The sequence below is a fragment of the Gibbsiella greigii genome, assembly GCF_039540155.1.
GTDB lineage: Bacteria > Pseudomonadota > Gammaproteobacteria > Enterobacterales > Enterobacteriaceae > Gibbsiella > Gibbsiella quercinecans.
On the sequence record NZ_BAABEM010000004.1, the window covers coordinates 1 to 55,645 of the forward strand.

The following is a 55,645-nucleotide window of genomic DNA, read 5'->3' on the forward strand; positions in this document are numbered from 1 at the left end:
TCCACTAAAGGAACGTTTAAGACGAAGACGTTGATAGGCTGGGTGTGTAAGTGCAGCGATGCATTGAGCTAACCAGTACTAATGAACCGTGAGGCTTAACCTTACAACACCGAAGGTGTTTTAGAGATGAATGGTTTTTGGCTTGTTTGCAGATTGGTTTTGGTGGTTGTGTGAAGCACACAACGGCTGAAATGAACCAGAATTTGCCTGGCGGCAATAGCGCGGTGGTCCCACCTGACCCCATGCCGAACTCAGAAGTGAAACGCCGTAGCGCCGATGGTAGTGTNTTATTAAGAAGCCCCGAGTCAATGACTCGGGGCTTTTTTTCGTCTAATGTTCCCCATATTCACCTTTATCGGTTTTTTTTATTTGGTACCCCCGAGCCGAATACTGGATCGTTTTCGCATTAATAATCACCAACCTTTACAGAGATATACCCTATTACCGATTGAAATTGCTATCGGGCGTCCTTATAACTGAATAATACAGGGGCGGTAAATGCCATGCTGGGCGTTTAGCGCAGGCGTATAATCAGTAATCTATTGGCTGTACGGGCCACGACGTTGGGCCCTGCCCTGGGCCGGGTATTTCACGCTAGAAAGTGATTTTTCATCTGATGGGGAAAGGCGAATAACGTGCCGAAACGAACTTATGCTATGAGGTATGTTGCTGGCCAGCCGGTTGAGCGAATTTTCCCTGGCGCCATGAAGCTGCCGCTGCCGCTCGGTGCGGCCTTGCCAACGGCAGGGGCGTTACGCGTCATGGTATGGAATATTTTCAAGCAGCAGCGGGCTGACTGGCTTTCTGTGCTGAAAAGCTATGGCAGGGATGCGCAGCTGGTTTTATTGCAAGAAGCGCAGACCACGCCTGAACTGGTCAGTTTTGCCACTTCGCACTACCAGGCGGCCGATCAGGTGCCTGCGTTTGTTTTGCCACAGCATCCTTCCGGTGTAATGACGCTGGCGGCGGCGCAACCGGTGTATTGCTGCCCGCTACGTGAGCGCGAGCCTTTCTTGCGCCTGGCGAAATCAGCGCTGATTACGGTGTATCCGTTGTTCAACGGCCAACTGCTGATGGTGGTTAACATCCATGCGGTGAATTTCAGCCTGGGCGTTGATGTTTACAGTAAACAGTTGGGCCCGATTGGTGAACAGATTGCCAGCCATAACGGCCCGGTGATTATGGCCGGCGATTTCAATGCCTGGAGCCGTAAGCGTATCAATGCGTTGTATCAGTTCGCTTCGGACATGGCGCTACGTGAAGTTAACTTTACCAATGATAACCGCCGTACGGCGTTTGGTCGCCCGCTGGACTTTGTTTTCTACCGTAATCTTGGGGTAACTGGCGCATCGGTATTGGTTACGCGCGCCTCGGATCATAACCCACTGTTGGTCGAGTTTTATCCTGAAAACGATAAACCACGATGGTAAGCAAACACTTTGGCTAAAAATATCGGCAAGCCCGCTTGTTCAAGCCGGTTTCCATTAGATGAAAAAAATGCCAGCCGGCTAAGCCTGACTGGCATTTTTATTAGGCAGAACCCCGAGAGCTAGGTATCCGGCGACATCTTGTTGTTGACGAACAGCGTCAGCTTCAAGCCAGGCTGCAGGCTATTGCCCTTGCCAAGCATAGTGTTCCAACGCATCACATCATCAATGTTTACGCCATGGCGCTGTGCAATGCTGGCAAGTGAATCACCGCGGCGTACCTGATAGGTAATGCTGCTGTTGCTGCCGCTATTGCTGGCGACTTGCAGGTTCTGGCCAATTTTCAGCGTGCTCTTCGCATGCAGGTTGTTCCAGTTCTGCAGATCCCGGGTACTGATGTTCAGCCGCTTAGCAATCGCGGATAAGGTATCGCCGGAGCGTACTTTATACGTGGTATTGCTCGTTACGCTGCTGCTCTTGGCCAACTGGGTCGTTGGTTGTGAAGCAGCGATGCGCACATCGACCAAAGAGTCTTTCAACTGATCGGCATTCACCTTGGGCACCATGATGTAATGGGGGCCGTTTGGTGCGGTTACGCCTTTCTTGTAGCCCGGGTTATACGCCTTCATTTTACTGACCGGCAACCCAGCCAGCTCAGCCGCCTGAGTTAACTGTATCTGCTGCCCAACATCAACGCGGGCCAGCGCCCGGGTTTCATCTGTTTTTGGCAGACGAACGCCATAGCGCTTGCTGTTTTTGATGATGTCACTCAGCGCCAGCATTTTCGGAACATAGATTGACGTTTCACGCGGAAGCGACAATGCCCAGAAATTGGTTGGCTTACCCTGGCGTTTATTGGCTTTCAGCGCCTGCATCACGCGGCCTTCACCACTGTTATAGGCAGCAACGGTCAGTAACCAGTCACCGTCAAACATGCGGTTCAAGCGCTGCATCATGTCCAGCGCTGCAGTCGTCGAGGCAACCACATCACGGCGCCCGTCATACCACTGATTGTTCTTCAAACCATAATTACGACCCGTTTGCGGCACAATCTGCCATAGCCCTGCGGCGTTGGCACTTGATGTGGCGTGTGGGTCAAAAGCGCTCTCCACTATGGGTAGCAGTACCAGTTCCATCGGCATGTTGCGTTTCTTGATTTGCCCGACTATCCAGTACATGTACGGCTCTGCCCGTAATGTTACATCGTGGAGATAGCTCTTACTTTTTAGATACTTTCTTTTTTGTTCACGGATCCGGGAATTTTCCGGAACCTCCATCTTCAGTTCGTCACTAATGAAGTTCCACAGATCTTGTTGCGCGGCACCACTGTTGTTATCCAGCCACCGCGCCGAGCTCGCTCGGCCATTTTCTGTGTACTTTCCTGCTTCACTTTCTTGACCTGCCGAAGACAGACTCTGTGCATGCTGCACTGGTGCCGGCGCGTCCTGCCTGGACGACTGGCACCCGACTAGCAAGACTGAGGCGAGTATTATCGCTTTAGCCTTCATGTGTGTGTCAATATAGGTTGCTTAAAAGACGAGCAATCATACTTTGCTTCACCAAACAAAACAACCAAAAGCTTAGAAGTTGTCTTTCCGCAGGCGTAATTCGGAAAAAACCGAATGAAGCTGCTCGGGGGGAGAGTTAAAACCCAATTTCTTTTGTAAATCAGCGTCATGGCAGCGTAAAAACAGGTTAATTTTGCGCTCTAATTGCAATGTTGTTGGTACGCTGGGTTGCTGTTTTGCCCTTATTGCTTCAACTTGTTGTTGATACGTTTCAATTTGTCGATCTTCCGGTAAAATTGCCCGCGAAAACTTAAGATTTGAAAGAGTATATTCATGTGCGCAACAAACCAGAGTTTCATCAGGAAGTTGCGCGATCCGTTGAAATGATTGATACATCTGCTCCGGAGTGCCTTCAAATAGTCTGCCGCAGCCTGCCGAGAACATCGTATCACCGCAAAACAAATAAGGTGCGCTGTAGTATGCCACGTGGCCGAGTGTGTGCCCGGGCACGGCGAAGACGCAGTATTTTCGGCCGTTGATTGCCAGCAGATCGCCCTCTTTCACAATCTGCGTCGCCCCTTTATCGGCGGTTTCCTGCGGCCCATAAACCACCAGGCCAGGGTATTGCGCAACAAGCTGTTTAACGCCGCCAACATGGTCATGGTGATGGTGGGTAAGCAAAATGGCGTCAGGGATCAGTTGCCGGCGTTGAAGCGCGGCAAGCACAGGCGCGGCTTCGCCGGGATCGACAATGATGCCGTGCCCTTCCTGGTTATCCAATAGCCAAATGTAATTATCCTGCAGGGCAGGAATGCTGATAAGATTCATGGCGGATCCCTCATTGGCAATGTCTTGAAAGAAGATAATAAATCATGCGACCAGCCCATACGCTACAAAAGCTGAACAGCCCGCGCTCGTGGGGCGGTTTGCTGTGGGGCGAGTATTATCGTGATGCGCTTGAACGGCAGTTGCAACCCTGGTGGCCGAAGCTGTTTGGTTTTCACCTGCTGAAATTGGGTAACCTCAGTGCCGAACTGGCGACGGAAAAATGCGCCATCTCCCACCAGGTTAACGTTGGCCTGGAAGGTGATAACTTGCAAGTGATTGCGGCGCCTTATCAACTGCCGTTTGCGGCAAAATCGGTAGATGCCTGCTTGTTGGCGCATACGCTCTCCTATGCTGACGATCCCCATCGTATGCTGCGAGAGGTCGATCGGGTACTGATCGACGACGGCTGGCTGGTGATCAGCAGTTTTAATCCGTTCAGCCTGTTGGGGCTGGGGAAATTGGTGCCCGGCCTGCGCCGCCGGCAGCCCTACGCAAGCCGGATGTTTACTCAGATGCGCCTGTTGGACTGGCTAAGCCTGCTTAACTACGAGGTGCTGTATCAGGCGCGTTTTCAGGTATTGCCGTGGCACCGCCTGGGGGGGAAGTTCCTGAGTACACATTTGCCGGCGCTGGGATGCATGAGCGTGATTGTGGCGCGTAAGCGCACCGTGCCGTTGACGCCGGTGCCGATGAAGGTGGGAGCGCGGAAACCGTCTCTTAGCCGCGCGGTGGGCGCGACCAAGAGCTATCGCAAACTGCCTTAGGCTTCCGGCTGGTAACCGATGTCGTCCTGGGTCGGGTTACCGGCGGCTGCGCGCGCCAATTCGTCGCAGCGTTCGTTTTCCGGGTGGCCGGCATGGCCTTTGACCCACTCCCAGCGGATGGTATGGCGCTGTATGGCCTGGTCCAGCCGCTGCCACAGATCAACGTTTTTCACCGGTTTTTTATCAGCGGTTTTCCAGCCGCGCTTTTTCCAATTGTGGATCCACTGGGTGATGCCCTGGCGCACATACTGGCTGTCGGTGCTGAGGATCACTTCGCACGGCGTGGTGAGCGCTTCCAGCGCCACGATCGCCGCCATCAGTTCCATCCGGTTATTGGTGGTCAAGCGGTAACCGGTATGAAAGGTTTTCTCGTGTTGTTTGTAGCGTAAAATAGCGCCGTAGCCGCCGGGGCCTGGGTTGCCGAGGCAGGAGCCGTCGGTGAAAATTTCTACCTGTTTGAGCATATCTGGTAGACTCTTCCTCTTAGTTTTATAAAAGCCAAGTCTGACATAAACGAGCGCTGCGAGCACTGCATATGATCTCTACACCAACCAGACAAATCGTTCTTGATACCGAAACCACCGGTATGAACAAACTTGGGGTTCACTATGAAGGCCACCGGATTATTGAAATCGGCGCCGTCGAAGTGATTAACCGCCGTCTGACCGGGCGCCACTACCACGTTTATATTCGCCCGGACAGGCAGGTGGATCCCGAAGCCTATAACGTACACGGCATCAGCGACGAATTTCTGGCAGACAAGCCGACGTTTGCGCAGGTCGCCGATGAGTTTTTAGCGTTTATCCGCGGCGGCGAGCTGGTGATCCATAACGCAGCGTTCGATATCGGCTTTATGGATTATGAGTTCCGCATGTTGCAGCGGGATATCCCAAAAACCGAAACCTTTTGTACTATCACCGATAGCCTGTTGATGGCGCGCCGCCTGTTCCCAGGCAAGCGTAATAACCTGGATGCACTGTGTAGCCGTTACGAGATAGATAACAGCAAACGAACGCTGCACGGCGCATTGCTCGATGCCGAGATCCTGGCGGAAGTTTATCTGGCGATGACCGGCGGGCAGACGTCAATGGCATTCCAGATGGAAGGGGACACCCAGCAAGCCAATGCCAGCCAGGATATCCAGCGCGTTGTGCGCCCAGCCTCGGCGATGAAAGTGGTGTATGCCAGCGATGACGATCTTGCCGCCCACGAAGCGCGCCTGGATCTGGTGGCGAAAAAAGGCGGTAGCTGTTTGTGGCGGGCGTAATCGGCCTGTTTTCCGGCGCGTATGTGCAATAAGCTCGGCCGATAGTTTGGTTGCGCTTTCGTTGAAAAACTGTGCAAACGGTTATTTTTGTAAGAAAAAGGCATTGACGGCAACCAAGGGCAACCGTAATATTCGCGTCGTCCCCGCAAGGGGCTAGCGCGGAGCGGTAGTTCAGTTGGTTAGAATACCTGCCTGTCACGCAGGGGGTCGCGGGTTCGAGCCCCGTCCGTTCCGCCACTATTTCAGGGCCATGTTATTTCTTAACATGGCCCTTTTTCTTTTCAGCGATTCTTGGCGCGCCATCTGGAATGCCATTGTCGTTTAGCTTGCTTAGTCGCGAGCCAACCAGCCATCAATCAGTTTCTCGACCTGTGCGACCACCTCGTCCACCGGATGGCGGCGCGAACGCGCGCAGCCGTGTGCCGGCTCATTACACACCAGGCAGCGGCGGGTATTCAAATCCAGCGAATGCCGCCCGATTTGCCCATTTTTCGGGCAAAACACGTCAATGTCCCACAGCCGGCCAAGCGGGTGCGTCTGTTCCATTTCAACGCACTGCGCCTTGATCTCTACCGCCGGGTGCTCAACGCACCATAGCGCTTCCGCGCCGGTCGGCAGCCATAGCACCTGGCGATCCAACACCGGCCAGCGGTTTTGCCACAGCAGTTGATCGCAGGCTTGCAGCGCCACGCCCATGGTGTTGCGGTAGCGAATGCTGTCTTTGACTGCGCCTGGGGTCACCAGCGTCAGGGAGATAATCGGTTGTTGATAGCGTGCGAGCCAGTCAGCCTGACGCGCTGCACGGTTATCTTTCGCCGCCAGCAGCGCTTCAAGGCTGACGCCCGTTTTTACGGACGTCAGAGTGGTCATTGATTTTCCTCTTTCACCTGGCGGACAACGTCAATCACGCTGCCGTCACGATAACGGATTACCCCGACAATACGGTCGGTGAAGGCGATAGGTTTCGGCTCACCGGTCAGGGCGATGGCGCGTTGGTACAGGGCTTCGATATCGACGACGTTCAGGCCGGCCGCCAGCAGGCGATCGCGGATATCAGGGCGCGCCGGGTTAACGGCAATCCCGTGGTCAGTCACCAGCACATCGATGCTTTCCCCCGGCGTCAGCCGCGTGGTGACGCGTTTGACCACCGTCGGGATACGGCTACGCAGCAGCGGCGCGACTACAATCGTCAGGTTGGCCGCCGCCGCCACATCGCAGTGACCGCCGGATGCGCCACGCATCACACCATCAGAGCCAGTGATCACGTTTACGTTAAAGTCGACATCAATTTCCAGCGCGCTGAGGATCACCACATCCAGTTGATCGCAACTGGCCGCCTTGCCGCCAGGGTTGGCGTAGACATTCGTGGAGATCTCAACGTGGTTCGGGTTACGGCGCAAAGAAGCGGCCGCTTCACCGTCGAAGCATTGAGTATCCAGCAGCTTTTCGATCAGCCCTTTTTCATGCAGATCCACCAGGCTGCCGGTAATGCCGCCGAGTGCGAAGCGCGCTTTCACACCGTGGCGTTCCATTTTCTCTTCCATGAAGCGGGTTGCCGCAGTGGCCGCCGCGCCGGAGCCGGTTTGCATGGAGAAACCGTCTTTGAAATAGCCGGAGTGTTCGATCACATCAGCCGCATAGCGCGCGATCATCAGTTCACGCGGATTGCTGGTGACGCGCGCCGCGCCGACGCTGATTTTCGCCGGATCGCCAACGCTCTCCACCTGTGCGATCAGATCCACCTGATCCTGGCCGAGACTGGCAGGCATATTGGGGAACGGCACCAGTTCTTCGGTCAGCAGCACCACTTTTTTGGCGAACTGTGCGTCCACCATCGCATAGCCCAGTGAACCGCAGCAGGATTTCCCCTCTGTGCCGTTGGCGTTGCCAAACTCATCGCTGCACGGCACGCCGAGGAAGGCGACATCGATCTTCAGTTCGCCGTCCTGCAGCAGCTTTACGCGCCCGCCGTGGGAGTGGATCTGTACCGGCTCGGCCATCAGGCCGTGAGAGATCGCATCGGCCAGCTTGCCGCGTATCCCGGAGGTGTAGATCCGGCTGATCACGCCGCTCTGGATATGTGCGATCAGCGCATCGTTGCAGGACATGAGTGAACTGGAGGCCAGCGTCAGGTTTTTAAAGCCCAGGCGCGCCAGCGTTGCCACCACGTTGTTGATTACCCGGTCACCTTCACGGAACGCATGGTGGAAGGAAATGGTCATGCCATCTTTCAGGCCGCTGCGGGCAATTGCGTCTTCCAGAGAGGCACAAAGTTTGCGCGTGTGTTTGCTGTTAATGTCAGCCAGCCACGGTGTGGTGGCATGGGCGCTCTCAAAGGGCGTTAACTCACGCAGATGTGGGAAATTAACGTGAAGAAGCTCAGTATGATTCATTGTTCTGTCCTTAATGACGCACGCCGGACGCAGCCGCACGTTCCAGCACCATCTGCGCGTGATTAATAATGGGGGCGTCGATCATTTTGCCATTCAGCGAAACAACACCCAGGCCGTTGCGTTCACCTTCTTCCGCCGCTGCGATAACCCGTTTGGCGTGGTCAACTTCCTGCTGGGTTGGCGCATAAGCGTTATGCAGCAGATCGATCTGGCGCGGGTTAATCAGCGATTTACCGTTGAAGCCCATCTTGCGCACCAGCGCGACTTCCCGCAGGAAACCGGCCTCGTCGTTTACGTCTGACCACACCACGTCGAAGGCATCGATACCGGCGGCGCGGGCGGCGTGCAGCACGGCGCAACGGGCGTAAAACAGCTCGGTGCCGTCGCCGCGTTCGGTTTGCATATCCATCACGTAGTCGAACGCGGCCAGTGCGATACCAATCAAACGCTGAGAACTGCGGGCAATCGCCACCGCGTTAATCACGCCGATAGCGGATTCGATCGCCGCCATCACACGGGTAGAGCCCACTTCACGGCCGCAGGCCAGTTCGATGCGCTCCAGGTGGCTTTCCAGTGCGTAGATATCTTCCGGGGTATCGGTTTTCGGCAAACGCACCACATCCACACCGGCGCGCACCACCGCTTCCAGATCCTGCAAGCCAAACGGCGTGTTCAAGGGGTTGATGCGCACCACGGTTTCAATATCCTGGTACATGGGGTGTTGCAGCGCATGGAACACCAGCAGGCGCGCCGTATCTTTTTCACGCAGAGCGACCGCATCTTCCAGATCGAACATGATCGAGTCCGGGCGATAGATAAAAGCGGTGGAGAGCATGGCGGCGTTAGCGCCCGGCAGGAACAGCATGCTACGACGAAGTTTTTTCACAGCAGTTTCCCCCAGTCGATTTCCTGCCCTTCGGCAGCGCGCAGGATGGCGCTTTGCAGGCGGGCGCGGATCACGCAGTCGAGCGCGCCTTTATCTTCAATGATGATCAACCCCTGGCGGACATCCATCGCATCCAGCGTGGCGTCCACCACCTGGCGGATCTGATCGCCGAACTGCTTGATCACTTCGCTGTGCACAACCACCTCCAGCTCGCCGTCGGCGGGTGCGATTTTTACCATCAGGTCGCTGGATTCCAGGGTTCCGGCCAGCGCCTCCCTCACAATTTTCATATTTATATTCCTGATTTTTAAGCAACTTCCGCGCTGTAATGGGATTCGAGATGCGCGAAAGTGGTATCCGGTACGATTTCCCGAATACGGGAAAACTGGTGTGTTTTAAGTAAACGGCGCACTTCCGATGCGGAAATGGCATGGCCGGCGGCTTGGAGCCGTGGGATTTCCACCACCGCTACTGCGCCTGCCAGCAACTGATGCATGGTCTGGTTGTACTGGCGGGTGATAGCGCAAAACGGCTCGTTGCCGATAAAGCGGTGGGTAATGCCCAGCGCTGGCGCAATGTGGTTACGGAAGAGCAGCAGATCGATCTCACTCCACGCCTGCTGCACTTTGCCGGTCTCTTTCAGGAAGTAGGCCGGGAAAGTGGCGTGGGAAATGATGTACTGCGAGCCTTCATGCACAGTGACATTCGCCAAATGCGCCACACCGGCTTTCACCATCTTCAGCCGTGCGGCGAAGGGAAAGAACGAGGCGTCTTCCCGCACCACAAACAGGTGCAGCCAGTCGCAAGCCTGCGCGGCTTGCTCCACCAGGTGGCGGTGCCCAAGCGTAAAGGGGTTGGCGTTCATCACTATCGCGCCAATGCGCTTGCCCGGCACGCGCGCTGCCTGCAAAGAACGGCAGTAGCGCCGGATACCCGACGGGGTGTTTTCCATCAGAATCGCGTTATTACCACTCTGGGAGAGCGGCCAGAAGCCGCTGCGCTGAAAGCGCTCCCGGTTGCAGGGGCGGGTGCAGAGAAACAGATGAAAATGCCCACGCGCCAGCGCCAGGTGCTCAACTTCCGCCAGCAGCCGTGCGCTGAGGTTCTCACCGCGCAGCTGTTCATCGACGGCCACACACTTGATGACGTTGGCGGCCAGGCCGGCACAACCCACCAGCCGGTTTCCCGCCCAGGCCTCAACGAAGGTACTGATGTCACTGTCCATGCCCAATCCGCTGTCTGCGAGCAAGGTGCGGATAGCGGCCAGCCGTTGGCGATTGCCGTTGACTTCCGCGATTCGGAAGTCGATTGGAGGGCGTGCTTGCATGCTATTGCCTTCGTCCTTAATGTGCCGCCGTCAGCGCGTGGGCTGGCGCATCGATAATCACATTGCTGAGGTGGCCGATATGCTCGATTTCCACTTCAATGCGATCGCCCGCTTTCATAAACAGCGGCGGGTTGCGCTTTTTGCCCACGCCGCCCGGCGAGCCGGTGATGATCACGTCACCGGGCGTCAGACTGGTGAACGTACTGATGTACTCGATAAGCTCGGCCACGCTATGGATCATGCTGGCGGTGTTGTCGTCCTGCACCATGCGGCCGTTCAGCCAGGTACGGATCGCCAGTTGATGCGGATCCGGGATCTCGTCGGCGGTGGTCATCCACGGCCCGAACGCCCCGGTCTGCCGCCAGTTTTTGCCGGCGGTGAACCAGGTGTGCTGCCAGTCGCGCGCTGAGCCGTCCATATAGCAGCTGTAACCCGCCACATGGCTTAATGCCGCCTGGCGGGGGATATCTTCCCCGCCTTTACCGATGATCACCGCCAGCTCGCCTTCGTAGTCGAATTCGCTGGAGTGGCGCGGTTTCAGCACCGGTGCGTTATGCCCGGTTTGCGAATCGGCAAAGCGCACGAACAGCGTTGGCGCCGGGTTGTGCTGATCAAACTCTTTGCGTTTTTCGGCGTAGTTCATGCCGACGCAGAGAATTTTCCCCGGGTTATCGATCACCGGCAGAAATTCGAGATCGTTAAAGCGGATATCCGGCGTTTCGCCATCCAGCTGCTGCGCCTCATGCAGCGCGCCGGCGGCGAGCAGCGCTTTCAAATCACCGTAGCGGTTACCCAGGCGCTGGCCGAGATTGATAACCCCGTCGGCCTTGACGATGCCGTAGCTACGGATCCCCTGGTGGATAAAGCTTGCGAGTTTCATATCAGTTCCTGTAATGCTTAATCAGACGAGGAAATTGCCAAGGATCAGCAGCGATACCGATACGTTGATCGCGCCGCCGATACGGGTCGCAATCTGCGCGAACGGCATCAGGCTCATGCGGTTGCCCGCCGTCAGGATGGCAACATCCCCGGTACCGCCCTGGCCGCTCTGGCAGCAGGAAACGATGGCCACATCGATAGGGTGCATGCCGATCTTTTTGCCCACGAAGAAGCCGGTTGCCACCAGTGCGGAAACGGTACTCACGATCACCAGCAGGTTGTTGATGGTGAAGGCGTTAACCAGTTCTTCCCACGGTGTAATCGCCACGCCAACGGCGAAGAGAATGGGATAGGTGACCGAGGTCTGGAAGAATTTGTACACCACCTGCGAACCTTCCAGCAGGCGCGGAGAAACGCCGTGGGCCAGCTTGATCAGCACCGCGACAAACAGCATGCCGACCGGCGCAGGCAGGCCAATCAGTTTGTGGCCGAGCATCCCGATCATGTACAGCAGCACCGCCAGCAGCGCGCCAGCCGCAATGGTAGTCACGTCGGTTTTGCCGGAGAACGCCGGCGCGGCCGGGGCTTGTTCGTCTCCGTTGCTGCGGTTGGGCATCAGTTGCCCTTCACCGGTCAAGTGCGGGAAGCGTTTACCCAGTTGGTTCAGGCAGCCGGAGATAATGATGGCGGTCAGGCCGCCGAGCATCACCATCGGCAGAACACGGCCGAGCGCAACGCCCTGGTCCATATGCAGCAGCGCGGCGTAACCGATGGACAACGGGATGGCGCCTTCACCGACACCGCCGGCCATGATCGGCAGAATGATAAAGAAGAAGATTTGGAACGGTTCCATGCCCAGCGCCAGGCCGACGCCCATCCCCACCAGCATGCCGACCACTTCACCGCACAGCATCGGGAAGAAGATGCGCAGGAAGCCCTGAATCAGCGTGGTGCGATTCATGCTCATGATGCTGCCGACGATGATGCAGCAGATATAGAGATAGAGAATGTTGGTGGATTTGTAGAACTTGGTGGTGGATTCCACGACCACGTCCGGCAGCAAACCGTAGTAAACCATGGCAGAGGGAATAAAGGTGGCGCAAATCGCCGCCGCCCCCAGCTTGCCGACGATCGGCAGGCGTTTACCGAATTCGCCGCAGGCAAAGCCGAAGAACGCCAGCGTCGCCACCATCACCACGATGTCGCTCGGTAACTTGCCGCCAAGACAATCGACCGCAATTAATGCGCCCGCCAACAGGAATAATGGCAATGGAATAATGCCGACCTTCCAGGTATCCATAATATGCCACCACTTATCTTTCAGTGATGTTTTCTGAATCGATAACGGTTCAGAATTAACAGGAAATGAATCGTCAGTTGTGCTCATGATTAAGCCCCTCGGTTATTTTGTTCCGACAGGTTAAATGGCAAAAGGCACACGTAATGTGAGGTGTGGCATAATAAAATTAGAGTTTTAATGGCGCCTATGGTTTTTATGGTTTCTTTTGTTTTGTGTGATTTATACCTTAATTATAAGCGTGGTTTTTATGGTTTTTTTAAATAAAAAAACAAGTTAATAACATTTTCAAAAAAGAATATTTAACAGGGGTTTTTCGCGCCAGTGCCGGCTGTGCAAGGGATCACAAGTTTCCAGCAAACTGCGCGCGCGGGTGAAAAAAGATGGTACATTGGCGTATTGTTGGCTGCCGTGCGTAACGTCATGAAAATATCTTTTCAAATAAAATTATTTATTTCTCTGGTGCTTTTTTTATCCGGCCTTTTCGTCTTATTGGGCGTTTATTATTACAAGGATGTTGGCCGGCAGCTATACCAGGAAATGAGCGCAAGAGCAAAAATACAGGCGGAGGAAATAGCGATTATTCCCAATTTACGCCAGGCGGTGGCGGCAAAAGATATTCCGGCGATCACGCAATTTATGCAGAAAGTGGCTTCTCACAGCGATGCCAGCTTTATTGTTATCGGTGATAATCAAGGCATGCATTTATTTCATTCCGTCCATGCGGATGTCGTCGGGAAAACGCTGATTGGCGGCGACAACGAAGAGGTGTTGCAGGGGAAAAGCATCACCACCATCCGTAAAGGCGGGTTAGGCATTTCACTGCGCAGCAAAGCGCCCATTTTTGACGATAACGGGCGCGTGGCGGGCATCGTTTCGGTAGGGTATCTGACCAGCTATCTCGACAACATTACGCTTGGCAAAGTGATCGACATTTTTATCGCGGCGGTGTTGTTGCTGGCGGCGCTGTTCATTTTTTCCTGGTTTTTTACCCGCAGTATCAAAAAGCAGATCTTCTCGCTGGAGCCGCGCGAAATCGGCCTGCTGGTGCGCCAGCAAAAAGCGATGATGGAGTCGATCTACGAAGGGGTGATTGCCATCGACGGTGAATCGCGTATTGAGGTGATTAACCAGGCCGCGCGCAAACTGCTGGGGTTAAGCCAGCCGACGCGCGCGCTGCGTGGGCTGACAATCGGCGAAGTGATTGCACCGGTGCCGTTCTTCGCCCATGACGTGATGTTGGAAAAGGACACCCACGATGAGATTTGCCGCTTCAATCAATTGACGGTGATTGCCAGCCGGGTACGCATTATGCTGGAAGATAAGTTGCAGGGGTGGGTGATCACCTTCCGCGATCGCAATGAAATCGACACCCTCAGCGCGCAGTTGAGCCAGGTAAAACGCTACGTCAATAACCTGCGCATCATGCGCCACGAGCAGCTCAATCGGATGACCACGCTTTCTGGGCTGCTGCATATGGAGCGCTACGACGAAGCGGTGCGGTATATTCAGGCGCAGTCGGAACATGCGCAGGAGCTGCTCGACTTTATCTCGTCGCGCTTTCGCTCGCCGACGCTGTGCGGGCTGCTGTTGGGGAAAGCCGCACGCGCTGGCGAAAAGGGCGTTGAACTGGCCTTTGATCCTGCATGCCGTATGGATCGCGCCTGTCGCTTGCTGGGCGAGGCCGAGCTGATTTCGATCATCGGTAATCTGCTGGACAACGCCATCGAAGCGACGCAGCGCGCTGTGTTGCCGCACGCGCCGGTGGAAGTGCTGATTCTGCTGAATGAACGGGAATTGATTATTGAAGTGGCGGATCGCGGGGTGGGAATCGATCCGTCTATCCGTGAACATATTTTTGAGCGCGGAATGACCACCAAACGCAGCGGCGATCACGGTATCGGCCTGTATTTGATCGCCAGCTATGTCACGCAGTCGGGCGGTTCGATTGAGGTTTCTGCCAACGCGCCGCGCGGCACGGTTTTTTCTTTGTTTATTCCTGAAACGGGCAACGTCCTGCGTCCCGTATCGACCCTGGAAGATCAGAATTATGCAACATGAACTGATAGACGTGCTGATAATCGAAGATGAACACGCGCTTGCGCAGCTTCATGCAGAGCTGATCGGCAAACATCCGCGCTTGCGGTTGGTGGGGATTGCTTCGTCACTGGCGGAAGCGAAGGCGTTGCTGGACAGGACGCAGCCGAAACTGGTTTTGCTTGATAATTATCTGCCGGATGGCAAGGGCATTACGTTGATTAACGATAGGCAGATTATCTGCGCCAACTGTTCGGTGATTTTTATCACCGCCGCCAGCGATATGGATACCTGCAGCCAGGCGATACGCAACGGTGCCTTCGACTATATTCTTAAACCGGTTTCGTGGAAGCGGTTGGGCCAATCGCTGGAGCGTTTTGTGCAGTTCGTCGAACAGCAGCGCGTGTGGAAAATCGTCGATCAGCAAAACGTCGATTCGCTCTATCAGTTACAGGCGAAGAACTACCGCCAGGATAACGGCAGCAAAGGGATTGAAGAGAATACACTGGCGCTGATACAAAAATTGTTTGCCGATGAGGCCGGGCACTGTTTTTCCGTCGATGACGTCGTCAGCGAAACGGGCTTAAGTAAAACCACCACCCGTCGTTATCTGGAACACTGCGTAGAAGCCGGTTTTCTGGTGGTCGAAATGCAGTACGGGAAAATCGGCCATCCCCGGCGGATGTACCGCCGGGTAAACGGCCAAGGATAACGGTGGCGAGGTGGGATACCGCTTAGCGCGCACTGCCGGCAAGGCGAAAGCGGCCGGCCACCACGCCGCTGTGGTCACTCTTTGCTCATTTCCGCGGTCATCAATAATCTGCCGTGGTTTGCGGCGGACTCCTGGCGCGCTATGTAGCGGTAGCAGCCGCCCCCCAACAACACGCCGATAAACCAACTGAAGTTCGCCACGTCGTGCAGCCCTGGCGTAAAGCTGATCGCCAGGCCAATCGCCACCGCCGGCAGCAGCGCCATAATCGCCTTGGGGTTAAAGCCGTTGCGGTACCAGTAACGGCCGCTCGGCGTGGCGTTGAACAGATCGTCAACGTGAATATTGCTGCGTTTGATCAGGTAGAAGTCGACGACCAGGATGCCGAACAGCGGCCCGATGAAGGCGCCGAGCACATCCAGCGTATAGTGGATCAGCTCCGGCGAGTGGAACAGGTTCCACGGCGTCAGCAGCACGGAACCGACCGCTGCGATCATACCACCGGTGCGGAAACTGATTTTTTGCGGCGAACAGTTGGAGAAGTCAAAGGCGGGTGAAACAAAGTTCGCCACAATGTTGATGCCGATCGTCGCGGTGATCATGGTCAGCAGGCCAATCGCCACCGCGACGCCATTGCCGACGCGCGTGGCGGTTTCGATGGGATCGGTAATCATCTGGCCGAACAGCGACTGCGTGCCGGAGACGATCACCACGGTCACGATGGAAAACAGCAGGAAGTTGAACGGCAGCCCCCAGCGGTTGCCGCGCCGGATTTCCCGCATGCTTTTGCCATAGCGGGCAAAATCGCCAAAGTTCAGCAGCGGGCCGGAGAAGTAAGACACCACCAGCGCCGTTGCGGTTACCATCTGCCAGCCTTGCTCCGCGGGCGAAAGGGATTTGCTTGCCAGGGTGAACGAAATATTGTCCAGCCCCGTCTTGTATACAATCCAGCCGGCCAGAGCGAGCATCACCACATATACCGCGGGGCCGGCAATATCGATAAAGCGCTTAATCGCATTCATCCCGTGCCAGAACACCATGGCTTGCAGCAACCACATGATGCCAAAACAGATCCATCCCAGCGCCGAAAGCCCCAGCCAATGAGGCTGCGTCAGGGGATTGAGCGCCGGGTAAAACTTCAGCAGCACCAGCATCAGCGCATGGGCGGCCAGATAGGTCTGGATACCGTACCAGGCAAAGGCGATCAGCCCGCGGATCACCGCCGGGATATTGGCGCCGAACACGCCAAAGGATTGCCGGCAAATCACGGCGTACGGCACGCCGGCGATCTGGCTGGGCTTGGCGACCAGGTTGGCGCACAGCTGCACGATGCAAATACCTACCAGCAGGCAAATCAGCACCTGCCAGCTGGCCAGGCCAAGGGCAAAGAAGCTGGCGGCCACCACGTATCCCCCCATGCTGTGTACATCCGACATCCAGAAAGAAAAGATGTTGTACCAGCTCCAGTTCTGATCGCGCGTTGGCGCCAAGTCTTCGTTGCACAGCTTCGGGCTGTAATTGGTGTTCGGGATTGGCATAAATCGTGCTCCTCTCAAGCATGTACCCAGATGTTGATTGGCGTTTCTGACCCACAGGGTTGAGAGGTCTTTTGCATGAATCAGGCCATATTTTCGATTTTTGTATACAATTAAATTATTTCTTGTATACGATTTGGTTATTCAACCGTACACGGAGCAGCATGATGATCGGCGCCAAAGCCACCTACTTTACTGAAGATAAAGACGATCACATTTACAATGCGCTGGTGAAAGCGATAGTGGAGCACCGGTTGTTGCCGGGCAATAAACTGCCGGAAGAGGCGCTGGCGGAAGCCTTTGGCGTGAGCCGCACCGGCATCCGCCGGGTATTGCAGCGCCTTGCCGCAGTGCAATTGGTGACGCAATTGCCCAAGCGTGGTGCACAGGTCGCCACGCCGGGCGAAGCAGAAGCGCGCGACGTGTTCACCACGCGCAAGATGCTGGAATGCGCCAACCTGCCGCAGATCGTGGCGAACTGCCGGGCCGAGCATCTGCTGATGATCGAGACGATCGTGGCGCAGGAAAAGCAGGCGCATCAGGATCAGGATGGTGCGGCGGCGATTCGCCTGTCGGCCGCGTTCCACGTGCAGTTACAGGCCATCGCCGGCAACGGCGTGCTCACCGAGACGGTATCCCAACTGACGCTGCGTTCCTCGCTGGCGATTGCCGCCTACGGCACCCCGTGGCAGCAGGGCTGCCGCTGCCACGATCACAGCGATCTGCTGGCGTTGCTGCGTGCCGGCGATACCTCCGGCCTGGCGGCGCAGATGGCGCATCACTTCGATGATATCGTCGCCAGCCTGCGCTTCACGCACGACTTGGACGGCACGCCGGACTTCGCCAGCATCTTTGCCGCCGACCAGCCGCAGGATGCGCTATGAACGCCCCCTGCGTGATCCAGGTGATCAACCCCAACACCAGTCCGGAAATGACCGACACCATCGGCGCAGCCGCCCGTGCCGTTGCCGCACCCGGCACCGAGATCCTCGCGGTGTGTTCAGCGCACGGGGCGCCTTCCATTGAAGGGCATTTTGACGAAGCGATCGCCACGATCGGCGTACTGCAACAGGTGAAAGCGGGGCGTGAGGCCTGCGTTCAGGGCCATATCATCGCCTGTTTCGGCGATCCGGGCCTGCTGGCGGCGCGGGAATTGGCGAGCGCGCCAGTGGTGGGCATTGCCGAAGCCGCGATGCATACGGCGACGCTGCTGGCCACACGGTTTTCCATCGTGACTACGCTGCCGCGTACCTTGATTATCGCGCGCCATTTGCTGCACCAGTATGGCTTTGAGCGCCACTGCGCCGCGCTGCATGCCATCGATCTGCCAGTACTGGCGCTGGAAGACGGCAGCGGCCTGGCGCAGCAGCGGGTACGTGAACAGTGCCGGCAGGTAAAACAGCGCGACGGCAGCGGGGCGATCGTGCTGGGCTGCGGCGGCATGGCTTCCCTGGCGCGGGAACTGACGCAGGAGCTGGGGATGCCAGTGATCGACGGCGTCAGCGCCGCGGTGAAAATGATCGAATCGTTGCACGGCCTGGGCTTGCAAACCAGTAAACATGGCGATCTGGACTACCCGTTAACCAAGCCGTTATCCGGGATGTTTGGCCGTTTTAATTCGTAATCTGAATGGGAATTATCGATGAGTGACTATGCGTTTAATCAAGACTATCCCCGCGATCTTATCGGTTATGGCGGGCAACCGCCGCACGCGGGCTGGCCGGGGCAGGCGCGCGTCGCAGTGCAGTTTGTGCTCAATTATGAAGAAGGTTCGGAAAACAACGTGTTGCACGGCGACGCCGGTTCCGAACAGTTTCTTTCCGATATCATCGGCGCGGCCAGCTACCCGGCGCGTCATATGTCGATGGATTCACTGTACGAGTATGGCTCGCGCGCGGGCTTTTGGCGGATCCACCAGGAGTTCCAGCGGCGCGGCTTGCCGCTGACCATCTTTGGCGTGGCGATGGCGCTGGCGCGCAACCCGCTGGTGGTGCAGGCGATCAAAGACGCCGATTATGATGTGGTTAGCCACGGCTGGCGGTGGATCCACTACCAGAATATTGATGAAGCCACCGAACGCCAGCATCTGCAGCAGGCTATCGCCGTGCATAGCGAGCTGTTCGGCAAGCCGCCGTTGGGCTGGTATACCGGGCGCGATAGCCCCAATACCCGGCGGCTGGTGGTTGAACAAGGGGGCTTCCTGTATGACAGCGATTACTATGGCGACGATCTGCCGTTCTGGACCGAAGTGGCGTGCGCCAACGGCGAAAAGAAACCGCACCTGATTGTGCCCTACACCCTGGAAGCGAACGACATGCGTTTTGCTTCCCCGCAGGGCTTTAATACCGCCGAGCAGTTCTTTACCTACCTGAAAGACAGCTTCGATGTGTTGTATCAGGAAGGTGAAGACGCGCCGAAGATGCTGTCGATTGGCATGCACTGCCGCCTGCTGGGGCGCCCCGGCAAGTTCCGCGCCTTGCAGCGCTTCCTGGACTACATTCAGCAGCACGATCGCATTTGGATCTGCCGCCGCCAGGATATTGCTGAACACTGGCTGCAGCACCATCCCTATTCTGGTTGTTAAGCCTGGCTGGGGGACTTTCCCGGGCGGCGGAAGTCGCCTACTATGGCAACGTAATGATCCCGGGAGAGTTGCTAAGATGGCCGCCAGCTACCGTATTTTTGATATTACTCTGAAGCAGAAAGTGCGTATTTCACCTTCGCTGGTACGTTGCGTATTCAGCGGGCCGCAGGTGCACCAGATGAAGCTCGAGGCACCGGATCAGCGCATCAAGCTGCTGTTCCCCGCAGAAGACGGCCAAAGTTCACGGCTGGAAAACAGCGACGACTGGTATCGCCGTTATATGGCGTTGCCGAAAGCGCAGCGGCCGATCATGCGCACCTATACCCTGCGCGGGTTGCGCCAGGCGCAGCAGGAGCTGGACGTTGAGTTCGTGCTGCACGGCGTTAATGGCCCGGCTTCGGCATGGGCCACCCACGCCGAAGCCGGCGCCGCGCTGCAGGTGGTGGCGCCAGATGCGGAATTTGCCGGCGACAGCGGCGGCTATGAGTGGGTGCCGCCAGCACACCTGCAACAGGCGCTACTGATTGCCGATGAAACGGCGTTGCCGGCGGCGATGGGCATCCTTGAACAGTTGGCGCAGCAGGCTAACCCGCCGCGGGTGCAGGCGTTTTTCGAAGTGCCGGCCAGCGGCGATTGCATCAGCGTGGCGCAGTTCCCGTTTGCCGAGGTTTACTGGCTGCCGCGCGATGGTGGTTCGCCGCAGCGGCACGGAGCGCAATTGCTTGATGCGGTGCGTAGGCATGTGGAAATACCGGCGACTGCGCGCGCCGCCGCTCAGTCGCTAGCGGAAAACAGCCTGGGAGGCGATCTCTTGTGGGAGCGCGCCGCCGGCGGGAACGGTTTTTACGCCTGGGTGGCGGCGGAATCCTCCACCGTAAAGGCGCTGCGCCGTTACCTGATCGCAGAATGCGATCTTGATCGCGACGCAGTGAACTTTATGGCCTATTGGTGTTGACGGCAGCCTAGCCCATCAGGCTGACGTGCGCCGCCACAATGCGCCAGCCGCACGGCAGCTTCACCCAGGTTTGCATCTGCCGGCCAATGCGATCGCTGCCTTCACGGCGGAATTCCGTGCTGGCCACCGCCATGTCATCGCCGTAGGTGGTGATGACGGTGTTTTCCAACTGGCGATCCAGCCCTTTAGAAGGGCGCTTAAGGCGGAAATCACGGATCTGTTCGATGCCGTACAGGTTCTCCGTCGCGCCGTAGCGCACGGTGCGGCTATCGTGCCAGAACAGCTCATCCAGCACTTCCACATCGTTGCCGATCAGTGCCTGCTCGTAGCGGTAAAAGGCGGCGTTGACCTCTGCCAGCACCGCCGGGCGATCGATATATTCACTTTTCATTATTCAGTCCTGTTTCCCCGGTAAAACACATTGGGCTACGCCGCGCTGTTCCAGCGCATGGGCCGCTCGTAACGCCAAATCTTCGCGCCACGGCGGGGCGATCAACTGCAGGCCGATCGGCAGGCCGCCGGCCGTTTTCAGCGGCACCGTCACCACCGGCAGGCCGAGGAATGAAATCGGCTGGGTCAGCATGCCCATGCTGGCGCGGGTGGGTAAATCGGTATGATTGATGCGCATGCTCTCCTGGCCGATTTTCGTGGCGCAGCACGGCGTCGCGGGTGCTATCAGGATATCCCATTGCGTGAACAGCGGCAGCGTCTGCTGCTGGAAATGATTGCGAAAACGCTGTGCCTGCACATACCAAGCCCCCGGCAGCATCGCCCCGGCCAACAGGCGCTCGCGCGAGTTGGGCTCGAAACGCGCGGGTTCGCTGCGCAGCAACGGCAGATAATGATTACCGCCCTCCGATGCGCTGAGGATAAACGCCGCCGAACGCGCCAGCTCGGCCAGCGGCAGTTCAACTTCTTCTGATGCTTCCAGCGCCTGCGCCACTTGGCGCACGGCTGCCTTGGCGTCATCATCGCACCACTGCTGGAAATAGCCGCCCAACACCGCACAGCGCAGCCCCTGCTGGCCGCGCGGCAACAGCGATTCGGTTTGGGTAATGGGCTTGTCCGCCTGGAAGCGGTCTTCGATATCGGTGCCTTGCATCACGTCATAGACGGCCGCCAGATCGCGCACCCGGCGGGCCATCGGGCCGACATGATCCAGGCTGGCGACAAACGGCTGGCTGCCGCTGCGCGACAAGCGGCCAAAGGTGGGTTTAAGCCCGAAGATGCCGCACAGCGAAGAGGGCACGCGAATGGAGCCGTTGGTGTCGCTGCCGAGCGCGAAGTTAACTAACCCGGCCGCCACCGCCGCGGCTGAACCGCCGGAGGAACCGCCGGCGACGCGCGTGGTATCGTGCGGGTTGTGGGTGGCGCCGTAATGGCTGTTTTCCGTGGTGAAGCCATAGGCATAGGCATCCATATTCAGCATGCCGGAGAGCATGGCGCCTTGCGCGGCCAGGCGGGCAACCACCCAGGCGTCGCGCTTGGCCGCCGGGCGATCGCTAAACAGGCTGGCGCCGGCCAGGGTAGTTTCGCCGGTGACGTCGAACAGGTTTTTCACCGCATAGGGGATCGCGGCCAATGCCGGCAAGGGTTGGCCGTTGGCGCGGCTGTGATCCAGATGATCGGCTTCGCTCAGCATTCGTTCGCGGGTAATGTGCGTATAGGCATTAAGCGCCGGGTTTTGCGCATCGATCTGGTCTAGTGTCTGCTGGGCGATCTCACGGGCAGAAATGGCGCCTTGCTTGAGCGCACTGCGGATCTCGGCGATCGACAGCTCACTGAGTGGGTTCATGCGCGATACACTCCTGCGATTTCTAAACGTTGATCCAGCGGGAAGGCCATCAGCGGTTCGGCCATGGCCGCAATGCGGTTGAATTGCACCAGTAACTCTGCGCGGCGCGCATCGTCCAGCTCCAGCGCCAGGATGGTTTCCATCTGGCGGATGTAGGCGGCCCAGTCGGCTGCCGGTATGTTGTTCATGGTGTTTTCCCCGATAAATGTGTGAAACAAGCCCGCGCCCCTCCGGCTTGAGGGGGACGGCGGCTAGAAGCCGGCGGCGCTGCCGTTGCTGCGCGGATCGAACGCGCCTTCCAGCATGCCATTCGTGTGGCGCACAATGGCGCCGGCATGGCCGACGGCCTCGCTGAAGTCCGGCAGCAGTTCGACTTCATGGCCGCGTTGGCGCAGGTAGTCGAGGGTTTCGGCGCTAAAGCGGCGCTCCAGCTTCAGCGAGTCGGAGCTTTCGCCCCAGGTTCGGCCAAGCAGCCAGCGTGGGTTGCTGATAGCCTGTTGTAAGGGTAGCCCCTGAACCACATGGCGGATAAACACCGCCGCCTGGGTTTGCGGTTGGCCGTCGCCGCCCATGGAGCCGTAAACCAGGGTGCGGCCGTCATACAGGCGTGCGGCCGCCGGGTTGAGCGTATGGAAAGGCTGCTTGCCGGGCGCCAGCGCCAGCAGGTGGTTGGCATCCAGGCTGAACGATGCGCCGCGGTTTTGCCACAGCACCCCGCTGTTGGGCAGCACTACGCCGCTGCCGAATTCGTGATAGATGCTCTGGATGAACGACACCGCCAGCCCGCTGCTGTCCATCACACCCATCCAGACGGTATCGCCGGGCCCTTTGCCCTGGCCCCAGGCGGCGGCGTGTTCGCCGTCGATCTGTTTTGCCAGTTCATGCAGATAGCCCGGTTCGAGCAGCGCCTGCGGATCCTGGGTCATCTCGCGCGGATCGGTGATGTAACGATCGCGCAGGCCAAAAGCCAGTTTGGTGGCTTCCACGATCCCGTGGATCGTGGCGCCGTCGTCTTTGCCTTCCAGCGCCAGGCGGTCGGCCAGGCCGAGGATCGCCAACGACACCAGCCCCTGGGTAGGCGGCGTGAGATTAAACACCTCGCCTTTCTGGTGCTGCAAGCGCAGCGGCGTGCGCCGGCGCGGGCGATAGTCCGCCAGATCCTGCGCGGTGAGCGGCATTCCGAGCTTCGCCATATCCGCCGCCATGCATTCGGCCACCCGGCCGCGGTAGAAGCTATCCAATCCTTCTTCGGAAAGCGCAATCAGGGTTTCCGCCAGCAGCGGCTGGCAGAAACGCTGCCCGCAGTGCGGGATTTCGCCCTTGGGCAGGTAGGTGCGGGCAAATTCGTCCAGGTTCGCCAACTCGTGGTATTTGCTGCGAGTGGCCGCCTCCTGCGAAGCGGTGACCGGAATACCGTCCGCCGCATAGCGGATGGCATCGGCCAGCAGGCGCGGCAGGGGCAGTTGTTCTCCACCCAGCTCCGCCGAGAACGCCAGGGCTTCCTGCCAGCCGCCGACGGTGCCGGCAACGGTCAGCGCCGCCTTTGGCCCACGGTGTGGGATGCGGCTTTCGCCGGCGTAGAAATCCAGCGTAGCCAGGGAGCCGGCCGCGCCGCTGGCATCGATAGCCACCGGATCGCCCTGCGGCGGAACGATCAGCCAAAAGCCGTCACCGCCCAGGCTGTTCATGTGCGGGTAGACCACCGCAATGGTCGCGGCTGCCGCCACCATGGCTTCAATCGCGTTGCCGCCTTCGCGCAGCACGGCCAGTGCGCTTTCGCTGGCCAGGTGGTGAGGGGTGACCGCCATGCCTAATGGTGCGGTATTACTGTTAATCATGAGTAAGCCCTTGTTATGGTCTGCATCAATCAATAAGTTAAGCAAGAGACGTTCCAGATTTGCAGGCTGGCGGAATCTTATTTGGCTGTGCTATGTTCCGCTGAAACAAATGTTACAGCAGGAGTAGCAATGAAGCAGATTGATGAACGCCTGCGTAGTGAGTATCCGCAACTGACGCCGCAGGAACAACGGGTGGCGGATTTTATCTTCGATCACTTTGACGATCTGATCAGCTACAACAGTGCGGAGCTGGCGCGGTTGAGCGGGGTTTCCAAGGCCACCGTCAGCCGACTGTTTAAACGGCTGGGCTACCCCAGCTACCGCGCTATGCGCGACGAACTACGCACGCTGCGCCAAAGCGGCATGCCGCTGACCGACAACCGCGATGCGGTGCAGGGCAATACGCTATTGGCGCGCCATTACAAGCAGGAAATGGCGAACCTGACCCATTGGGTGAACCAGATCGATGCCCAGCAGTTTACGGCGGTGATCGGCAAACTGGCGCAGGCCGGGCGGGTTGTGCTGATGGGCTTTCGCAATAGCTATCCGGTGGCGATGCACCTGCGCCAGCAACTGCTGCAGGTGCGTGAAAACGTGCTGCTGGTGCCACAGCCGGGCCAGACGCTGGCGGAAGAGCTGGTGGATCTTTCCGGGCGCGACATGGTGGTTCTGGTGGCGTTCCGCCGCCGGCCACGGCTGCTGCGGGCATTGCTCACGCAGTTGCAGATTCAGCAGGTGCCGACGCTGTTGATCTGCGAGCCGCAGGCGCAGGCGTTGATACCGCTGGCGACATGGCACTTGCCGGCGCCGTTGGACAGCGTCTCCGCTTTCGACAGCTACTCGTGCGCCATGAGCCTGGCAAACCTGCTCAGCAATGCTTTACTGCATGAGTCGCTGGCGCTCGGCAGGCAGCGTATTTACCAGATTGCGGATTTGTACAGCGATCTGGACGAACTGGAACACCGCTAACGAAGCGCTGTTTTGGTGCTCTTGCACTATATCGGTGCTTCGCCTTTCACTTTTTTCCCTTCTTCCCGCCGCGTTCCGGCGGGGGATATTCCCGCTTGAAACGTTAACCCCTCGGGGTTAAAGCAGATTATTCACTGCCGCCTGCCTTGGCACATTAGTTGCAGTAAAATGAATTAAAGAATCTTTTGTTTCATCATCTCACTATTGGGGATACATTTATGAGCATCAAAAAAACACTGGTTGCTGCATTGGGGGCGGTGGTGCTGTTGGCGCAGGCCGCCACAGCGATGGCGGATCAACTGCAGGATATCCAGCAACGCGGTGTTTTGCGTGTGGCGGTGCCGCAGGATTTCCCGCCGTTTGGCTCGGTGGGCACGGATCTGCAGCCGCAGGGGTATGACATCGACATGGCGCACTACCTGGCCGATAAAATGAAACTTAAGTTGCAGCTGGTGCCGGTAACCAGCGCCAACCGAGTGCCCTATCTGCAAACCAACAAAGTGGATCTGGTGATCTCAAGCCTGGGCAAAAACCCGGAGCGTGAAAAGACCATCGCTTTCAGCCGCGCCTATGCGCCGTTCTTCCTGGGCGTTTTTGGGCCGAAAGACGACACCCTGCATGACGCAGCCGGGTTGGACGGCAAAACGGTGGGGGTGACGCGCGGTGCGGTGGAAGACATGGTGCTGAGCGATAGCGCGCCGAAGGGTGCCCAGATCAAACGTTACGAAGACAACAACACCACGCTGTCGGCCTATCTGTCCGGGCAGGTGCAGTATGTGGCGACCGGTAACCTGGTGGTGAGCGCCATTGCGCGCCAGAACCCGGCCAAGGCGCCGGTTGCCAAGTTCATGCTGAAGGATTCGCCGTGCTATGTCGGCCTGCGCCAAGGCGAACCGGCGCTGCAAACCAAAGTGAATGAACTGATTGAGCAGGCCCTGAAGGACAATACGCTCAACGGCCTGTCGGAAAAATGGCTGAAGGCGCCGTTGCCGGCCGATCTTGGCGCATAACGGGAGAGCCTGATGACCTATCAGCTGAATTTTCCCGCACTGTGGCCATTCATGCCCGAACTGTTGGCGGGTTTGCTGACCACCATTGAGCTGACGGCCATGGCCACCGTTATGGGCGTGGCGCTGGGGATTTGCGGTGCGGCAATCCGCAGCGGGAAAACCAATCTGTTAAGCCGTATTTGGGGGATTTACGTCGAGGTGGTGCGCAATACGCCGTTCGTCGTGCAGCTGTTTTTTATCGTGTTCGGTTTGCCGAGCCTGGGCTGGAAACTGACCGCCGGCCAGGCGGCGCTGTTGGCGATGGTGATTAATCTCGGTGCCTACAGCACCGAGATTATCCGCGCCGGCATCCAGGTTACGCCGAAAGGCCAATGGGAAGCCGGCCGGGTGCTGGGGCTGACGCGCAGCCAGATCTTTCTGCGCGTGGTGTTGCCGCCGGCGCTACAGCGCATTTATCCGGCGCTGGTGAGCCAGTGCATTATCGTGATGCTCGGTTCCTCGGTGGTTTCGCAGGTGGCGTTTGAAGAACTGACCTTCGCCGCCAACCTGATTCAGTCGCGCACCTTCCTCAGTTTTGAGGTGTATCTGGTGACGACGCTGTTTTATCTGTTGCTTTCGGTGCTGATGCGCCAGCTGCTGCTGGCCGCCGGTAAACGCTTTTTGGGGAGCCAGGCCTGATGATGACATTCACCGACTGGGATATCGTGCGCAATTTGCTGCTGGCCGCGCGCTGGACGCTGCTGCTTTCGCTGACCGCGTTCTTCGGCGGCACGGTGGTCACGTTCCCTTTGCTGTTGCTGCGGCTGAGCAAGCGCCGTTGGGCGCTGCGCTTTGTGCGCATGTATGCCGAGCTGTTCCAGGGCACGCCGCTGCTGATGCAGCTGTTCCTGGCGTTTTTCGGGTTGGCGCTGTTCGGCATTGACGTCAGCCCATGGGCCGCCGCCGCGCTGGCGCTGACGCTGTTCACCAGCGCGTTTCTGGTGGACATCTGGTCCGGCAGCATAGCCGCCTTGCCGAAGGGGCAGTGGGAAGCCTGCCGTTGCCTGGGGCTGAGCTTCGGCCAAACGATGTGGCGGGTGATTGTGCCGCAGGCGGTGCGCATCGCTATCGCCCCGACGGTCGGTTTTTCGGTGCAGGTGATCAAGGGCACCGCGCTGGCGTCGATTATCGGTTTCATTGAGCTGACCAAGGCCGGAACCATGCTGAACAACGTGACCTACCAGCCGTTTAAAGTGTTTGGCCTGGTGGCGCTGGGCTACTTCCTGATGTGTTACCCGCTGTCGCGCTACAGCCACTACCTGGAGAAAAAATTCCATGCCGCTCATCACAATTAATCAGGTTCAAAAATATTACGGCCAGAACCATGTGCTGAAAGGCGTGGATCTGGATATCGACATGGGCGAGGTGATCTCGATCATCGGCCGCAGCGGCTCGGGGAAAAGCACCCTGCTGCGCTGCATCAACGGCCTGGAAGGCTATCAGGAAGGCAGTATCAAGCTGGGCGGCATGACGATCACCGATCGCGATTCGCAGGCGCGCGAGATTAGCCGCTCCATCGGCATGGTGTTCCAGAACTTCAACCTGTTCCCGCACATGACCGCGCTGGAAAACGTGATGCTGGCGCCGCGCCGGGTATTAAAGAAAAGCCCGGCGGAGTGCCGCGAACTGGCGGAAGAGATGCTGAACAAGGTAGGCCTGGGGGAGCGGATGGATTATGCGCCGGCCAATTTGTCCGGCGGCCAGCAGCAGCGCGTGGCGATCGCCCGGGCGCTGGCCATGAACCCCAAGGTACTGCTGTGCGATGAAATCACCTCGGCGCTTGATCCCGAACTGGTCGGCGAAGTGCTTAAAGTGCTCGAACAACTGGCCGCCGAAGGCATGACGCTGATTTTGGTAACGCATGAAATGAACTTTGCCCGCGAAGTGGGCGACCGGGTGGTGTTTATGCACCAGGGCAAAGTGTGGGAGCAGGGCGAAAGCCGCCAGGTGTTCGCCAATCCGCAAACCCAGGAGCTGAAGCAGTTCATCGCCTCCGTGCGTGGGCTGTCGGAAGCCTGAAATAAGACAACAAGATAATAACTTATTAAGCTCGCAAGGAAATAACATGTTAGATATCAGCAAATTCGATCAGATAAACCCACCGCAACGCCTGCTGATGGGCCCTGGCCCAATCAACGCCGATCCGCGCGTGCTGCGTGCCATGTCGAGCCAGCTGATTGGCCAGTACGATCCGGCGATGACCGGTTACATGAACCAGGTGATGGAACTGTACCGGGCGCTTTTCCGCACGGAAAACCGCTGGACCATGCTGGTGGACGGCACTTCCCGTTCCGGCATTGAAGCGGTGCTGGTTTCCGCCATTCGCCCCGGCGATAAAGTGCTGGTGCCGGTGTTCGGCCGCTTTGGCCACCTGCTGTGTGAAATCGCCCGCCGCTGCCGTGCTGAAGTGCACACCATTGAAGCGCCGTGGGGCGAAGTGTTCAGCGCCGATCGGATTGAAGATGCGATTAAAACGGTGCGCCCGCGCCTGCTGTTGACGGTGCAGGGCGATACGTCAACCACCATGCTGCAACCGCTTGACCAGCTCGGCGAGATTTGCCGTCGCCACGGCGTGCTGTTTTATACCGATGCCACCGCCTCGTTCGCCGGCAACCCGCTGGAAACCGACGCCTGGGGGCTGGACGCCGTATCGGCCGGGTTGCAAAAGTGCCTGGGCGGCCCGTCCGGCAGTTCCCCGATTACTCTCAGCCCGCGTTTTGAAGAGATTGTTCGCCGCCGCAAATGCGTGGAAGAAGGGATCCGCACTGCCGACCACGCCAACGGCGAGGACGAGATGATCTATTCCAACTATTTCGATCTGGGCATGATCATGGATTACTGGGGGCCGGAGCGCCTCAACCACCATACGGAAGCCACCAGCATGTTATTCGCCGCCCGCGAATGCGCCCGGGTGATCCTGGAAGAAGGGTTGGACAACACCATTGAACGCCATCGTCTGCATGGCGCCGCAATGCTGGCCGGCATTCAGGGCATGGGGCTGGCGGTGTTCGGCGATCTGGACAACCGGATGAACAACGTACTCGGCGTGGTGATCCCGCAGGGCATACACGGTGAGCAGGTGCGCCAGATGATGCTGAACGATTTTGCCATCGAGATCGGCACCTCATTTGGCCCGCTGCAGGGCAAAATCTGGCGCATCGGCACCATGGGCTACAACGCGCGCAAAGACTGTGTGCTGCAAACGCTGGCGGCGCTGGAGGCGGTATTGAACCGCCTGGGCTTCGTGAGCAAGCAGGGCGAGGCGTTGCAGGCGGCCTGGAACACCTATAGCGCAGGGGGCTGCTGATGGCGACATTGTTGTCGGCCCAGGCGGCGGAGCAGGCCGCGGCGCGCGTGCTGGCGCGCTGCGACGCGCTGGCGGCAATCAGCAGTACGCCGGGCCAACTGACGCGGGTATACCTTTCGCCCGAACACCAGCGTGCCAACCAACAGGTGGGCGACTGGATGCGCGCGCTGGGCATGACGGTCTGGCAGGACAGCGTCGGCAATATCTGCGGCCGTTATGAAGGGCAAACGCCGGGCGCGCCAGCGCTGCTGTTGGGATCGCACCTGGATACGGTGCGCAATGCCGGGCGCTACGACGGCATGCTGGGCGTGCTGACCGCGCTGGAAGTGGTGGCGCATTTGCATGCCCAAGGGCGCCGCCTGCCGGTGGCGATAGAAGTGATTGGCTTTGCCGACGAAGAAGGCACCCGCTTCGGCATTACTTTGCTCGGCAGCAAGGGCATCACCGGGCAATGGCCGGCAGACTGGCTGCAGCGCACTGACGCCGACGGTATCACCGTGGCGCAGGCGCTGCGCGACGCTGGGTTGGATCCCGACGCCATCGGCGAAGCGAAACGCGCCAAAGAGGCCTTTTGCGCCTATCTGGAACTGCATATCGAACAGGGGCCGTGCCTGGAAGCCGCCGGCCTGGCGCTGGGGGTGGTGACGGCGATTAACGGCGCGCGCCGCCTGAACTGCATCTTTACCGGCGAAGCCGGCCATGCCGGCACCGTGCCGATGGGCCAGCGCCGCGATGCGCTGGCGGCGGCGGCCGAGTGGATGGTGGCGGTAGAAAATCTCACCCGCCGCAGCGATCCGCACCTGGTGGCGACCGTCGGCCGCATCGAAGCCGTGCCTGGCGCGGTGAACGTCATTCCTGGCCAGGTTACGCTGTCGCTTGACGTGCGTGGCCCGCAGGACGGCCCGCTGGCGCAACTGTTGGCCGGGCTGCTGGAGCAGGCGCAGGCGATCGCTGCCCGCCGCGGCGTGCATTTCGCCAGCGAGGAGTTTTACCGCATTGACGCCACCGCCTGCGACGCCGATCTACAACGGCGCTGGCATGACGGGGTGATACAGGTGCAGGGGCAAAGCCCGGCACTGCCAAGCGGGGCCGGGCACGATGCGATCGCGGTGTCCGCACAGTGGCCGGTGGGGATGCTGTTTGTGCGCTGCGATCGCGGCATCAGCCACCACCCGGATGAATCCGTCACCCAGGCGGACGTGGCGCTGGCTATTCAGGCGTATTGCCAGACGGTGGCAAGTTGGGGGGATAACGCATGAGGTTGCAACAGTTTAACCAATTGCCGGCGCCAGAAGCCGCGCGTTTGCTGCGCCCGTGTGTGGATATCGCCCGTTGGATCGACGCGGTGATCGCCGCCCGGCCGTTCGACAGTGTGGCGGCCGCACTGGCCTTTGGCCAGCAGGCGGCGCTGGACTGGCAGCCGGAAGAAGTGGCCGCGGCGTTGGCGGCGCACCCGCGCATCGGCGAACGCGCCAACGGCCAGGGGCAGGCGGCACAGTTTTCCCGGCGTGAACAGGCAGCGGTGAATAGCCAGGATGCGGAATTGGCGCAGGCCTTGCTGGACGGCAATCTGCGCTACGAAACCCGTTTTGGTCAGGTATTCCTGATCCGCGCCGCCGGGCGCGACGGGCAAACCATCCTGCGTGAGCTTGAGCGCCGGCTGCAAAACAGCCCCGAGCAGGAGCAGCAGGAAACCGCCGAGCAACTGCGTGAAATCGTATCGCTGCGTTTTAAGGAGCTATTAAGCCATGAGTAATATCAGCACCCATATTCTTGATACCTCCCTCGGCAAGCCGGCGGCCGGCGTGCGCGTTTGGCTGGAGCGGCTGGAAAACCAGCAGTGGCGGGTGGTCGCGGAAAGCCACTCAGACGCCGACGGCCGCGTGCGCGATCTGACACCGGAGGGCCTGGCCGGCGGGCGCTATCGCCTGAATGCCGATCTGGGCGGCTATTTCGCCCAAAGCCAACGGCAAACCCTGTACGTGACGGCAATTATCGATTTTGCCATTGAGGATGCGCAACAGCATTACCATTTGCCGCTGTTGGTCAGCCCGTACTCATACTCAACGTACCGGGGCAGTTAAGCGCCTTAGCGATCGCGCAATACCGCGCAACCACCGGGCGGGGTTCCCAGCCCGATGACATGACATCTTGATGACCCAGTTAGCGGGGGAATTATGGCTCTATCGCAAGAGAGGGGCGCGGCTGCGTGCCGCCCGGAAGACGAAAAACTGCCGCTGGGTAAAACCTTTGCCTACGGTTTACAGCATATTTTGACGATGTATGGCGGCATTATCACGCCGCCGCTGATTATCGGTTCGGCTGCCGGGCTGAGCGCGCCGCAAATCGGCATGTTGGTGACGGCGGCGCTGTTTGTCAGCGGGCTGGCCACGCTGTTGCAAACGTTGGGGATGCCGCGCTTTGGTTCGCGCTTGCCGCTGGTGCAAGGGGTTTCCTTCGCCGGCGTGGCGACGATGGTCACGATTGTCAACGGTGGCGGCGGCCTGCCGGCGGTGTTTGGCGCAGTGATCGCGGCTTCGTTGATCGGGTTGCTGATCGCGCCGTTCTTTTCGCAGATTATCCGCTTCTTTCCCCCGGTGGTGACCGGTACGGTGGTGACGGTGATTGGCCTGTCGCTGATGCCGGTGGCCATTCGCTGGGCGATGGGCGGCAATGCCAAGGCGCCGGACTGGGGCTCGACGGGGAATATCGGCCTGGCGGCGGCGACGCTGGCGGTGATCCTGTTGTTGAACAAGGTCGGTTCACCGGCATTGAAACGCCTGGCGGTGCTGTTGGCGATGGCGGCCGGCTGTGCGGCGGCGGCGTTAATGGGAAAGGTGGATTTCTCGGCGGTGGGCAGCGGGCCTTGGCTGGCGATACCGGCGCCCTTCGCCTTCGGCTGGCCGACCTTTGAGCTGAGCGCGATTCTTTCCATGCTGCTGATTGTTCTGGTGCTGTTGACTGAAACCACCGCCGGGCTGATTGCGGTGGGGGAGATCGTCGGTTCACCGGTGGGCTCGCGCCGCATCGCCAACGGCCTGCGCGCCGATATGCTTTCCAGCGCGCTGTCGCCGGTGTTCAATTCGTTCCCGCAAAGCTCGTTTGCCCAGAATATCGGGCTGGTGGCGCTCACCGGCGTGAAAAGCCGTTTTGTGGTCAGCGCCGGCGGCGCGATCCTGGTGGTGCTCGGCGTGCTGCCGATATTGGGCACGATAATGGCCTGTATCCCCTTGCCGGTGCTGGGGGGCGCTGGGGTGGTGCTGTTCGGTTCGGTGGCCGCCAGCGGCATCCGCACTCTGGCGAAGGTGGAATATAAGGACAACATGAACCTGGTGGTGGTGGCGACGGCGATTGCCTTCGGCATGATCCCCATCGTGATGCCGACGTTTTACGATCAGTTCCCGTACTGGGTGCGTACCCTGCTGCACTCCGGCATCAGCGCCTCATGCCTGGCGGCACTGCTACTGAACGTATTGTTCAACCAGGTGGAAGCAGAGGACAAAAGCGCCGTCGGTGACGAGGCTTCCTGAACCACAAGGGGCGGCAAAGGCGCCGCCCCTTGGCTTAAAACTACACTGGGTTAATCGTGGAGCAGGAAGCTGTCGGCATCGCGCCATGCCGGGAAGGCATTGCGGTAGCTTTGCAGGTTTTCCAGCGACAGCTCGGCATCCAGCCTGGCCGGCTGACCGGGCTCTGCCTGCGCGAGCACTTCCCCCTGCGGGCTGATGATCAGGCTGTCGCCGCTGTAGTGCAGGCCGTTGCCGTCTTCCCCCACCCGGTTGCAACCGGCCACGTACGCCTGGTTTTCGATGGCGCGCGCCGCCAGCAGCGTTTGCCAGTGCAGGCTGCGCGGCGCCGGCCAGTTGGCGACGTACAGGGCCAGATCGTAATCCTGCAGGTTGCGTGACCACACCGGGAAGCGCAGGTCGTAACAGATTTGCGGCAGGATACGCCAGCCGCGCCATTCAACCACCTTGCGCTGTTTACCCGCCTGGTAGTGCTGGTGTTCGCCGGCCATGCGGAACAGGTGGCGTTTATCGTAACCATGCACGTTGCCGCCCGGCTCCACCAGTAGGAAGCGGTTAACTGCGCCCTGCGGGGTTTTCAGCGCCACGCTGCCGCCGATCAACGCATTGTTTTTTTTGGCCCAGGCGTGCAGCCATTCAATCACCTGCGGTTCCGGCAGCGCGCTTTCACCGGCATCCATCGCAAAGCCGGTGGTGAACATTTCCGGCAGCACGATGACATCCCGGCCGGCGATCGCCGCCAGCGCGGCGTCAAACTGCTGCAGGTTGGCCGTCCCGTCGCGCCAAACCAGCGGGTGCTGTAACAGGGTGATTTTTAAAGTCGACATAAACGCTCCGCAGCCGCATCCAGCGTGGCATCCTGTTTGGCGAAACACAGCCGGATTAATTTATGAGGGAAAGGATCGGCGCAAAAAACGGAAAGTGGAATGGCCGCCACGCCGACGTGCTCGGTGAGCCAGCGGCAAAATTCGACGTCGTCCAGATCGGATACCGCGCTGTAATCCGCCAGCAGGAAGTAGGTGCCTTCGCAGGGCAAGATTTCCAGCCGGCTGTTCTCCAGCGCCTGCACAAAGCGATCGCGTTTGGCGCGGTAGAACGCCGGCAGTTGGCGCCAGTGCTCAGGATCGGCGCGCAGCATGTCGGCCAGCGCCAACTGCGCCGGAGTATTGACCGAGAAGGTCAGGTATTGGTGCACCTTGCGCACCTCGGCGCTGATCGCGGCGGGGGCGACACAGTAGCCCACTTTCCAGCCGGTCATATGGTAGGTTTTACCAAACGACGATACGGCCACCGAGCGCTGGCGCAGCTGCGGGTGTGCCAGCACGCTGGCATGGCCGCCTTTGGCAAAGCAGATGTGCTCGTAGACTTCATCGCTCAACACATAGATTTCACGTTCGGCGATGGCGGCCCACAGCTGTTGCATGTCTTCCGCCTGCCAGACGGTGGCGGACGGGTTGTGCGGCGTATTAAGGATCACCAAACGGGTGCGTGGCGAAATCAGATCAGCAAACTGCTGCCAGTCCACGCGGAATGCCGGCGGTTGCAGGGCAATGCGTTTCAGCTCGCCGCCGGCCAGCGTCACCGCCGGGGCATAGCTGTCATAGCTGGGATCGAAGCAGATCACCTCGTCGCCCGGGCGCACCAGCGCGCTGATGGCGGCAAACAGTGCTTCCGTGGCGCCAGCGGTAACGGTGATCTCCGTGTTAACATCCGGCTGCCAGCCATAAAGCTGCGCGGTTTTATCGGCGATCGCCTCGCGCAGCGCCGCTACGCCGGTCATTGGGGCATATTGGTTGGCACCCTGGCTGACGTGCCAGGCCAGGCGTTCTTTCAGGTAATCCGGGCCGTCGAAGTCCGGGAAGCCCTGGGAGAGGTTGATCGCCTGATGCTGCTGCGCCAGCGCGCTCATTTGGGTGAAGATTGTCGTGCCGAGGGCAGGAAGTTTGCTTTCGGGAACCGGTGCTGAAGTGCTCATAAATAGAATGATGCCCCGTCTTGGTTGTTAGTACTCATGTTGCTGTCAATATAACACGATGTTAGTATTTGGCAATCAAGACGCTTAGACGGCTAAAGTAAGAAAATCTTCTTACGGTAACCCGCCATAAACAAAGCGGCAATAGCCACACAGCACGTAAATTTCCGCGCCATCGGGGGGCGGAACAGGGCGAATGATGGCGCCTATCGACCACTGGGAAGAAGCAAGCATAATGATAGAAAATTCACAATTGCAGGCGTTGTTGGCCACCTGCCGCTGGATTGGCGAAAAGGGCTGGTGCCCGGCAACCGGCGGCAATATGTCGCTGCGCCTGGATGCCGAGCGCTGCCTGGTCACCGCATCCGGCAAAGATAAAGGCAGCCTGACCGAACAGGATTTCCTGTTGGTGGAAACGGCAACCAATCATGTACCCAGCGGCCTGAAGCCTTCAGCGGAAACCGGCCTGCATACGCTGGTTTACCGCCTGGCGCCGCAGGTGGGGGCTATTTTGCACACCCATTCGGTGAACACCACGGTGCTGTCGCGGGTGGAAAAGGGCACGGCAGTGGTGCTGCAAGGTTATGAAATGCAAAAGTCGCTCAGCGGCCAGCACAACCACCTGGATAGCGTCAGCATCCCGATTTTTGACAACGACCAGGATATTCCGGCGTTGGCGGCGCGGGTTGCGGCCTATGCCGGGCAAACGCCGTTGCAGTATGGTTTTCTGGTGCGCGGCCACGGCCTGTACTGTTGGGGCAATACGGTGGCGGAAGCGCGCCGCCATCTTGAAGGGCTGGAGTTTTTATTCCAGTGTGAACTGCAACGCCGTTTGCTGGAGGCAAGATGATCCGCGCGATTGTGACTGATATTGAAGGCACCACCAGTGAGATCCGCTTTGTGCACCAGGTGCTGTTCCCTTATGCGCGGGCGCATCTGGATGCGTTTATCCGCCAGCATGCCGACGATGCTGAAGTGGCGGCGCCGCTGGCGGCGCTGCGCGAGGAGCTTGGCCAGCCGGATGCGGATCTGGCGCAGCTGATCGCTGCGCTCTACCGCTTTATGGATGAAGATCGCAAGTCCACCGCGCTCAAGGCGTTGCAGGGCATCATTTGGCGCAGCGGCTATCACAATGGTGATTTCCGCGGCCATGTGTACCCGGAAGTGGCTGGGCAGTTGGCCGCTTGGCAACAGCAGGGGTTGAAGTTGTATGTGTATTCTTCCGGTTCGGTAGAGGCGCAAAAACTGCTGTTCGGCTACAGCGAAGCGGGCGATTTGCAGCCGTTGTTCAGTGGCTACTTTGACACCCGGATCGGCGCCAAGCGTGAAAGCGCGTCATACCGGAATATCGCCGGCGCAACGGGGTTTACGCCGGGTGAGTTGTTGTTCCTGTCGGATATCCGCCAGGAACTGGACGCAGCGAGGGAAGCCGGTTGGCGCACCTGCCAACTGATCCGCGACGACGCAGACGAGCAAAGCCGGCATCCGCAGGTTAAGCGGTTTGATCATATCAATGTAGGGGAATTTGCCTGATGAGTGGATTGACGATATACAGCGATAAAGCGCCGCAGCAAGCGCTGTGGCAGAGCGATGATGCCAATGCCATCCAACAGGAGCTGGCGCAGATTGGCGTGCGTTTCGAACGGTGGCAGGCCGACCGCGAGCTGGGGGAAAACCCGCAGCCGGAGGCGGTGATCGCCGCCTATCAGCACGAAATCGACCGCCTGGTGGCGGAAAAGGGCTACCAAAGCTGGGATGTGATCAGCATGCGCCCGGACAACGAACAGCGCCAGGTGCTGCGGGAAAAGTTCCTGTCTGAGCATACTCACGGCGAAGACGAAGTGCGTTTCTTTGTTGAAGGGGCTGGGCTATTCTGCCTGCACCTGAACGGCAAGATCTACCAGATCCTGTGTGAGAAAAACGATCTGCTGTCAGTGCCGGCCAATACGCGCCATTGGTTCGACATGGGATCGTCGCCGAGCTTTACGGCGATCCGCCTGTTCGATAACCCGGAAGGCTGGGTGGCGCATTTTACCGGCGACAAGATTGCCGATGACTACCCGCGCCTGGATTAACGGCGCCGGGCGGTGAGGAAAAGGAACGCGCCTTTATGGCGCGTTCGTGTTTTTAACCGAGCGCCCGTTGGAAAGCCCCCGCCTTCACCTGTTCCGGTGTGATCACGCCGCTGTCCAGGATCCAACCGCTGATTAATGCCGCCGGCGTGACGTCGAACGCCGGGTTATACACCGGCGCGTCAACCGGCGCCCATTGGCAACTGCCGAAGCTGCCGGCGACGCCGGTCACTTCTTGTGCCGCGCGCTGTTCGATAGGGATCGCCGCGCCGTTCGGGCAAAGGGGATCGTGCGTGGTATAGGGCGCCGCCACGTAGAACGGGATGCCGTGATAATGCGCCAGTACCGCCAGGCTGTAGGTGCCGATCTTGTTCGCCACGTCGCCGTTGGCGGCAATGCGATCGGCGCCCACCCACACCGCATCCACTTGGCCCTGCGCCATCAGGCCGGCCGCCATGGAATCGCAAATCAACTGATAGGGGATGCCCAACTCACCCAGCTCCCAGGCGGTTAAACGGCCGCCCTGCAGCAGCGGGCGGGTTTCGTCCACCCATACCTGCGCCACCTTGCCCTGCTGGTGCGCCCGTAGCAGCACGCCAATCGCGGTGCCTACGCCGGCGGTCGCCAGGCCGCCGGTATTGCAGTGGGTCAGCAACCGGCTGCCGGGCCGCACCAGCGCCGCGCCGTAATCGGCGATGCGATCGCACTGCGCGCGGTCTTCCTCCACCAGGCGCAACGCCTCATCCACCATGGCAGGTACCCACTGCGGCTGTGCCAGCGCCTGCTTCATGCGATCCAGATTGTTCATCAGGTTAACGGCTGTCGGGCGCGCCGCGCGCAGCGTCGCGAGCGCCTGTTCCAGCTCGGCGCGCGGCAACCCCTGCTCGGCCAGCAACGCTAGCAACAGGCTGGCCGACAGACCGATTAACGGTGCGCCGCGCACGCGCAGAGCCTGAATATGTTCAACCAGTTGTTCCACGCTGTTGCTGGGCAGCCAGCGTTTTTCCTGCGGCAACGCTTGCTGATCGAGGATGAAGAGCTGGTTGTTTTTCAGTGACAGGCTGGTAGTGTTAATCGTTAGCATCAGCGGTTAAATCCTTGTTGCGTTGTTATTGCATCTGGCTGCATATTCTGCCAACATGATTTGCGGATGTATAGACGTCCAAATGCTTTTACGTCTAAAAAATAAGAATTATCGCTTTGTAAGACACCAGAGGGGTTGGAATGTCGCTTTATCGTACGTTTACGGCTGCTGATGCCGTTGAATATGCCCGGCAATATGGGCAGGTTGCCGATCCACAGGCGCTGGTGAGCGCGGAAGAGATCGGTGACGGCAATCTGAATCTGGTGTTTAAAATCCGCGATCGCCAGGGCGTCAGCCGGGTGATCGTCAAGCAGGCGCTGCCCTATGTGCGCTGCGTCGGCGAGTCCTGGCCTTTGACGCTGGATCGCGCGCGTATTGAAGCGGAAACGCTGCGGGCGCACGCTGATTTCTGCCCGCGGCATACGGTTAATGTGCTGCATTACGATCCTGAACTGGCCGTGATGGTGCAGGAGGATCTTTCCGATCACCGCATTTGGCGTTCGGAGTTAATCAAGGGCAACTATTATCCGCTGGCGGTCGGGCAGTTGGCGGAGTATCTGGCGCAGGCGCTGTTTCACACCTCTGATTTTTACCAGAACGCACAACAGAAAAAAGCCGACGTTCAACGCTTTACCAATCCAGAGCTGTGCCAGATCACCGAAGATCTGTTTTTTAGCGATCCTTACATTGAACACGAACGTAACCAGTTTGCAGAAGCATTATTGCCTGCGGTGCAAGAGCTGCGCGCCGATGCGGACTTGAAGCTGGCGGTGGCTGGCCTGAAGCACCGTTTCCAGAGCCAGGCCCAGGCGTTGCTGCACGGGGATATTCACAGCGGCTCGGTGTTTGTCGCGGAAGGCAAGCTGAAGGCGATTGATGCCGAATTTGGTTTTTACGGGCCAATCGGCTTTGACGTGGGTACGGCGCTGGGCAACCTGTTGCTCAATTTCTGCGGATTGCCGGGCCTGCTGGCTGCGCGTGAGGCCGCCGCCGGGCGTGAGCAACGCCTGCAGGATGTGCGTGAACTGTGGCTGATTTTTGCCGATCGTTTTTTGTCGCTGTGCCATCAACATACGCGTGATGTGGCGCTGGCGGTGCCGGGCTATGCCGAGCAGTTCCTGCAACAAGTGTGGAAAGATGCCTTGGGTTACAGCGGTACCGAGCTGATTCGCCGCACTATCGGTCTGTCGCACGTGGCGGATCTGGACGGCATTGAGGATGCGGCAATGCGCACGGAATGCCAGCAGCAGGCATTGGTGCTGGGGCGTTTTCTGATTGTTAATGCCGAGCGGATTGAGAATATCGATGCGTTACTGGCGCGGATCCGCCAGTACGCCTAATCATCAATGGTATTTGTAACCCGTTGTGTAAGTGGAATTGCCTTAATCGTATCGAATTTCTTTGCGGTAATCGCGCACGGCAATTGTCAGGGCCGAAGGCCCGGCCCCGACACCCCGGCCTGCGCTTAACATGGCCTGCCCGCTACGCGGGTGCCCTCGCGGCGTCCCCGTCGCTGGGCGGGTCGGCTACGACAAACCTCCCTGTTTGTCTCGCCTCAATCCGTCCGTGGCCGATTGCCCCTGGCAACGGTGCCTTGCTCGGCAGCCCGAGATGCGCGCTGAAGGTCAACCCTCCTATACCCTTCATACTTCGAGCCGCAGGTGCGTTGGCTTTCCTCGCTCACCCCAGTCACTTACTGGAGTAAGCTCCTGGGGATTCGCTGCGTTGCCGCCTTCCTGCAACTCGAATTATTTTGGGTATAGCCTCATTCATTGATTTTATGAAAGACAATGCCATTGGTGAGTGGGGCACGGGTGTGGAAGCCATTGAAGGCGCCGAACGGCGGAACGTAGCATAGGCGAAACCGCCAGGACGGCGGTTTCAGGCGAGACAGGCAGGGACGCCTGTCGTAGCCGGCCGTGATGCGAAGTGACACAGTGAGGGTAGCCGCGCAGCGGCCGCCTGATATGGCGCAGGCGTGGGTCGTTAGGGGCCGCGCCCACGGCCCCTAACTCGGGCGCGGGCTACGGTGCGACAAAAAGCGACCGAGTTATAGCGACCGAAACCCTCGCGGTCAGGGCAAAGAACGTTGCTAAAACAGTACCCTGCCGCCACCAGCGTAAAGGGAATTGCCCTAATCGTATCGAATTTCTTTGCTGCAATAGTGGCTGGCAATTGTCAGGGCCGAAGGCCCGGCCCCGACACCCCGGCCTGCGCTTAACATGGCCTGCCCGCTGCGCGGGTGCCCTCGCGGCGTCCCCGTCGCCGGACGGGTCGGCCTTCCGTGGCCGATTGCCCCTGGCAACGGTGCCTTGCTCGGCAGCCCAAGATGCGCGCTAAACGTCAACCCCCCAATCTATCGCCACCGGGCAACCTAACCACCTGTTTTGAAATAAATTAATGAGTTAATAAGTTAATTAGCCAATCTTAAAAACAATGCCATTGGTGAGTGGAGCACGGGTGTGGAAGCCATTGAAGGCGCCGAACGGCGGAACGTAACCTGACGATCAGCCCGGGATACGATACTCCTGGCGAAAACGCGCATCCTGGGTGTTGAGTTCATCCGTTAAAAAGTCAAAGAACGTTTTCAGCGCCGCGGTTTTTGGCTTGCTGGCTTCCGTTTGGATCTGTAGCGTCCGCTGCCCCACTTGCCTGGCGTCGAGCGACCTTACCTGTAACCCATCACGTCGGGCGCAGTACAACAGTGAGAAATGGCTGCAGATGGTGATCGCCTGCGGCGTATTGAGGATGAAGGCATACAGCGTGGCGAAATGGTTGCAGGTAAACACCGGATCGATAAAAACCCCGCTCATACGGCATGACAGATCAAACAGCTGGCGCACGGTTGCCGTTTGTTCCGGCAGCGCGACCGGGTAAGCGTTGAGATCGGCCAGTTGAAAATCCATTGCGGCCAGCGGGTGATCCTCTTTCATGACCACCAGAAACGGCGAGGGGAAGGTGGCGATCACGTCAACGCCATACTCCGGCGACAGGCTGAACTTCAGCGCCACGTCGCATTCGCCATTGCGCACCATTTCCGGCACCTGCCGGGCGCTGCCCACCGACAGGCAAAAATTGACCGTCGGGTGCCGCTGGCGGAACTTGGCCATGACGGTCGGCATCATATTGAATGCGATGCCGTCGGTGCACACCACGCGAATCGTCGTTTGCCGGGCCGATTTCAGGCCTTCGATCTCGGCAATCGCCAGCTCCATATCCGCCATGCTACGGCGCACATGGTTTTCCAGGATCTGCCCGGCGCTGTTAAGCACCATTCCCCTGGCATGCCGATCGAACAGCGGCACCCCCAGCCGGCTTTCCAGCCGCTGAATTTGCCGGCTGATGGCGGAAACGGCCACAAACAGTTGCTGGCTGGCGGCGCTAAGCGAGCCGGTGCTGGCCACCGCCATGAAGTAACGGATTTCATTGTTGTGCATCGGCGCTCTCACCTGCTCTGGGTTATCCATCTTTTCTTCCTGTCATCGCCGCCAACGTCTGCCCGGCGGCGATATTTTTCCATCTTAAATGAGAGCAGGCGCATACGTATATCCCGCACATCCGGTGAATGCCCCGTGCCTAGCGCGGGCTATACGCGCTCTACCTGGGAGCTTTCTTGGCGGTGGGCGCGCAGGCGGACAATGTTGCTGCCCTGTTCGGCCAGATCCCAGAACAAGCCGGTCATGATCTTCAGCGCTTCCAGCGTCACATCCGCCAGAATGTGCTCGTTCGGCGCATGTTGCGCGCAGGCCGGATAGGAGTGGGGAACCCAAAGCGTCGGCAGCCCCAGCGTTTGTGAGAAGCAGGCGTTGGGTAATCCGCCGCCGAAATTGGGCAGCACGGCGGCGTTGAGGCCCACCGACTGGGCGATCGATGCTTTGCCCCATTCCACCCACAGATCGTTGGGATCAAGCCGGGTGGCCTCATAGTTACTGACGGCGTTAACCAGTTCTACGTCTTCAAAGCCGTTGGCGTCCAGGTGGTTGCGGATATGCCGGGCAAACTGGTCGACATCGCTGCCCACCACGTAGCGCATATGGCAGTGGGCGCGGGCTTGCGGCGGAATCGCGTGCATCGGTTTATCCGGATCGCCAGTCACAAACGCCAGCACGTCCAGCGTGTTCCAGCTATAGAGTTTTTCCGCTGCGGTCAGGCCGCTTTCCCCCCATTGCGGATCGATGGCCGGATCGGTCGGGCCGCCGCCCAGCTCAATATCGGCCAGGATCTGCCGCATGGCGGCGGTAATCGCCGGCGGGCGCAGGCCCGGCACCAGGATCCGCCCGTGGGCGTCCACCATGGTCGCCAGCGCATGCGCCAGGCGGATCCCCGGGTTGCTCAACAGGCCACCCCAGTTGCCGGAGTGGTGGAACCCCTGGCGCGGATTCAGCGCCAATTCAAAATTGAATACCCCGCGGGAACCTAAAAACAGCGTTGGGCGCGCCGCCGTAATCCGTGGGCCATCGGAGGCGATAAACAGATCGGCGGCCAGCCACTCGCGGTACTGCCGGCAGATGGCGTCCAGACCTGGCGAACCGTCTTCTTCGCCCATCTCAAGAATGATTTTTACGTTATAGCCTAAGCGGTTATTGCGCGCCTTCAGCACTTGCTCCAGCGCCGCCAGGTTTATGCTGTGCTGCCCCTTATTATCCGCAGTACCGCGGCCGTACCAGGTATTGCCGTCTTCGGTCACTTCCCAGGGCGATATCCCGGCGCGCCATTGTTCATCATTGCCCGGCACCACGTCGCCGTGGCCATAGGTCAGCAACGTCAGCTGCGTGTCCGGCTCAATGCGCCGCGCCAGCAGGAACGGGCTTTTGCCGGCGATCGGGTTTGCTGCAATCAGGCATTCGAACCCCATGCCCTGCAGGGTGGGGATCATTTCCTCCTGCAAATAGGCCAGCAACACCGGCCCATGGTCGCCGCCTTTGCTGACCGTGCGGTAGGCTACCCGGCGTGCCAAAACCTCACGGAATTTCCCTGACTGAAAGTCATCAATCGTCGCCTGGATCGTCTCTTCACGCGTCATATACAGTGTGTCCTCTACATCAAATAATGAGTGCTTGTCTTGCTGCGCCAATGGCACTGGCCGTATCGATTTCAGTGCGCTGTAATGTCCGGAATGCCCAGCCCGGCTTCCGGCGTGAGCACTGAGGCCAGCAACATCCGGGTGTAGGGATGCTGCGCCGAGTGGAAGATGTGCTCGCGCGTGCCCTGTTCGACAATCGTGCCCTTTTGCATCACCGCGACGTGATCGACCAGGTGCTCCACCACCGACAGGTTGTGGCTGATGAGCAGGTAAGTCAGGCCAAACTCCTTTTTCAGCACCAGCAGCAGGTTAAGGATTTGTGCCTGGACGGAAACATCCAGGGCGGATGTCGGTTCATCGCATATCAGGATGTCGGGGCGCATAATCAGCGCCCGGGCGATCGCCACCCGCTGGCGTTGGCCGCCGGAGAGTTGGTTGGGGTATTGGGCGTGGGTGCGCGCCGGCATACCGACCACGTCCAGCATCTCTTTTACCCGGGCTTTGCGCTCCGCCGGCGTGCCGATGCCATGTAGCCGCAGGGCCACTTCCACAATATCTGCGATGGTGCGGCGCGGGTTCAGCGACGAGTATGGGTCTTGAAAGATCGGCTGGATACGTGCGGCCATTGCTTTACGGTTGGTGGCGTCGATTTCCTTGCCTTCGATCAGCACGTTGCCGGATGTCGGTTTCAGCAACCCGAGTAGCATTTTGGCCAGCGTGCTTTTGCCGCAGCCGGATTCGCCGACCAGGCCAAGGGTTTCGCCCCGGCGTACCCGCAGAGAGACATTATTGACCGCCCGGATCTCGCCCGGGCGAGCGAACAACCCGCGGTTCAGGCGATAGACCTGCGTCAGGGCGCAAAGCTCCAGCGCAATATCCTCGTTGCCGGCGATGTGGGTCGGCAACGCCGAAGGGGTTATCGTGGTATTCATATTCCCTCCAGTTCGCGGGCCACCTGAACACAGCGCACTGCATGGTGCGCGGTCACATTGACATAGGGCGTCGTTTCCTGGCTGCAGGCGGCGCTGCATTGCCCGCAGCGGTTGCTGAATGCACAGCCGCGTTGGGCGCCGATCAGGCTGGGCACGACGCCGGGGATTGCCCGCAATGGTTGCCCCGGCACGGTTTTCCCCTGAATGGGAATGCAGTCAAGCAGGCCGCGGGTATACGGGTGGCGCGGTTGGTTGAAGAGCGTCATCACCGAGCCGGTTTCCACGATTTGGCCGGCGTACATAACGGCGACCCGATCGGCGATCCGCGCCACGACGCCCAGATCGTGCGTAATGAAAATAACGGCGGTGCCCATTTCCTGCTGCAGTTCGCGCAGCATGCGCAGGATCTGCGCCTGGATCGTCACGTCCAGCGCAGTGGTGGGCTCATCGGCGATGATCAGATCCGGCTCGCACATCAGGGCCATGGCGATCATGATGCGCTGGCGCAGGCCGCCGGAGAGCTGGTGGGGGTATTGATTCAGACGATCGGCCGCCATCGGGATGCCAACCCGTTCCATCAGGTAAACCGCGCGATCGCGGGCAACCGCGTGCGACACTTTCCGATGTGCGCGCAGGGTTTCGCATAACTGATTGCCCAGCGTAAACGAGGGGTTCAGCGACGTCATCGGCTCCTGGAAGATCATCGACATCTGATCGCCGCGTAGCGCTGCGATTTCGCGCTTTTTCAGCGTTTGCAGTTCCGCGCCCTTGAACTGCATCCGCTCCGCCGTTCTGATGGCCTTCGCCGGCAGCAGATCCATCAATGCCAGCGAGGTCATGGATTTACCGCAGCCGGACTCGCCCACCAGGCACAGCATTTCGCCGCGCCGCACGGAAAAGTCGATGCCGCGCACCGCGTGCAGCATCCCGCGTGCGGTTGGAATGTCCACCTTCAGCCCTTTCACATCGAGCAACATGTCATTATTCATGGCGTTTTTCCTCAGTTACGTCCGTCCAGCGCGGTGATGTCGCGCAGGCCGTCCCCCACCAGATTGATGCCCAACACCAGGATGGCGAGCGCGCAGCCGGGGATCAAAATCACCCACGGCATAAAGAACATGTAGGCTTTGCCTTCGGCGATCATCAGCCCCCAGGACGGCATCGGCGGCTGCACGCCAAGCCCCAAAAAGGACAACGTGGCTTCCAGCAAAATGGCATGGGCGATTTCAAGCGTGGCGACGACGGTCAGCGGCCCGAGCAGGTTAGGCAAGATCTCGCGCAGCATGATGAACAGCGAAGAGGCGCCGAGCGTTTGGGCGGCGGCGATAAACTCCGCTTCGCGCAGTTGGCGGGTGACGGAGCGGGAGACGATCAGAAAACGATCCCACAATAATAGCCCCAACAGCAGGATCACCACTTTCACCGAGCCGCCCATCAGCGAGGCCGTCGCCAGGGCCACCAGGATCACCGGCATGGACAGACGCACGGTCAGGATATAGCTGACCACGGCATCCACCCGGCCGCCGAAGTAGCCGGACAACACCCCGAGTGTTATGCCGATGCCGCCGGCCACCAGCACGGAAACCAGGCCGATGATCAACGAAACCTGCGCGCCATATAGCAGGCGGCTTAGGTAGTCACGCCCCAGTTTGTCGGTGCCGAGAATATGTTCCCAACTGCCTCTTTCCTGCCAGACCGGTGGGATCAACCGTTGGCTGATATCTTGCGCGTAGGGATCGTGCGGGCTGATGAGCGGCGCCAGAATCGCAGCGATGACAATCACCCCCAGGATCGCCAGGCCGATCGTCATACTGCGATGGCCGAAGATTTTTCCCAACCATTTGCGCCAGGCGGTGGGTTCCGGCAGCAGCGAGCCGGGATCGGCCGCCGGCGTATTGCCGAGCGGCGCGGAAGAGAGAGATAACGAGGTTTTCATGGCCGCCCCTTTATTTGGTCCGTAGACGTGGATCCAGCGCCGCATTGAGCACATCGGCCAAAAACGTCAGCCCGATGTAGAACACGGCAATAATCAGCACGATGGCCTGTACCACAGGAAAATCGTTGCGCGAGATGGAATCCCAGGCCAACTGGCCCAACCCCTGCAAGGCAAAAACGGATTCGATCACCACCGAGCCGCCGAGCATAAAGCCCAGCTCGACCGTCGCCAGCGCCACCACCGGGATAATGGCGTTGCGCAGGCCGTGTTTGACGATCACTTGAAACGCGCTGAGCCCTTTGGCTTTGGCGGTGCGGATATAGTCCGAACCCAGCACATCCAGCATGCCGGAGCGGGTCAGGCGCATCAGCGATGGCATGGCGTAGTAGCCTAGGGCGATGGCGGGCAGCACAAAGTTTTGCCAACTGCCGTTGCCGGCGACCGGCAGCCATTTCAGCTCGACGGCGAAAATCAGAATCAAAATCAGCGCAAACCAGAAGTTCGGCATGGCCTGGCCGATAACCGCGATGAAAATCGAGCAGCGGTCAATCCAACTGTCGCGGAAAACCGCCGCCAGCACGCCAAGCGGAATGGCCACCAGCAACGCGATGCCCAGCGAAAGCACGCCGAGGTTCAGAGTGATTGGCATCCGCTGGCCGATCAGTTCCATCACGGTGTTTTCAAAATAGAAGGAGCGTCCGAAATCCAGGTGCAGCGCTCCCCACAGCCAGTGCAGAAACTGGGTGTACAGCGGTTGATCTAGCTCGTATTGCACGCGGATGCGGGCAACCACTTCGGCCGAGGCGTCCGGCCCGGCGATCGCCGCGGCCAAATCACCGGAAAGGTGCAACAGCGAAAAGCTGACGACGGCGACGGTGAACAGCACCGCCAGCGCCACGAGAAGCCGATGTAAGATATAAATAACCATGAGCCGTTCCTGATTATTACTAACGTGGCGGGGGGAAACCGGCGGCGCCCCCCGCGCGATTTATTTCCAACTGGCCATTGCAAAGCGCGGCAATTCATCCGGCCAATCGTCAAAATTCAAATCAGAGGTGAAGGCATAGTTCGTCGAATAGGAGAACAGCGGCGCCAGATAAGCCTGCGACGAGATCCTGCCCAGCGCGTCTGCGTACAATGCGCTGCGCTGTTGGGCGTCGATGGTTTCGTCGGCTTTGGCCAGCGTGCTGGTCACCTGCTGATCTTTCCAGATGTCGTCGCCTTTGCCGCCGAAGTACGGTGAGGTAAAGGCGGAGGCGTCGTTGATCGAGAACGATCCCCAGGTGCGGATGGCCATCGGCGCCTTGCCGGAAATCAGATCGGCGGCCAGTACGGAATACTGGACGTAGTGCAAGCGGGCGCGGATCCCGACTTTGCGCAGATCGCCGATGATCGCTTCGGCATAGTCGCGCTCGCGGTAGGCCCAGATATCGGTATCAAAGCCGTTGGGGTAGCCGGCTTCCGCCAACAGTTTCTTGGCTTTTTCCGGATCGTATTGATACTTCACCACCTTGCTGGTGTCGCAGGCGGTTTGGGTATGGAAGCAGGCAGAATAAACCGGCTGGCTGCCGCCGCGCACCAGGTTTTTGACCATGCCTTCACGGTTGATGGCGTAGTTCACCGCCTGGCGCACGCGCACGTCTTTAAAGGGTTCGCCACCGGGGCCTTTGGCCTGCGGGTTCAGCGCCAGAAAGCCGATACGCATGGTTTCGCCGCTTTTAACCGTGACGTTAGGCATGGTTTCCAGCATGGTGAGCTGATCTGCCGGCACCCGCCAGATCCAGTCCACCTGGCCGGTCATCAACTGCGCCAGGCGGGTTTCCGGATCCCGAATCACCACAAACTGCAGTTTGCCGATCTTCGGTTGCCCGACGGGGCTTTGTGCAAAATAGTCCGAGTTCTTTTCCATGTTGATGCCCTGGCCCGGCGTGACCTGCGTAATCTTGTAAGGGCCGGTGCCGATCGGCGCTTTGCTGAAGCCGGCCAGTTTCACACGCTGGAAATAGTTGGCCGGGTAGATTGGCGTCGGCCCGGAAAGATATTCCAAGGCCGCCGGGAAAGGTTTGTGCAGATGCAGTTTTACCGTGTAGTCATCGACTTTTTCCGTTGTCTGGATCCAGTTGACGCTCTGCGGCATGACGGAACCGGTGTCGTCGCCGGCGATATGGTTGAAGGTATAAACCACATCGTCCGCAGTGAAATCGTCGCCGTTATGGAATTTAACCCCTTTGCGCAAATGAATCACCAGCGTTACCGGCGATTCCCACTTCCAGTCGGTGGCGAGCTCCGGTTTGTATTCCCCGGTTTTCGGATCGCGGAAAATCAGTGTATCCCACACCAGGTGCGCGATGATCACGCCTTCGCGCAGGTTATTGTGGTACGGGCTGACGTTCTCAACCTCATTATCCGAAGCATACACCAGGGTATCATTCGCTTTCCCCGCATAGCTGGACGCGGCGTATCCAATTACCAATGCAAATAAAGCGCTTTTTTGTATCAGTCTTGCCAGGGAATACGTCATGCCATTCTCCATACGATTAAATGATGAAAGAATTAAAAGGGTGCATAGAACTGAGGGAACAGAAGGGTGCAAGAGTTGCGCCAATCGCCGGCGGATATCTTTACTGATTTTCGCTTCAAGCTTTCTAAAAAAAAGAAACCGGCGGCGTGGCCTGCTTTATTTTTGCATGCTGGTGGCTGGCTGGTGAGGTAGTGAGGCGTGCTTAACGGCACAGTTGAGTATGATACCGTGCCGTTTGGCTGCGTGGGTTCCCCTATGGCAGTGCGCTAATCTGGGGGATGTGCACCATTTGAAGGCGAAAAAGTGTGCACGCCATCAAATGGGGAAGGGAAGTGTGGCGGTAGATAACCCGGCCGCCAGGTGATACCCGCGGCCGGGAGTGGGGCGAAACCGTGGGTTAAAAATAGTCCACCAGCATGGTGGCGCCGCTGGTGAACTCCCCTTCGGTCAGGGTGGCGGTGGTGCTTTTCACCGGCACCGCGTCCAGCGCGGGCAGATTAGTGTAATCAATATTAAAGGGGGAATTGATAGTCAGGGCATTTCCATTGGCTAACAACCGGATGCCCAGCCCCGTTACGTTAGTGGTGATTGCCGACGCATCAAATGAGGTCACGCTGCCGACGATTTTCATCTGCAACTGTTTAGTGCTGTCCAGAAATTCACATTTCACCGTGTAATTCAGCCGTTGCATGTAACGGTTGCCATCGATTTTATTGACCCCAACCGTGCCGAATTCCACATCGATGGTGCGATCGTCATTAATTACGCAAGGTGGCGGCGCCACCACGGTGCCTGATATGACAATCGGCGTGCCCTGATTATCAGCCGCCACGGCAACGCTGGAAAAAGGCAAACAGACGAACAAAAAATAGAATAACCTGCGGCCACTGTTGAACATATCTCCCCCTGGCTCAAGGTGCGCTAAAAATCAGCGTTGCCGATCCGGTAAACGGACCTGTTGCGATGTCGCTATAAGCGACATTGTTTTTCACCGGGACAAAGGTCACGGTATCGTTGCCGACGCCATTGGTGATGTGGGTACTAAAGGTGTTGTTGGGGCTAATCACCTGGTTGTTATAAACCAGAGCGACACCGACGTTGGCATTGGTGGTTTTGATATAGTTGGACGAAAACGGTGCCGCATCACTGACCAGGCGGATCTGCACATCCTGCGTGGCGGTGAGATCCTCACACTGATAGGTCAGCGCTTTGTCTTGTTTAATCTGGGCGTCGGCGACCGTTTGGGTCAGGTAATCCTGCCGGATCTGGTTAAAATCGACGTTAATTTGCTGATTGTTGTTGATCGTGCAACTGGTAGTGACGAAGTAGGCATCGTTATCGGCGATCAACTGCCAGCGATAAGGGCCGCATTGCGGGCAGCCAGGCCGGTCATTGGTTTGCACAAAGTTGATTTGTCCAATGATATCGCCTTTGCTGATTTTGATATCCGGCGTAGGGTACTTGCTCAGCACGATATATACGCGCAGGGTCACGGTTTGCGAGGCCTTGTTAGTCAGCGTCATGATGCTGATGCCGCCGGGAACCGGCGCGGTGTAGTCCGTGCCGTTGATGGTTGCGCCGAAGCCAATGCCGCCAAACAGAGCGGTGTTGAGCGACAGGGCCGAAGAGTCGGTTTTCAGGTAGTCCGTCCATGAAGCGACGTCGTTAGTACAGGTGACCTGGCTGACGTTGACGATTTCGTTTTTGCCGTATTGAAGGTCTGGGCCGATACGCACCCTGACATTTACCGGTGCGGTTGACCCGCCGGGGGAAATAACGCCGCCGTCAGAGGTTCGGCAGGTGAAAGCGTGCGCATTGTTCGCCAGCAAAAAAGCGCAAAAGGCGAGCAGGCTATAAAAGATTTTTTTTCTCACTGTAATATCTCAGTAATAAGTGATTAACATTTCCTTTCGAACGGCACACGTTCAAGGGGTAAGAATGCGTCAATTCTGGTTAGCATTGGTTATAGGTTGCGTATGACCTTATGGGCAATAATTGTTTTCAAGCTAATTGTTATTATGATTGGTAATAATCTGAAGTATTTACTCATCATTAAAATACGTCCCTAAAATATATCTATTTATAACCATAAAGGAGTATTTTCTTGCACTCTCTTATAGCTGGGTTCTAGCGTAAATTGTGATGGATTCGGCTTATGGAAGATTCTCTTTGCGCAATACCGCAAGTTCTGTCGTTATTGTTGCTGGCCAGGGCTGTGGGATACCAACGCAGGGAGTTTTTTACCGGGCCGGGTGAAACTAATACCTCGCCGGATTCAACCATTTTCAGCAATAGCGTTCGGGTGCGGTATACGCCTTCATTGATGACCTCCGCCAGCCTGCGGGTTGTCAGCCATTGTTCTTGTGAAGGCATCGCCCCGTTTGGGCGAGGACGTGGCGACAGCAATAATAATGCCTGGTGCAGCGTTTGGCACAATTGCTGAATTTCCTTTTTTTTGGGGGATAGATCGTCCATTTGCTTCTCCATTCCTCTCTGTTCTTTTGCTGTTCTCGCTGGGTGGCATATTTTCAGCGCGACCCGTTTTTAGGCAAAAACGGTAAAAAAAGCAAAAGAGTAACCAATGCTGATGATTGATGTAATCAGCTCCCTGAGTGTATTTCCCTATGAATTTGGTTTTTCCTGCCCATTGCGTCCCTTTTCGTCAATTTGGTTTATTCTATTACCTGAGTGCTTATTTGTGGATCTTATTTGATGCGATGATGCAAAAAACAGAATATTATTCTGATTTTTATTTTTTTACGATCTATGCTTCTAAAAAGAAACATTAAACTACTCCGCTAAAGGAAAAAAATGTGAATATCATCACTTTTGCAAAAAAAGCTTTTTTTAAAGTTTGCCTTTTGTAAGAATCTCGTTTGCCGATCAAGGGGAGAGATTGGGATGAAAAAGGATTTTGAATCATAAGGGATTATTCAACTACCTTGCTTTTCAAATCCATTTTAATTAATTGATTTCATAGTCTTAATACCATCATTGATGGTATCTGGATTTTTAAATATCCCCCTTTGGTTTTGGCGGTGACTCACCTTCAATGTACTAAAGAATAAGAGCAACGTTCGCGGTGCATATACATGCTGCATGCTCTTACCTTTATTGGAAACCAGCTTTTTCTTATAAGGAATATAGGTTCTATGAAACTGAACAAAATCATGATGGCTGCTGTAATGGCAATGGGTGTTACTTCTTTTGCTCATGCAGCCGATCAGGGCAACGGTAAAGTGTATTTCACTGGTTCCATTATTGATGCCCCTTGCTCAATTTCTCCAGACTCAGAGAAGCAAACTGTTGATCTGGGCCAGATCTCTAACGTTGCGCTGAAAGATGGTGGCAAATCTAACCCGCGTACGTTCGAAATCAAACTGGAACAGTGCGATACCACCACCCTGAAAACCGTAACCACCACCTTTACTGGTAAAGCATCGCCAAACAACAGCGATCTGCTGGGGATTAACGGCGGCACCGCAAGCGGCGCCGGTATCGGTATTACTTACGGCGGTGAGAAAGTGAAACTGGGCCAGGCGACTGCGGCACAGACGCTGAACACCGGTAACAACACCCTGGCTTTCGCCGCGTACCTGCAGGGTGAAGGCGCTTCCGCCGCCATCGTCCCGGGTGACTTTACTGCCGTTGCCGACTTCACGCTGGCATACCAGTAATAACCACTATATACCCAAAATAATTCGAGTTGCAGGAAGCCAATATACCTGCAACTTGAAGTAGCAAGGGTATGGGTATGTGATTGATTAACATGCCTATGCTGGGCCCCGTGATGTGTGCGGGGCTCAGCTTGGTTGACCATCTGGAAAAGGAATGCCGCGATGTTTTTACATGGGAGTAAGGCAGGCGTGACGCCTTTTATATTGATGCTTGCGTTGGTCTCTGCCCCGGGTGGCGCCGCGCCGGCCCTTCAAGGGTGGGGCAGGGTCAATATGCAAGGCGCCATTATCGATACCGCCTGCGCCATCGCCGCCGGCAGCCGGGAACAAACCATTGATATGGAAACCCTTCCGGTTGGGCAAATCATGCGTGATGGCCAGGGCTTGACCAAACCTTTCAGCATCGAATTGATCAATTGCGTATTGGAACGGGCAGCGAATAAGCCGAATTGGAAAAATTTCCAGGTTACGTTCGATGGCCATGCGGACGGTGATTTATTTGGTGTGCAGGGTGAAGCCCGTGGTATTGGGTTGAAAATTACCGATAACAACGGCCATGTTGTTATTCCCGGAGTGCCATTACCTATGGAAGAAATAGTGCCAGGGAATATGACGCTGAATTATTTCATGACGCTGATACCTAATCATCAGCCGTTGAAGGCGGGAACGTATTTCTCCACGGTGCGGTTTAAGCTGGATTACTTTTAATTTTCTCGCGTACTGACGATTAATCCGTTTTCGAAAGGGTTTGTATTATGCTTTCACCGGCAGGGAAGTTATTTCGTCTTCAGGTTCTGGGATTATGCGTTGCCCTCGCGTTTGGGCAGCCGATAATGCTGGTTTATGCAGCCGACGAGATCCAGTTTAACACGGACGTTTTGGACACCAACGATCGTAACAATATCGATCTGAGCCAGTTCTCCCGTAGCGGCTTCATCATGCCCGGCACCTATACCATGGTGCTGCACGTCAACAAGAGTGATATGCCTGAACAGCAGGTGGCATTTGTTGCGCCAGAAAACGATCCGAAAGGCAGCGAAGCCTGTTTGTCGCCGGCGTTGGTTAATCAACTGGGGCTGAAGGAAAATCAGGCAGGATCGCTGGCCTGGACGCACGGCGGCCAATGTCTGGATTTGCGCAGTCTGCCGGGCATGGAAGCGCATGGCGATCTGAGCACCTCTTCTTTATATCTCAGTATTCCGCAAGCCTACCTGGAATACACCTCTGAGAACTGGGATCCGCCTTCCCGCTGGGATGAGGGTATCCCGGGCTTACTGTTTGATTACAACGTCAACGCCCAAACGCAGCAGCGCCACCGCAGCGGCGGCAGCGGCAGCTACAGCCTGAGCGGTAACGGCACCACCGGCGCCAACCTTGGGGCCTGGCGCCTGCGCGCCGACTGGCAGGCGAACCTCTCGCACCAGACCGGCTCAGGGCAACCGACGGACAGTCAGTTCGACTGGAGCCGTTATTACGCCTATCGGGCCATTCCGGCGTTACGCGCACGCCTGTCGATGGGGGAGGACTACCTGAGTTCCGATCTGTTTGACAGCCTACGCTTCACCGGTGCCAGCTTGCGATCCGATGACAATATGCTGCCTCCGAACCTGCGCGGCTATGCGCCGGAAGTTTCCGGGGTAGCAAAAACCAACGCCAAAGTGGTGATCAGCCAGCAAGGCCGGGTGTTGTATGAAACCCAGGTCGCCGCAGGGCCGTTCCGAATCCAGGATATTAATGACGCCGTCTCCGGCGAACTGGACGTCAGGGTGGAAGAGCAGGACGGCAGCGTACAAACCTTCAAAATGAACACCGCGAGCATTCCTTACCTGACGCGCCCCGGCAGCCTGCGCTACAAGCTGGCAATGGGGAAACCGTCGGATTGGGAACACCGGACGCGCGGCCCGCTGTTCGCAACCGGGGAGTTTTCCTGGGGGGTAAGCAATGGTTGGTCGTTATACGGCGGCGGCATCGGCGGCGGCGATTATAACGCATTATCCGTGGGGCTTGGGCGCGATTTGATGGCGCTGGGCGCATTGTCGTTCGATGTCACGCAGTCGCGCGCCAACTTGCCGCAGCAAGGCACGCTGACCGGCGGCTCTTACCGCCTGAGCTATTCAAAAAGCTTTGACGAATACGACAGCCAGATCACGTTCGCCGGCTACCGCTTCTCCCAGAAAGACTTCATGAGCATGGCGGAGTACCTGGATGCGCGCTACGAAGGTGAACGCAACGGCAACAGCAAGGAGCTGTACACCATCACCTTCAACAAACAGTTCCGCGACTGGGGATTGAGCACCTATCTGACCTACAGCCACCAGACCTATTGGGATCGCCCGGCGAACGATCGTTACAACCTGATGGTGTCGCGTTATTTCGACGTCGGCAATTTCAAAAACCTTAGCGTATCGCTGTCGGCATATCGCACGCGCTACAACGACACCAACGACGACGGCATGTATCTGTCGCTGTCGGTGCCGTGGGGCAATAACGGCACGCTGAGCTACAACATGGCGGCAAGCCGCGATGATAACACGCACCGTATCGGCTACTACAACCGGGTGGATGAACACAACAACTACCAGATCAGCGCCGGCAGCGCACGCAGCGGGGCGACGGCCAGCGGTTATTACAGCCACGAGGGCGATATGGCGCAGGTCAGCGCCAACGCCAGTTACCAGGGCGGTAGTTATAGCGCGATGGGGCTGACGGCACAGGGCGGTATGACTATCACGGGGCAGGGCGCTGCGCTGCACCGGGTAACCAGCCAGGGCGGCACCCGGCTGATGCTGGATACGGAAGGGGTGGCCGACGTACCGGTGCGTGGCTACGGCAGCACGATCATGACCAACCGGTTTGGCAAAGCGGTGATAACGGATGTGAACAGCTATTACCGCAACAGAGCGAGCATCGATTTGAACCGCCTGGGCGACAACGTCGAAGCGACGCGTTCGGTGGTGCAGGCCACCCTAACGGAAGGGGCTATCGGCTATCGTCAGTTTGATGTCATCGCCGGCGAAAAAGCCATGGCGATTATCAAACTGGCCGACGGCAGCGAGCCGCCGTTCGGCGCTACGGTGATGAATATGCGTAAACAAACAACGGGGATTATCAACGACAGCGGCAGCGTCTATTTGTCGGGCATTAATCCGGGTGAGGTGATGCAGGTGCACTGGAATGGCGGCCCGCAGTGCCAGGTGCAAATGCCGACGCCGCTACCGGCTGAGATGTTGATGAACAGCCTGTTGCTGCCTTGCCAGCCGTTGGATAGCGCTAAAAATTCCGCTGCGGTTGCCGCGAATGAACAACAGCAATAACGGTGCACGGGGCGGGAATTGACGTTCGCCGTCCCGGCGCAATATGCCTCCGGCGTCACAGAGCCTGATGCCGGTGGATCCTAATTGAGCGTAACGGATATTCACTGCGAAGAAGATGATGAATCAGAACCTTATCAAACAGAAACAACGCGTTGTTTTCAAACTGGCGGCCGTCGGCGCGCTGATGGCCGGAATATTGGCGCAATCGGCGCAGGCGGCGATTGCACTCGATC

General features: G+C 58.2%; 55 protein-coding genes, 1 tRNA gene and 2 rRNA genes (1 of these 58 cut by a window edge). 30 read left to right on the top strand and 28 right to left on the bottom strand.

Annotation, left to right across the window (positions count from 1 at the left end):
• The 3 genes from AC559G_RS00870 to AC559G_RS00880 all read left to right on the top strand — a co-directional run.
• A 23S ribosomal RNA gene (locus tag AC559G_RS00870) occupies window positions 1–103 on the top strand; the annotation flags it as partial.
• Between the two features lie 103 nt (window positions 104–206).
• A 5S ribosomal RNA gene (gene rrf, locus AC559G_RS00875) occupies window positions 207–307 on the top strand.
• Between the two features lie 328 nt (window positions 308–635).
• Window positions 636–1,430, top strand: coding sequence for an endonuclease/exonuclease/phosphatase family protein (locus tag AC559G_RS00880; protein ID WP_498910549.1), 795 nt, complete (start codon window positions 636–638; stop codon window positions 1,428–1,430).
• Between the two features lie 119 nt (window positions 1,431–1,549).
• Here AC559G_RS00880 and mltD read toward each other — a convergent pair whose 3' ends face one another.
• Entirely contained in the window at window positions 1,550–2,935 is a 1,386-nt protein-coding gene (mltD, locus tag AC559G_RS00885) for a murein transglycosylase D (protein ID WP_498910551.1), read from the bottom strand.
• A gap of 72 nt (window positions 2,936–3,007) precedes the next feature.
• The gene (gloB, locus tag AC559G_RS00890) at window positions 3,008–3,763 is read right to left on the bottom strand and encodes a hydroxyacylglutathione hydrolase (protein WP_498910553.1); all 756 of its coding nucleotides are present in this window, start codon (window positions 3,761–3,763) and stop codon (window positions 3,008–3,010) included.
• Window positions 3,764–3,807: 44 nt separating this feature from the next.
• On the opposite strand from gloB, the gene AC559G_RS00895 reads away from it, so the two are divergent.
• Entirely contained in the window at window positions 3,808–4,527 is a 720-nt protein-coding gene (locus AC559G_RS00895) for a class I SAM-dependent methyltransferase (RefSeq protein ID WP_498910555.1), read from the top strand.
• Here the strand turns inward: AC559G_RS00895 and rnhA are convergent.
• Window positions 4,524–4,991 (bottom strand): ribonuclease H family protein, encoded by a 468-nt coding sequence (gene rnhA, locus AC559G_RS00900; protein ID WP_498910557.1) that lies wholly within the window; start codon window positions 4,989–4,991, stop codon window positions 4,524–4,526. The genes AC559G_RS00895 and rnhA overlap by 4 nt on opposite strands.
• Window positions 4,992–5,062: 71 nt before the next feature.
• Between rnhA and dnaQ the strand changes: the two genes are divergently transcribed.
• Window positions 5,063–5,794 carry a DNA polymerase III subunit epsilon gene (dnaQ, locus tag AC559G_RS00905; protein WP_498910559.1) on the top strand — a complete coding sequence of 244 codons (732 nt, stop codon included), beginning with the start codon at window positions 5,063–5,065 and terminating at the stop codon, window positions 5,792–5,794.
• 160 nt (window positions 5,795–5,954) lie between these two features.
• Window positions 5,955–6,031: transfer RNA gene (locus AC559G_RS00910), tRNA-Asp, on the top strand.
• 93 nt (window positions 6,032–6,124) lie between these two features.
• On the opposite strand, the gene citX is transcribed toward AC559G_RS00910, so the two are convergent.
• Genes citX through AC559G_RS00945 form a run of 7 tightly spaced genes read right to left on the bottom strand, consistent with a single transcriptional unit; the run spans window position 6,125 to window position 12,666 of the window.
• Window positions 6,125–6,664: a citrate lyase holo-[acyl-carrier protein] synthase gene (citX, locus tag AC559G_RS00915; protein ID WP_498910561.1), complete on the bottom strand. Its 540-nt coding sequence runs from the start codon at window positions 6,662–6,664 to the stop codon at window positions 6,125–6,127.
• Window positions 6,661–8,187 (bottom strand): citrate lyase subunit alpha, encoded by a 1,527-nt coding sequence (gene citF, locus AC559G_RS00920; RefSeq protein ID WP_498910563.1) that lies wholly within the window; start codon window positions 8,185–8,187, stop codon window positions 6,661–6,663. The genes citX and citF overlap by 4 nt, the downstream gene beginning before the upstream one ends.
• Before the next feature lie 10 nt (window positions 8,188–8,197).
• The gene (gene citE / locus AC559G_RS00925; protein WP_498910565.1) at window positions 8,198–9,073 is read right to left on the bottom strand and encodes a citrate (pro-3S)-lyase subunit beta; all 876 of its coding nucleotides are present in this window, start codon (window positions 9,071–9,073) and stop codon (window positions 8,198–8,200) included.
• Window positions 9,070–9,363 carry a citrate lyase acyl carrier protein gene (gene citD, locus AC559G_RS00930; protein WP_438597973.1) on the bottom strand — a complete coding sequence of 98 codons (294 nt, stop codon included), beginning with the start codon at window positions 9,361–9,363 and terminating at the stop codon, window positions 9,070–9,072. Before citD ends, citE begins: the two co-directional genes overlap by 4 nt.
• Before the next feature lie 17 nt (window positions 9,364–9,380).
• Window positions 9,381–10,400, bottom strand: a complete 1,020-nt coding sequence (gene citC, locus AC559G_RS00935) for a [citrate (pro-3S)-lyase] ligase (RefSeq protein WP_498910567.1) — start codon at window positions 10,398–10,400, stop codon at window positions 9,381–9,383.
• Window positions 10,401–10,416: 16 nt separating this feature from the next.
• Window positions 10,417–11,280, bottom strand: a complete 864-nt coding sequence (locus AC559G_RS00940) for a fumarylacetoacetate hydrolase family protein (RefSeq protein ID WP_438597971.1) — start codon at window positions 11,278–11,280, stop codon at window positions 10,417–10,419.
• 21 nt (window positions 11,281–11,301) lie between these two features.
• Entirely contained in the window at window positions 11,302–12,666 is a 1,365-nt protein-coding gene (locus tag AC559G_RS00945) for a 2-hydroxycarboxylate transporter family protein (protein WP_438597970.1), read from the bottom strand.
• A gap of 333 nt (window positions 12,667–12,999) precedes the next feature.
• Here AC559G_RS00945 and AC559G_RS00950 point away from each other — a divergent pair, with 333 nt between their 5' ends.
• Together AC559G_RS00950 and AC559G_RS00955 are read left to right on the top strand one after the other, a co-directional pair.
• Window positions 13,000–14,637 (top strand): ATP-binding protein, encoded by a 1,638-nt coding sequence (locus AC559G_RS00950; RefSeq protein ID WP_498910570.1) that lies wholly within the window; start codon window positions 13,000–13,002, stop codon window positions 14,635–14,637.
• Complete coding sequence (locus AC559G_RS00955; protein ID WP_498910572.1) at window positions 14,627–15,325, top strand: response regulator; 699 nt, start codon at window positions 14,627–14,629, stop codon at window positions 15,323–15,325. The genes AC559G_RS00950 and AC559G_RS00955 overlap by 11 nt, the downstream gene beginning before the upstream one ends.
• Before the next feature lie 74 nt (window positions 15,326–15,399).
• Here the strand turns inward: AC559G_RS00955 and AC559G_RS00960 are convergent, their stop codons facing one another.
• Window positions 15,400–16,860: an NCS1 family nucleobase:cation symporter-1 gene (locus AC559G_RS00960; RefSeq protein WP_438597967.1), complete on the bottom strand. Its 1,461-nt coding sequence runs from the start codon at window positions 16,858–16,860 to the stop codon at window positions 15,400–15,402.
• Between the two features lie 164 nt (window positions 16,861–17,024).
• Here AC559G_RS00960 and AC559G_RS00965 point away from each other — a divergent pair, with 164 nt between their 5' ends.
• The 4 genes from AC559G_RS00965 to AC559G_RS00980 all read left to right on the top strand — a co-directional run bounded on the left by AC559G_RS00965 (window position 17,025) and on the right by AC559G_RS00980 (window position 20,396).
• Window positions 17,025–17,741, top strand: coding sequence for a GntR family transcriptional regulator (locus AC559G_RS00965; protein ID WP_498910888.1), 717 nt, complete (start codon window positions 17,025–17,027; stop codon window positions 17,739–17,741).
• Entirely contained in the window at window positions 17,738–18,481 is a 744-nt protein-coding gene (locus AC559G_RS00970; RefSeq protein WP_498910574.1) for an aspartate/glutamate racemase family protein, read from the top strand. The genes AC559G_RS00965 and AC559G_RS00970 overlap by 4 nt, the downstream gene beginning before the upstream one ends.
• 18 nt (window positions 18,482–18,499) lie before the next feature.
• Window positions 18,500–19,441, top strand: coding sequence for a polysaccharide deacetylase family protein (puuE, locus tag AC559G_RS00975; RefSeq protein ID WP_498910576.1), 942 nt, complete (start codon window positions 18,500–18,502; stop codon window positions 19,439–19,441).
• 76 nt (window positions 19,442–19,517) lie between these two features.
• Window positions 19,518–20,396, top strand: a complete 879-nt coding sequence (locus tag AC559G_RS00980) for a siderophore-interacting protein (RefSeq protein WP_498910578.1) — start codon at window positions 19,518–19,520, stop codon at window positions 20,394–20,396.
• Between the two features lie 7 nt (window positions 20,397–20,403).
• Here AC559G_RS00980 and hpxZ read toward each other — a convergent pair whose 3' ends face one another.
• The 4 genes from hpxZ to AC559G_RS01000 form a co-directional block, all read right to left on the bottom strand.
• Entirely contained in the window at window positions 20,404–20,787 is a 384-nt protein-coding gene (gene hpxZ, locus AC559G_RS00985) for an oxalurate catabolism protein HpxZ (RefSeq protein WP_095845856.1), read from the bottom strand.
• Window positions 20,788–20,790: 3 nt separating this feature from the next.
• Window positions 20,791–22,191: an AtzE family amidohydrolase gene (locus AC559G_RS00990; RefSeq protein ID WP_438599219.1), complete on the bottom strand. Its 1,401-nt coding sequence runs from the start codon at window positions 22,189–22,191 to the stop codon at window positions 20,791–20,793.
• Window positions 22,188–22,379 carry an oxalurate catabolism protein HpxX gene (hpxX, locus tag AC559G_RS00995; protein WP_095848959.1) on the bottom strand — a complete coding sequence of 64 codons (192 nt, stop codon included), beginning with the start codon at window positions 22,377–22,379 and terminating at the stop codon, window positions 22,188–22,190. Before hpxX ends, AC559G_RS00990 begins: the two co-directional genes overlap by 4 nt.
• 63 nt (window positions 22,380–22,442) lie before the next feature.
• Window positions 22,443–24,029 (bottom strand): gamma-glutamyltransferase family protein, encoded by a 1,587-nt coding sequence (locus tag AC559G_RS01000; RefSeq protein WP_498910581.1) that lies wholly within the window; start codon window positions 24,027–24,029, stop codon window positions 22,443–22,445.
• 129 nt (window positions 24,030–24,158) lie between these two features.
• On the opposite strand from AC559G_RS01000, the gene AC559G_RS01005 reads away from it, so the two are divergent.
• From AC559G_RS01005 to AC559G_RS01050, 10 genes are all read left to right on the top strand, one after another.
• Window positions 24,159–24,998, top strand: a complete 840-nt coding sequence (locus AC559G_RS01005) for a MurR/RpiR family transcriptional regulator (protein WP_121555740.1) — start codon at window positions 24,159–24,161, stop codon at window positions 24,996–24,998.
• Window positions 24,999–25,216: 218 nt separating this feature from the next.
• Entirely contained in the window at window positions 25,217–26,008 is a 792-nt protein-coding gene (locus AC559G_RS01010; RefSeq protein ID WP_498910584.1) for a transporter substrate-binding domain-containing protein, read from the top strand.
• Between the two features lie 12 nt (window positions 26,009–26,020).
• Window positions 26,021–26,686, top strand: a complete 666-nt coding sequence (locus AC559G_RS01015) for an amino acid ABC transporter permease (RefSeq protein ID WP_438599221.1) — start codon at window positions 26,021–26,023, stop codon at window positions 26,684–26,686.
• A gap of 2 nt (window positions 26,687–26,688) precedes the next feature.
• The gene (locus tag AC559G_RS01020) at window positions 26,689–27,342 is read left to right on the top strand and encodes an amino acid ABC transporter permease (RefSeq protein ID WP_498910890.1); all 654 of its coding nucleotides are present in this window, start codon (window positions 26,689–26,691) and stop codon (window positions 27,340–27,342) included.
• Window positions 27,323–28,066: an amino acid ABC transporter ATP-binding protein gene (locus tag AC559G_RS01025; protein ID WP_095845850.1), complete on the top strand. Its 744-nt coding sequence runs from the start codon at window positions 27,323–27,325 to the stop codon at window positions 28,064–28,066. The genes AC559G_RS01020 and AC559G_RS01025 overlap by 20 nt, the downstream gene beginning before the upstream one ends.
• Window positions 28,067–28,112: 46 nt before the next feature.
• Window positions 28,113–29,354: a pyridoxal-phosphate-dependent aminotransferase family protein gene (locus AC559G_RS01030; RefSeq protein ID WP_498910587.1), complete on the top strand. Its 1,242-nt coding sequence runs from the start codon at window positions 28,113–28,115 to the stop codon at window positions 29,352–29,354.
• Window positions 29,354–30,613, top strand: a complete 1,260-nt coding sequence (hpxK, locus tag AC559G_RS01035) for a Zn-dependent hydrolase (RefSeq protein ID WP_498910589.1) — start codon at window positions 29,354–29,356, stop codon at window positions 30,611–30,613. Before AC559G_RS01030 ends, hpxK begins: the two co-directional genes overlap by 1 nt.
• On the top strand, window positions 30,610–31,110 hold the full coding sequence (uraD, locus tag AC559G_RS01040; RefSeq protein ID WP_498910592.1) for a 2-oxo-4-hydroxy-4-carboxy-5-ureidoimidazoline decarboxylase: 501 nt from the start codon (window positions 30,610–30,612) through the stop codon (window positions 31,108–31,110). Before hpxK ends, uraD begins: the two co-directional genes overlap by 4 nt.
• Window positions 31,103–31,438 (top strand): hydroxyisourate hydrolase, encoded by a 336-nt coding sequence (gene uraH, locus AC559G_RS01045; protein ID WP_498910594.1) that lies wholly within the window; start codon window positions 31,103–31,105, stop codon window positions 31,436–31,438. Before uraD ends, uraH begins: the two co-directional genes overlap by 8 nt.
• A gap of 93 nt (window positions 31,439–31,531) precedes the next feature.
• Window positions 31,532–32,884 (top strand): nucleobase:cation symporter-2 family protein, encoded by a 1,353-nt coding sequence (locus AC559G_RS01050; RefSeq protein ID WP_498910596.1) that lies wholly within the window; start codon window positions 31,532–31,534, stop codon window positions 32,882–32,884.
• Window positions 32,885–32,934: 50 nt separating this feature from the next.
• Here the strand turns inward: AC559G_RS01050 and AC559G_RS01055 are convergent, their stop codons facing one another.
• Complete coding sequence (locus tag AC559G_RS01055; protein WP_498910598.1) at window positions 32,935–33,708, bottom strand: nitrilase family protein; 774 nt, start codon at window positions 33,706–33,708, stop codon at window positions 32,935–32,937.
• Window positions 33,696–34,856, bottom strand: a complete 1,161-nt coding sequence (locus AC559G_RS01060) for a pyridoxal phosphate-dependent aminotransferase (RefSeq protein ID WP_498910600.1) — start codon at window positions 34,854–34,856, stop codon at window positions 33,696–33,698. The genes AC559G_RS01055 and AC559G_RS01060 overlap by 13 nt, the downstream gene beginning before the upstream one ends.
• Before the next feature lie 232 nt (window positions 34,857–35,088).
• Between AC559G_RS01060 and AC559G_RS01065 the strand changes: the two genes are divergently transcribed.
• The 3 genes from AC559G_RS01065 to AC559G_RS01075 are packed head-to-tail and all read left to right on the top strand — an operon-like array spanning window position 35,089 to window position 36,928.
• Window positions 35,089–35,703 (top strand): methylthioribulose-1-phosphate dehydratase, encoded by a 615-nt coding sequence (locus tag AC559G_RS01065; protein WP_498910602.1) that lies wholly within the window; start codon window positions 35,089–35,091, stop codon window positions 35,701–35,703.
• Window positions 35,700–36,386, top strand: coding sequence for an acireductone synthase (mtnC, locus tag AC559G_RS01070; protein WP_498910604.1), 687 nt, complete (start codon window positions 35,700–35,702; stop codon window positions 36,384–36,386). The genes AC559G_RS01065 and mtnC overlap by 4 nt, the downstream gene beginning before the upstream one ends.
• Entirely contained in the window at window positions 36,386–36,928 is a 543-nt protein-coding gene (locus AC559G_RS01075; protein WP_498910606.1) for a 1,2-dihydroxy-3-keto-5-methylthiopentene dioxygenase, read from the top strand. Before mtnC ends, AC559G_RS01075 begins: the two co-directional genes overlap by 1 nt.
• Before the next feature lie 52 nt (window positions 36,929–36,980).
• Here the strand turns inward: AC559G_RS01075 and mtnA are convergent, their stop codons facing one another.
• Window positions 36,981–38,009 carry an S-methyl-5-thioribose-1-phosphate isomerase gene (mtnA, locus tag AC559G_RS01080; protein ID WP_498910608.1) on the bottom strand — a complete coding sequence of 343 codons (1,029 nt, stop codon included), beginning with the start codon at window positions 38,007–38,009 and terminating at the stop codon, window positions 36,981–36,983.
• A 140-nt stretch (window positions 38,010–38,149) separates the two neighbouring features.
• Here mtnA and mtnK point away from each other — a divergent pair, with 140 nt between their 5' ends.
• Window positions 38,150–39,349 (top strand): S-methyl-5-thioribose kinase, encoded by a 1,200-nt coding sequence (mtnK, locus tag AC559G_RS01085; RefSeq protein ID WP_498910610.1) that lies wholly within the window; start codon window positions 38,150–38,152, stop codon window positions 39,347–39,349.
• A 1,167-nt stretch (window positions 39,350–40,516) separates the two neighbouring features.
• Here mtnK and AC559G_RS01090 read toward each other — a convergent pair.
• The 10 genes from AC559G_RS01090 to AC559G_RS01135 form a co-directional block, all read right to left on the bottom strand.
• On the bottom strand, window positions 40,517–41,446 hold the full coding sequence (locus AC559G_RS01090; RefSeq protein WP_498910892.1) for a LysR family transcriptional regulator: 930 nt from the start codon (window positions 41,444–41,446) through the stop codon (window positions 40,517–40,519).
• Between the two features lie 149 nt (window positions 41,447–41,595).
• Window positions 41,596–43,032, bottom strand: coding sequence for a M20 family metallopeptidase (locus tag AC559G_RS01095; RefSeq protein WP_498910612.1), 1,437 nt, complete (start codon window positions 43,030–43,032; stop codon window positions 41,596–41,598).
• Between the two features lie 71 nt (window positions 43,033–43,103).
• A complete protein-coding gene (locus AC559G_RS01100) occupies window positions 43,104–43,964 on the bottom strand; it encodes an ABC transporter ATP-binding protein (RefSeq protein WP_498910614.1) in 861 nt (286 codons plus the stop codon).
• The gene (locus tag AC559G_RS01105) at window positions 43,961–44,953 is read right to left on the bottom strand and encodes an ABC transporter ATP-binding protein (RefSeq protein WP_498910616.1); all 993 of its coding nucleotides are present in this window, start codon (window positions 44,951–44,953) and stop codon (window positions 43,961–43,963) included. Before AC559G_RS01105 ends, AC559G_RS01100 begins: the two co-directional genes overlap by 4 nt.
• Window positions 44,954–44,964: 11 nt before the next feature.
• The gene (locus AC559G_RS01110) at window positions 44,965–45,900 is read right to left on the bottom strand and encodes an ABC transporter permease (protein WP_498910618.1); all 936 of its coding nucleotides are present in this window, start codon (window positions 45,898–45,900) and stop codon (window positions 44,965–44,967) included.
• A gap of 10 nt (window positions 45,901–45,910) precedes the next feature.
• On the bottom strand, window positions 45,911–46,828 hold the full coding sequence (locus tag AC559G_RS01115) for an ABC transporter permease (RefSeq protein ID WP_498910620.1): 918 nt from the start codon (window positions 46,826–46,828) through the stop codon (window positions 45,911–45,913).
• Window positions 46,829–46,888: 60 nt separating this feature from the next.
• Window positions 46,889–48,421, bottom strand: coding sequence for an ABC transporter substrate-binding protein (locus AC559G_RS01120; protein ID WP_498910622.1), 1,533 nt, complete (start codon window positions 48,419–48,421; stop codon window positions 46,889–46,891).
• A gap of 397 nt (window positions 48,422–48,818) precedes the next feature.
• A complete protein-coding gene (locus AC559G_RS01125) occupies window positions 48,819–49,319 on the bottom strand; it encodes a fimbrial protein (protein WP_498910624.1) in 501 nt (166 codons plus the stop codon).
• A gap of 13 nt (window positions 49,320–49,332) precedes the next feature.
• Window positions 49,333–50,295 (bottom strand): fimbrial protein, encoded by a 963-nt coding sequence (locus tag AC559G_RS01130; RefSeq protein WP_498910626.1) that lies wholly within the window; start codon window positions 50,293–50,295, stop codon window positions 49,333–49,335.
• 253 nt (window positions 50,296–50,548) lie between these two features.
• Window positions 50,549–50,896 carry a hypothetical protein gene (locus tag AC559G_RS01135; protein ID WP_498910628.1) on the bottom strand — a complete coding sequence of 116 codons (348 nt, stop codon included), beginning with the start codon at window positions 50,894–50,896 and terminating at the stop codon, window positions 50,549–50,551.
• Window positions 50,897–51,573: 677 nt separating this feature from the next.
• Between AC559G_RS01135 and AC559G_RS01140 the strand changes: the two genes are divergently transcribed.
• From AC559G_RS01140 to AC559G_RS01155, 4 genes are all read left to right on the top strand, one after another.
• Window positions 51,574–52,098 carry a fimbrial protein gene (locus AC559G_RS01140; RefSeq protein WP_438597547.1) on the top strand — a complete coding sequence of 175 codons (525 nt, stop codon included), beginning with the start codon at window positions 51,574–51,576 and terminating at the stop codon, window positions 52,096–52,098.
• A gap of 162 nt (window positions 52,099–52,260) precedes the next feature.
• A complete protein-coding gene (locus AC559G_RS01145; protein ID WP_498910894.1) occupies window positions 52,261–52,806 on the top strand; it encodes a fimbrial protein in 546 nt (181 codons plus the stop codon).
• A gap of 47 nt (window positions 52,807–52,853) precedes the next feature.
• Window positions 52,854–55,412, top strand: a complete 2,559-nt coding sequence (locus AC559G_RS01150; protein WP_498910630.1) for an outer membrane usher protein — start codon at window positions 52,854–52,856, stop codon at window positions 55,410–55,412.
• A gap of 118 nt (window positions 55,413–55,530) precedes the next feature.
• A protein-coding gene (locus AC559G_RS01155; protein WP_498910896.1) for a fimbria/pilus periplasmic chaperone crosses the window boundary here: on the top strand, window positions 55,531–55,645 show its start. 653 nt of this gene lie beyond the right edge of the window; only the first 115 of its 768 coding nucleotides appear in the window; it begins with the start codon at window positions 55,531–55,533; the stop codon falls past the right edge of the window.

What these genes read in the sequence shown, in the direction of transcription:
- hpxK (WP_498910589.1), top strand. Translation starts at nt 29,354, where the DNA reads ATGGCGACATTGTTGTCGGCCCAGGCGGCGGAGCAGGCCGCGGCGCGC.
- AC559G_RS01135 (WP_498910628.1), bottom strand. Translation starts at nt 50,896, where the DNA reads ATGGACGATCTATCCCCCAAAAAAAAGGAAATTCAGCAATTGTGCCAA.
- AC559G_RS01020 (WP_498910890.1), top strand. Translation starts at nt 26,689, where the DNA reads ATGACATTCACCGACTGGGATATCGTGCGCAATTTGCTGCTGGCCGCG.
- AC559G_RS01100 (WP_498910614.1), bottom strand. Translation starts at nt 43,964, where the DNA reads ATGAATACCACGATAACCCCTTCGGCGTTGCCGACCCACATCGCCGGC.
- AC559G_RS01050 (WP_498910596.1), top strand. Translation starts at nt 31,532, where the DNA reads ATGGCTCTATCGCAAGAGAGGGGCGCGGCTGCGTGCCGCCCGGAAGAC.
- AC559G_RS00940 (WP_438597971.1), bottom strand. Translation starts at nt 11,280, where the DNA reads ATGAAACTCGCAAGCTTTATCCACCAGGGGATCCGTAGCTACGGCATC.
- AC559G_RS01090 (WP_498910892.1), bottom strand. Translation starts at nt 41,446, where the DNA reads ATGCACAACAATGAAATCCGTTACTTCATGGCGGTGGCCAGCACCGGC.
- puuE (WP_498910576.1), top strand. Translation starts at nt 18,500, where the DNA reads ATGAGTGACTATGCGTTTAATCAAGACTATCCCCGCGATCTTATCGGT.
- AC559G_RS01060 (WP_498910600.1), bottom strand. Translation starts at nt 34,856, where the DNA reads ATGAGCACTTCAGCACCGGTTCCCGAAAGCAAACTTCCTGCCCTCGGC.
- AC559G_RS01105 (WP_498910616.1), bottom strand. Translation starts at nt 44,953, where the DNA reads ATGAATAATGACATGTTGCTCGATGTGAAAGGGCTGAAGGTGGACATT.
- gloB (WP_498910553.1), bottom strand. Translation starts at nt 3,763, where the DNA reads ATGAATCTTATCAGCATTCCTGCCCTGCAGGATAATTACATTTGGCTA.
- AC559G_RS01145 (WP_498910894.1), top strand. Translation starts at nt 52,261, where the DNA reads ATGTTTTTACATGGGAGTAAGGCAGGCGTGACGCCTTTTATATTGATG.
- hpxZ (WP_095845856.1), bottom strand. Translation starts at nt 20,787, where the DNA reads ATGAAAAGTGAATATATCGATCGCCCGGCGGTGCTGGCAGAGGTCAAC.
- AC559G_RS01125 (WP_498910624.1), bottom strand. Translation starts at nt 49,319, where the DNA reads ATGTTCAACAGTGGCCGCAGGTTATTCTATTTTTTGTTCGTCTGTTTG.
- AC559G_RS01010 (WP_498910584.1), top strand. Translation starts at nt 25,217, where the DNA reads ATGAGCATCAAAAAAACACTGGTTGCTGCATTGGGGGCGGTGGTGCTG.
- AC559G_RS01005 (WP_121555740.1), top strand. Translation starts at nt 24,159, where the DNA reads ATGAAGCAGATTGATGAACGCCTGCGTAGTGAGTATCCGCAACTGACG.
- AC559G_RS00895 (WP_498910555.1), top strand. Translation starts at nt 3,808, where the DNA reads ATGCGACCAGCCCATACGCTACAAAAGCTGAACAGCCCGCGCTCGTGG.
- AC559G_RS00990 (WP_438599219.1), bottom strand. Translation starts at nt 22,191, where the DNA reads ATGAACCCACTCAGTGAGCTGTCGATCGCCGAGATCCGCAGTGCGCTC.
- mtnC (WP_498910604.1), top strand. Translation starts at nt 35,700, where the DNA reads ATGATCCGCGCGATTGTGACTGATATTGAAGGCACCACCAGTGAGATC.
- AC559G_RS01120 (WP_498910622.1), bottom strand. Translation starts at nt 48,421, where the DNA reads ATGACGTATTCCCTGGCAAGACTGATACAAAAAAGCGCTTTATTTGCA.
- rnhA (WP_498910557.1), bottom strand. Translation starts at nt 4,991, where the DNA reads ATGCTCAAACAGGTAGAAATTTTCACCGACGGCTCCTGCCTCGGCAAC.
- AC559G_RS00970 (WP_498910574.1), top strand. Translation starts at nt 17,738, where the DNA reads ATGAACGCCCCCTGCGTGATCCAGGTGATCAACCCCAACACCAGTCCG.
- AC559G_RS00945 (WP_438597970.1), bottom strand. Translation starts at nt 12,666, where the DNA reads ATGAGCACAACTGACGATTCATTTCCTGTTAATTCTGAACCGTTATCG.
- citX (WP_498910561.1), bottom strand. Translation starts at nt 6,664, where the DNA reads ATGACCACTCTGACGTCCGTAAAAACGGGCGTCAGCCTTGAAGCGCTG.
- mtnK (WP_498910610.1), top strand. Translation starts at nt 38,150, where the DNA reads ATGTCGCTTTATCGTACGTTTACGGCTGCTGATGCCGTTGAATATGCC.
- AC559G_RS01025 (WP_095845850.1), top strand. Translation starts at nt 27,323, where the DNA reads ATGCCGCTCATCACAATTAATCAGGTTCAAAAATATTACGGCCAGAAC.
- AC559G_RS01115 (WP_498910620.1), bottom strand. Translation starts at nt 46,828, where the DNA reads ATGGTTATTTATATCTTACATCGGCTTCTCGTGGCGCTGGCGGTGCTG.
- mltD (WP_498910551.1), bottom strand. Translation starts at nt 2,935, where the DNA reads ATGAAGGCTAAAGCGATAATACTCGCCTCAGTCTTGCTAGTCGGGTGC.
- AC559G_RS01065 (WP_498910602.1), top strand. Translation starts at nt 35,089, where the DNA reads ATGATAGAAAATTCACAATTGCAGGCGTTGTTGGCCACCTGCCGCTGG.
- AC559G_RS01000 (WP_498910581.1), bottom strand. Translation starts at nt 24,029, where the DNA reads ATGATTAACAGTAATACCGCACCATTAGGCATGGCGGTCACCCCTCAC.
- hpxX (WP_095848959.1), bottom strand. Translation starts at nt 22,379, where the DNA reads ATGAACAACATACCGGCAGCCGACTGGGCCGCCTACATCCGCCAGATG.
- AC559G_RS00960 (WP_438597967.1), bottom strand. Translation starts at nt 16,860, where the DNA reads ATGCCAATCCCGAACACCAATTACAGCCCGAAGCTGTGCAACGAAGAC.
- dnaQ (WP_498910559.1), top strand. Translation starts at nt 5,063, where the DNA reads ATGATCTCTACACCAACCAGACAAATCGTTCTTGATACCGAAACCACC.
- AC559G_RS00980 (WP_498910578.1), top strand. Translation starts at nt 19,518, where the DNA reads ATGGCCGCCAGCTACCGTATTTTTGATATTACTCTGAAGCAGAAAGTG.
- AC559G_RS01110 (WP_498910618.1), bottom strand. Translation starts at nt 45,900, where the DNA reads ATGAAAACCTCGTTATCTCTCTCTTCCGCGCCGCTCGGCAATACGCCG.
- AC559G_RS01030 (WP_498910587.1), top strand. Translation starts at nt 28,113, where the DNA reads ATGTTAGATATCAGCAAATTCGATCAGATAAACCCACCGCAACGCCTG.
- mtnA (WP_498910608.1), bottom strand. Translation starts at nt 38,009, where the DNA reads ATGCTAACGATTAACACTACCAGCCTGTCACTGAAAAACAACCAGCTC.
- AC559G_RS01075 (WP_498910606.1), top strand. Translation starts at nt 36,386, where the DNA reads ATGAGTGGATTGACGATATACAGCGATAAAGCGCCGCAGCAAGCGCTG.
- AC559G_RS01055 (WP_498910598.1), bottom strand. Translation starts at nt 33,708, where the DNA reads ATGTCGACTTTAAAAATCACCCTGTTACAGCACCCGCTGGTTTGGCGC.
- uraD (WP_498910592.1), top strand. Translation starts at nt 30,610, where the DNA reads ATGAGGTTGCAACAGTTTAACCAATTGCCGGCGCCAGAAGCCGCGCGT.
- AC559G_RS00950 (WP_498910570.1), top strand. Translation starts at nt 13,000, where the DNA reads ATGAAAATATCTTTTCAAATAAAATTATTTATTTCTCTGGTGCTTTTT.
- AC559G_RS00955 (WP_498910572.1), top strand. Translation starts at nt 14,627, where the DNA reads ATGCAACATGAACTGATAGACGTGCTGATAATCGAAGATGAACACGCG.
- AC559G_RS01150 (WP_498910630.1), top strand. Translation starts at nt 52,854, where the DNA reads ATGCTTTCACCGGCAGGGAAGTTATTTCGTCTTCAGGTTCTGGGATTA.
- AC559G_RS01095 (WP_498910612.1), bottom strand. Translation starts at nt 43,032, where the DNA reads ATGACGCGTGAAGAGACGATCCAGGCGACGATTGATGACTTTCAGTCA.
- citF (WP_498910563.1), bottom strand. Translation starts at nt 8,187, where the DNA reads ATGAATCATACTGAGCTTCTTCACGTTAATTTCCCACATCTGCGTGAG.
- AC559G_RS01140 (WP_438597547.1), top strand. Translation starts at nt 51,574, where the DNA reads ATGAAACTGAACAAAATCATGATGGCTGCTGTAATGGCAATGGGTGTT.
- uraH (WP_498910594.1), top strand. Translation starts at nt 31,103, where the DNA reads ATGAGTAATATCAGCACCCATATTCTTGATACCTCCCTCGGCAAGCCG.
- AC559G_RS01015 (WP_438599221.1), top strand. Translation starts at nt 26,021, where the DNA reads ATGACCTATCAGCTGAATTTTCCCGCACTGTGGCCATTCATGCCCGAA.
- citC (WP_498910567.1), bottom strand. Translation starts at nt 10,400, where the DNA reads ATGCAAGCACGCCCTCCAATCGACTTCCGAATCGCGGAAGTCAACGGC.
- citD (WP_438597973.1), bottom strand. Translation starts at nt 9,363, where the DNA reads ATGAAAATTGTGAGGGAGGCGCTGGCCGGAACCCTGGAATCCAGCGAC.
- AC559G_RS00965 (WP_498910888.1), top strand. Translation starts at nt 17,025, where the DNA reads ATGATCGGCGCCAAAGCCACCTACTTTACTGAAGATAAAGACGATCAC.